The following is a 57,255-nucleotide window of genomic DNA, read 5'->3' on the forward strand; positions in this document are numbered from 1 at the left end:
ATGAAGCGCTTGCGCACCGGCCGGCTCTTGATGGTGATTTCTGGGAAGACTTTGACGATAAGTTTCATTGGTTTAACAGCGCGCCCAGGGCCTACCGAAAATGAGGGGCGCGAATTATAGCGGAAATTGCTCAGCTTTTGACCAACTTTTGTACAGAGGTTGGATTTATCGCGCACGCACCCGTGGGAGCGGCGGTGCGCCGATGCGACTTGCCCCGCGATGAAGCTTCGATTCAGTCGAGCACCATAATGGTGCAGCACTCCTGAAAAGCGCATCTTATGGGTGCACTCTTTATCAGCGCCACCTTGGCAAACGCCCGCCAACGCCCTCTTTTATCCCACCCTCGCCATTTTCGGGCACTGGCATGCAATTTGCTCCCTTGTGAGGCAGGTAAGCTTGGCCGACTATCCGCGCCCAGCGACACCCTTATTTCCAGGGCAGCGGCCAACTGCGCCCTAGACCATCCGGAGGACAACATGTCGAAGTCGGTTCAACTCATCAAAGATCATGACGTCAAGTGGATTGATCTGCGTTTCACGGACACCAAGGGCATTCAGCATCACGTGACCATGCCGGCGCGCGATGGCCTGGACGAAGACTTCTTCGAAGTCGGCAAGATGTTCGACGGCTCCTCCATCGCTGGCTGGAAAGGCATCGAAGCCTCCGACATGATCCTGATGCCGGTCGACGAAACCGCCGTGCTGGACCCGTTCACCGAAGAACCGACCCTGATCATCACCTGCGACATCGTCGACCCGTCGAGCATGCAGGGCTACGATCGTGACCCGCGCGGCATCGCCAAGCGCGCCGAAGAGTACCTGAAGAGCACCGGCATCGGTGACACCGTATTCGCCGGCCCCGAGCCTGAGTTCTTCATCTTCGACGAAGTGAAGTTCCACTCGGACATCTCCGGTTCGATGTTCAAGATCTTCTCCGAGCAAGGCTCGTGGATGACCGGCGCTGACGTGGAAGGCGGCAACAAAGGCCACCGTCCGGGCGTGAAAGGCGGCTACTTCCCGGTTCCGCCGTTCGACCACGACCACGAAATCCGCACCGCCATGTGCAACGCCCTGGAAGAAATGGGTCAGACCGTCGAAGTTCACCACCACGAAGTGGCGACTGCCGGCCAGAACGAAATCGGCGTCAAGTTCAACACCCTGGTGAAGAAAGCTGACGAAGTACAGGCCCTGAAATACGTCGTGCACAACGTTGCCGACGCCTACGGCCGTACCGCCACCTTCATGCCCAAGCCCCTGTATGGCGACAACGGTTCGGGCATGCACGTGCACATGTCGATCTGGAAAGACGGCAAGAACACCTTCTCCGGCGAAGGCTATGCCGGCCTGTCCGATACCGCCCTGTACTTCATCGGCGGCATCATCAAGCACGGCAAGGCCCTGAACGGCTTCACCAACCCGTCGACCAACTCCTACAAGCGTCTGGTCCCAGGTTTCGAAGCCCCGGTAATGCTCGCCTACTCGGCGCGCAACCGTTCCGCCTCGATCCGTATTCCTTACGTCGGCAGCCCGAAAGCCCGCCGTATCGAAGCACGCTTCCCGGACCCGTCGGCCAACCCGTACCTGGCCTTCGCCGCCCTGCTGATGGCAGGCCTGGACGGCATCCAGAACAAGATCCACCCAGGCGATGCCGCCGACAAGAACCTGTACGACCTGCCGCCTGAAGAGGCCAAGGAAATCCCGCAAGTCTGCGGCAGCCTGAAGGAAGCCCTGGAAGAGCTGGACAAGGGCCGTGCGTTCCTGACCAAGGGCGGCGTGTTCTCCGACGACTTCATCGATGCCTTCATCGAGCTGAAGAGCGAAGAAGAGATCAAGGTCCGCACCTTCGTGCACCCGCTGGAATACGAGCTGTACTACAGCTGCTGATATGATCGGCGCCCCGCGTCGATGACATCAGGACGGCCTCCCTCGGGAGGCCGTTTCTTTTTCATACCCGCATCATCGGACAACACCTATTAGCCGCCACAATGCCAAAGGCGACACTCGAGGCTGAATTCCCAAGGAGATCGCCATGCGTGCAACCACCCTCGCACTGACCTGCTGCTTCGCCCTATTCGGCTGTGCCACCTCACCGAGCGTCACGCCAACCCTGGATCAGTTGCTTGCCACCATCGACCGGCGCCTGGATCTGGCCGAAGCGGTCGCCCTGCACAAGTGGGATCACCAGCAACCCGTGCAGGCCAGCGCCCGCGAGCACCAGGTATTGCTAGGCGCACGCCAGGCCGCCGTCGCCCACCACCTGGATCCGGCACGCGTCGAGGCCTTCTTTGCCGACCAGATCGAAGCCAACAAGCTCCTGCAGTACCACCTGCTCGACACCTGGCATCGCGCCCGACAAGCGCCAGCCCTGCCACGCCGCGACCTGGCCAGCGACGTGCGTCCGGAACTGGACCTGCTGCAGGAACAGTTGCTGAGCGCCCTCGCCCGCTTTGACCAGACCCCGGCGGACAATTGCGCCAACCACTTGGCCGACGCCCTGCAGCAACGCGCCCAGGACACCACGCGCCACCTCGCCCTGGTTCGCGCCAGCGCCCAGCTGTGCAAAATGCGCTGACCACCCTATGCTCCATATTGGTGCATGACTGAGCGACACGCCCCATCATGCATCCCAATTTGGGTCACAAGAATCTATAAATCAAAGCTTTCTGGCTCGAATTCGCGCAATTCCAGGTCTTTGTCCGGAATTTCCGCTTCTTTTCGGAGCCTTGGTTTGGTTCTTGCATTTTCACTGCATCCAGCACTCTTCCGTGCGCGCCCCAGGCCAGAGCCCTTGGGCGCCACTGTGCCAAAAGAGGTCAACGACGCCTTATGACCATCAGCGATGCACAGCACCGTCTGCTCCTGGACAACCTGACCACAGCCACGCTGCTGCTCAATGCCGAACTGCGCCTGGAGTACATGAACCCGGCCGCGGAAATGCTGCTGGCCGTCAGCGGCCAGCGCAGCCACGGGCAGTTCATCAGCGAGCTGTTCACCGAATCGACCGAGGCGCTCAATTCGTTGCGCCAGGCGGTGGAGCAGGCGCACCCGTTCACCAAGCGTGAAGCGCAGCTGACCTCGCTGACCGGACAGACCATCACCGTCGACTATGCCGTCACCCCAATCCTACACCTGGGCCAGACCCTGCTGTTGCTGGAGGTGCACCCACGCGATCGCCTGTTGCGCATCACCAAGGAAGAGGCCCAGCTGAGCAAGCAGGAGACCACCAAGATGCTGGTGCGCGGCCTGGCCCACGAGATCAAGAACCCTCTGGGTGGCATCCGTGGCGCGGCCCAGTTGCTGGCCCGCGAACTGCCGGAAGAGAGCCTGCGCGACTACACCAACGTGATCATCGAAGAGGCCGACCGCCTGCGCAACCTGGTCGACCGCATGCTTGGCTCGAACAAGCTGCCGTCGTTGTCCATGACCAATATCCACGAAGTGCTCGAACGGGTATGCAGCCTGGTCGAGGCGGAAAGCCAAGGCGGCATCACCCTGGTGCGCGACTACGACCCAAGCCTGCCGGACGTGCTGATCGACCGCGAACAGATGATCCAGGCCGTACTCAACATCGTACGCAACGCCATGCAGGCCATCGGCGGGCAGAACGAACTGCGCCTTGGCCGCATCACCCTGCGCAGTCGCGCCGTGCGCCAGTTCACCATCGGCCATGTGCGCCACCGCCTGGTGGCGCGGATCGAGATCATAGACAACGGCCCCGGCATCCCCGCGGAACTGCAGGACACGCTCTTCTATCCCATGGTCAGCGGCCGCCCGGACGGCACCGGGCTGGGCCTGGCCATTACCCAGAACATCATCAGCCAGCACCAGGGCCTGATCGAATGTGAAAGCCACGCCGGCCATACCACCTTCTCGATCTACCTGCCCCTGGAACAAGGAGCCACTGCCCCATGAGCCGAAGTGAAACCGTCTGGATCGTCGATGATGATCGTTCCATCCGCTGGGTCCTGGAAAAGGCCCTGCAGCAGGAAGGCATGACCACCCAGAGCTTCGACAGCGCCGACGGCGTCATGGGCCGCCTGGCCCGCCAGCAACCGGACGTGATCATCTCGGATATCCGCATGCCCGGCGCCAGCGGCCTCGACCTGCTCGCCCAGATCCGCGACCAGCATCCTGGGCTGCCGGTGATCATCATGACTGCCCACTCCGACCTGGACAGCGCCGTGGCGTCGTACCAGGGCGGCGCCTTCGAATACCTGCCCAAGCCGTTCGATGTCGACGAAGCGGTGTCGCTGGTCAAGCGCGCCAACCAGCACGCCCAGGAGCAGCAGGCGCTGGAGGTGCCCCAGGCGCTGGCCCGCACCCCCGAGATCATCGGCGAGGCACCGGCGATGCAGGAGGTGTTCCGCGCCATCGGCCGCCTCAGCCACTCCAACATCACCGTGCTGATCAATGGTGAGTCAGGTACCGGCAAAGAGCTGGTGGCCCATGCCCTGCACCGCCACAGCCCGCGTGCGGCATCGCCGTTCATTGCCCTGAACATGGCGGCGATCCCCAAGGACCTGATGGAATCCGAACTGTTCGGCCATGAAAAGGGCGCCTTCACCGGCGCCGCCAACCTGCGTCGTGGGCGGTTCGAGCAGGCCGACGGCGGCACGCTGTTCCTAGACGAGATCGGCGACATGCCCGCCGACACCCAGACCCGTCTGCTGCGAGTGCTGGCCGACGGCGAGTTCTACCGGGTCGGCGGCCATGTGCCGGTGAAGGTGGACGTGCGCATCATCGCCGCCACCCACCAGAATCTCGAGTCCCTGGTGCAGGCCGGCAAGTTCCGTGAAGACCTGTTCCACCGCCTCAACGTGATCCGCATCCATATCCCGCGCCTGGCCGACCGGCGCGAGGACATCCCGGCCCTGGCCCGCCACTTCCTCGGCCGCGCCGCCCAGGAGCTGGCGGTGGAACCCAAGCTGCTCAAGCCGGAGACCGAGGAGTTCATCCGCAACCTCCCCTGGCCGGGCAACGTGCGCCAGCTGGAGAACACCTGCCGCTGGATCACCGTGATGGCCTCCAGCCGCGAAGTGCTGGTCGGCGACCTGCCGCCGGAGCTGCTCAACCTGCCCCAGGACGCAGCGCCGGTGACCAACTGGGAACAGGCGCTGCGCCAGTGGGCCGACCAGGCCCTGGCCCGCGGCCAGACCAACCTGTTGGACAGCGCCGTGCCCAGTTTCGAGCGGATCATGATCGAGACAGCGCTCAAGCACACCGCCGGGCGACGTCGCGATGCGGCGCTGTTGTTGGGCTGGGGGCGCAATACCCTGACGCGCAAGATCAAGGAGTTGGGGATGAAGGTGGATGGCTCCGATGAGGATGAGGGCGAAGACCACTGAGCATCGACCCGCTGCAAACCAGGGAGGGCCAATCATGGCCCTCTCGTAAGCAACACATGAACCCGACGGGTTGGCGGTTCAACTGCCAATAGAGCGCAACAGACATAAAGCGGCAATAGATCGGCTTAGTTCATGCGTCTTAGTTCACCAGCAATCTGAAGAATTTCATCGTGCGCCTGCTGTATCACTACATCAGACAGATCCGAGTCCTTGCTGGCGTTTATTGCCTCCCTCACTTGCCCGAACAGCGCAGGAATTTTCTGTTTTTGTTTCACACTACTCAGCGTCAGATAGTGCAAAGAATTTTGCGCCTGCCTTGCCTCACGATATTGCGCAACTTTCTTCGCTCCCCAGAGCCCGAAACCTACCCACGACGCAACACTACCCACCACAGGATTCACTGCCACTCCAGCCAGCTGAAGCACATTGGTGGCAAACGCAAGCCCTCCCAGGGCAACCTCACTACTATCGACGCTGAGCCTAGTCACCGTGGGGGCAACTTCATTCAAGACACGGTGATCAACTGAGTTAACCTTCTTCGCCTGCACTTCCCTCCTGTTCCCGAGGCTTTTGTGCAAATCCCTTGCCCCATCCTGGAAGACAAGGCCCGAAAGGATGGCATCCCTCACCAGCCCCCACCAGCCACCGCCTGGATCGCTCCGATTGACTGGATCACCACCACAATAGCCATATGCATTAAGCCCCCCTCTACCGAATGGGCTGAAGCGATCCGGGGACAGGAAGCGCAATGCGGTTGGAGAATAGCAACGGTAGCCGTTGCCTAGCTGATAGGTGCCCATCGGTCTTTCGCAGAGCTGCCCGCAGAAGCCGAGAGTCGGGCCTTCTGCAAATGCAGCGGCACCGTATGGCGTATACGCCCTGGAGTAGGAACTCCCACCGAAAGATGATCGCTGGTGATCGAGCATCGGCAAGTGGCTCATGAACAATCCCTCCCACAGGACCATGATTCATGAGCAGAACGTTAACCAAGGCTGGCAGTGGCCGAAACTGGCAAAACTATCAGGTCCGAGCTGCACCGTTGCTGTGCCGCATGCACCAGCACAAGGCAGACTAGCCTTCAAAACCCTCGAAAATTGCCGGAACACCGCATTCTAGGGCCTGCAAGACCTGGCACGCTCCCTGCTAAGTATCCAGTACCTCCAGTTTTGGGGACCTCGGTACAGGCAGGCCGGGATATCCCCTCTTTTATTCGTGCAGCCTAACCTGCACCCGCCACCGCCCCGCCTCCTGCGCGCCGGCCCATTCGCCGCGCAGGGGGCGCGCAGCGACCAGCGTCAACAGCAAGCCTTCCTCGCTCTTCTGCAAACGCCAGCCCACCGGCTTGCCCTGCAGCATCAACTGGCCACGCGCGGCCTTTCCCTCAGCCTGGAACACAACCGCCACGGTCCCCTCGACATTCTCGCCATGCAGTTGCGGCTCTTCGTTGAACCACAGGTCCAGCCCGCCCTGCACCACCTCGACCTGCTCCAGCACCCGCTCCTCGGGCGCCGTCAGCCGGCCGATCATCAGGCCCACGAGCATGCCGAAGATCGCCAGCGACAGCAGCACCCGCGGCCAGGCCTTCGAACGCGGGTCGGGTTCGGGGGTAGAATGCTCGTCATCTTCACGCTTGGAGCCGTGCATGTTTCACGTCATCCTTTTTCAACCAGAAATTCCGCCGAATACCGGCAACATCATCCGCCTGTGCGCCAACAGCGGCTGCGCCCTGCACCTGATCGAGCCCATCAGCTTCGAACTGGACGACAAGCGCCTGCGCCGCGCGGGGCTGGACTACCACGAGTATGCCACGCTACAGCGCCACCAAAGCCTGGCCGAATGCCTGGAAAGCCTGAATCAGCCTCGGCTGTTCGCGTTCACCACCAAAGGCTCGCACCCGTTCCATGAGGTCGAGTACCAGCCCGGCGACGCCTTCCTGTTCGGCCCCGAGAGTCGTGGCCTGCCGGCAGAGGTGCTGGACAGCCTGCCTGCCGAACAACGCCTGCGCCTGCCGATGCGGCCGGGGTGCCGGAGCTTGAACCTGTCGAACACCGTGGCGGTGACGGTGTACGAGGCATGGCGCCAGCAGGGGTTTGCCGGAAGCTGATGTGCTCGCCGCTCGAGCCCTGTCACCAGCAAGAGACATGAAAAAGGCGACCACGAAGGTCGCCTTTTTCTTTACCGGCAGAAATTACTGCACGGTCGGCACTTCACCGGCTTCCTGCATGCGCTGCATCTCTTGCGCGTACAGGGCGTCGAAGTTGACCGGCGACAGCATCAGCGCCGGGAACGAACCACGGGTCACCAGGCTGTCCAGAGTCTCGCGGGCGTACGGGAACAGGATGTTCGGGCAGAACGCGCCGAGGGTGTGGCTCATCGAAGCGGCATCGAGGTTGGCGATCAGGAAGATGCCGGCCTGTTGCACTTCGGCGATGAACGCGACTTCGTCACCGTTCTTGACGGTCACCGACAGGGTCAGCACCACTTCGTGGAAGTCGCCTTCCAGGGCTTTCTGGCGGGTGTTCAGGTCCAGCGATACGCTCGGCTCCCACTGCTGGCGGAAGATCTGCGGGCTTTTCGGAGCCTCGAACGACAGATCGCGCACGTAGATGCGCTGCAGGGAGAATTGTGGTGCGGTTTCTTCAGCACCAGCGCCGTTGTTCTGTTGGTCAGTCATGGCAGATCCTTTTCCTAATGTTCTTGAATGCAGTGCGAATCAGGCCGCCAGCAGCGCGTCGAGCTTGCCCGCGCGCTCCAGGGCATAGAGGTCATCGCATCCACCGACGTGCGTGCTGCCGATCCAGATCTGCGGCACCGAGGTACGGCCGGCCTTCTGGCTCATTTCGGCGCGAACCTGGGGTTTGCCGTCGACCTTGATCTCCTCGAACGCCACGCCCTTGCTCTCGAGCAGGTACTTGGCGCGCATGCAGTAGGGGCAGTAGTCGCTGGAATAGACGATGACGGGCTTCATATCACTTCACCAGGGGCAGGTTATCGGCTTTCCAGCTGGAAACGCCACCGCTGAGCTTGGCGGCGGTGTAACCAGCCTTGAGCAGTTCGCGGCACAGGGTGCCGGACTGCTGGCCCATCGCGTCGACGACGATCAGGGTCTTGTCTTTGTGTTTTTCCAGCTCGGTCATGCGGCCGGCCACTTTGTCCTGCGGCATGCTCAGCGCGCCGACGATATGCCCGGCCGAGTATTCCTTGGCGGTACGGATATCGATCACCAGGGCCTTGTCGGCGTTGACCAGGGCAGTCAGCTGGCCGTTGCTCAGGCTCTGGCCGCCACGGCGGACTTCATTGACCAGCAGCAGGACCAGCAGGACGACGAAAATGGCCACCAGGATAAAGTGATCTGTCGCGAATTGAATCAGGTGAGCAACCATCAGGGGTGTTCCAGGCGATTGAAAATGGCGGCCAGTATACACAGCCCCCCATGACCGCCAAAGCCCACTGGGCTTGCGGCAAACGCGCCTTCATGTTGCATGCCTGACCGCGCTGGTCGGGCAATGGGACGAATATTCGCCGTCGCTGGCGGATTTGCCCTAAAATGCGTGTCTTTATCATCTTTGAACAACCGTGAGTTTGATTGATGACGAGTACGCCTAAACCCCTGGTCCTGATCATCCTGGATGGCTTCGGTCACAGCGAAAGCCCCGAATACAACGCCATCTTCGCTGCCAACACGCCGGTCTACGACCGCCTGCGCGCCACCCAGCCGCACGGCCTGATCTCCGGCTCCGGCATGGACGTGGGGCTGCCCGACGGGCAGATGGGCAACTCGGAAGTCGGTCACATGAACCTCGGTGCCGGCCGCGTGGTGTACCAGGACTTCACCCGGGTGACCAAGGCCATCCGTGACGGCGAGTTCTTCGAAAACCCCGTGCTCGGCGGCGCGGTGGACAAGGCCGCCAGCGCCGGCAAGGCCGTGCATATCCTCGGCCTGCTCTCCGACGGCGGCGTGCACAGCCACCAGGACCACCTGATCGCCATGGCCGAGCTGGCCGCACAGCGTGGCGCCGAGAAGATCTACCTGCACGCCTTCCTTGACGGCCGCGACACGCCGCCACGCAGCGCGCAGTCGTCCATCGAACTGCTCGACGCCACCTTCGCCAAGCTCGGCAAGGGCCGTATCGCCAGCCTGATCGGCCGCTACTACGCGATGGACCGCGACAACCGCTGGGACCGCGTCAGCGCCGCCTACAACCTGATCGTCGACAGCGCCGCCGAATACACCGCAGCGACCGCCGTGGCCGGGCTTGAAGCGGCCTACGCCCGTGACGAGAGCGACGAGTTCGTCAAGGCAACCCGCATTGGCGAGGCGGTCAAGGTCGAAGACGGCGACGCCGTGATCTTCATGAACTTCCGTGCCGACCGCGCCCGCGAGCTGTCCCGCGTGTTCGTCGAACCCGATTTCAACGAATTCCCGCGCGCGCGCCTGCCCAAGCTGGCGGCGTACATCGGCCTGACCCAGTACTCGGCGAAAATCCCGGCCCCGGCGGCTTTCGCCCCGGCCAGCCTGAACAACGTGCTCGGCGAGTACCTGGCGAAGAACGGCAAGACCCAGCTGCGCATCGCCGAAACCGAGAAGTACGCCCACGTCACTTTCTTCTTCTCGGGCGGGCGCGAAGAGCCGTTCGAAGGCGAGGAACGCATCCTGATCCCGTCGCCGAAGGTTGCCACCTATGACCTGCAGCCGGAAATGAGCGCGCCGGAAGTCACCGACCGTATCGTCGAGGCCATCGAGCAGCAGCGATATGACGTGATCGTGGTCAACTACGCCAACGGCGACATGGTCGGCCACACCGGTGTGTTCGATGCCGCGGTCAAGGCCGTGGAGGCGCTGGATGGCTGTGTCGGCCGCATCGTCGAGGCGCTGGACAAGGTCGGCGGCGAAGCCCTGATCACCGCCGACCACGGCAACGTCGAGCAGATGGAAGACGAGTGCACAGGCCAGGCGCACACCGCCCATACCACCGAGCCGGTGCCGTTCATCTATGTCGGCAAGCGCCTCGTGAAAGTCCGTGACGGCGGTGTGCTGGCAGACGTGGCGCCGACCATGCTCGAGCTGCTGGGGCTGGAAAAACCGGCAGAGATGACCGGCACCTCGATCCTGATCAACGCCTGATCGATGCAGTGGGGCCGCCTTGCGGCCCCCAAAACAGTTGAATTCCAGACCAACGCCCCGCCGCACACGCCGCTGGGCGTTTTTTTTGCACGCCTGCGCGGGCATACTAGGCCAGTCTCCATCCCTGGTACGCCCAACCCCATGCTCCGCGCCCTGTTCCTACTCGCCCTGTCATGTCTGCTTGCCCCGGCCTTCGCTGCCGATGAGCGCGCACAGACCCAACAACAGCTGGACGCCACCCGCCAGGACATCGCCGAGCTGAAAAAGATGCTGGGCAAGCTCCAGGAGGAGAAGTCTGGCGTGCAGAAAGACCTCAAGGCCACCGAGACCGATATCGGCAAACTCGAAAAACAGGTGGAGGCACTGCAGCAAGAACTAAAAAAGACCGAGGGCGAGCTGGAGCGCCTTGACCACGAGAAAAAAAAACTCCAGAGCGCCCGCGTTGAACAGCAACGCCTGATTGCCATCCAGGCCCGTTCGGCCTACCAGAACAACGGTCGCGAGGAATACCTCAAGCTGCTGCTGAACCAGCAGAATCCCGAGAAGTTCGCCCGCACCCTCACCTATTACGACTATCTCAGCAAAGCGCGCATGGACCAGCTGCGCACCTTCAACGAGACCTTGCGCCAGTTGGCCAACGTCGAGCAGGACATCGCCGGCCACCAGCAACAGTTGCTGGCACAACGTGCCGAGCTCGACACGCAGCGCCAGGCCCTGGTCGCCGAACGCGACAAGCGCCAGCAGGTGCTGGCCAAGCTCAGCAGCGACATGAAGGCGCGCGACCAGAAGCTGCAGAGCCGCGAGCAGGACCAGGCCGACCTGAGCAAAGTGCTCAAGACCATCGAGGAAACCCTCGCCCGCCAGGCGCGCGAGGCCGAGGAGGCCCGCCAGCGGGCCCTGCTGGCCAAACAGGAAGAGGAGCAGCGCCGCAAGGCACAGGCCCTGGCCGCCGCGGCTCGCAGCCAGGAACCCGAGGAAGCCCCGAAGAAGGCCCGCACTACCCTCGGCCCGGTGGTGTCCAGCGACACGGCCAGCTATGGCGGCGCATTTTCTTCCGCCCGCGGAAAACTTCCATGGCCGGTCAACGGTCGATTACTGGCACGCTTCGGTGATACCCGCGGCGGTGACGCGCGGGCCAAGTGGGACGGGGTGATGATCAGTGCCAGTGCAGGCACCCAGGTGCGCGCCGTGCATGGCGGGCGGGTGGTGTTCGCCGACTGGTTGCGCGGCGCTGGACTTCTGGTCATTCTCGACCATGGCAATGGCTACCTGAGCCTGTACGGCCACAACCAGAGCCTGCTCAAGAGCGCCGGCGACATCGTCAAGGCCGGCGAAGCCATCTCCACGGTCGGCGACAGTGGCGGCCAGGACAGCGCCGGCCTGTACTTCGCGATTCGCCAGCAGGGCCAGCCCACCGACCCCGCGCAATGGTGTCGCGGTTAGTTAGTGCTACTTTTACGGCGCCGCCCACGAAACAGCGACGCCGATGCTCCCAGCGGGAGCACCAACAGGATCAGGAGTTCGTTCGACATGCTGCACTCGCCTCGCCTCACCCAGCTGGCCCTGACCATCGCCCTGGTCATCGGCGCGCCCCTGGCAATTGCCGCCGAACCGGCCAAGCCAGTGGCCAAGCAGGCCGCGGTGCCGGCCACCGAGGTGACCGCCAAGGCGCCCCTGCCGCTGGAAGAGCTGCGTACCTTCGCCGAGGTCATGGACCGCATCAAGGCGGCCTATGTGGAACCTGTCGACGACAAGACCCTGCTGGAAAACGCCATCAAGGGCATGCTCAGCAACCTCGACCCGCACTCGGCCTACCTCGGCCCCGAAGACTTCCAGGAGCTGCAGGAAAGCACCAGCGGCGAGTTCGGCGGCCTGGGCATCGAAGTGGGCATGGAAGACGGCTTCGTCAAGGTGGTCTCACCCATCGACGACACCCCTGCCTCCCGCGCCGGTATCGAGGCCGGTGACCTGATCGTCAAGATCAACGGCGCGCCGACCCGCGGCCAGACCATGACCGAGGCCGTGGACAAGATGCGCGGCAAGATCGGCGAGAAGATCACCCTGACGCTGGTGCGCGACGGCGGCACGCCGTTCGACGTGACGCTGGCCCGTGCGGTGATCCAGGTCAAGAGCGTCAAGAGCCAGCTGCTGGAGAACGACTACGGCTACATCCGCATCACCCAGTTCCAGGTCAAGACCGGCGACGAGGTGGGCAAGGCCCTGGCCAAGCTGCGCAAGGACAACAGCAAGAAACTGCGCGGCGTGGTCCTCGACCTGCGCAACAACCCCGGCGGCGTGCTGCAGTCGGCCGTGGAAGTGGCCGACCACTTCCTCACCAAGGGCCTGATTGTCTACACCAAGGGCCGCATCGCCAACTCCGAGCTGCGCTACTCCGCCGACCCGGCCGATGCCAGCGAAGGCGTGCCACTGGTGGTACTGATCAACGGCGGCAGCGCCTCGGCCTCGGAAATCGTCGCCGGCGCCCTGCAGGATCAGAAACGCGCCGTGCTGATGGGCACCGACAGCTTCGGCAAAGGCTCGGTGCAGACCGTGCTGCCATTGGCCAACGACCGTGCACTGAAGCTCACCACCGCGCTGTACTTCACCCCCAATGGTCGCTCGATCCAGGCCCAGGGCATTGTCCCGGACATCGAAGTACGGCCGGCCAAGCTCACCGCCGAAGCCGACACCGACAACTTCAAGGAAGCCGATCTGCAGGGCCACCTGGGCAACGGCAACGGCGGCGCTGATCGGCCGACCGGTAGCGCCAAGCGCAAGGATCGCCCGCAGGACAACGACTTCCAGCTCAGCCAGGCCCTCAGCCTGCTCAAGGGCCTGAACATCACCAAGGGTGACTGATACCCACCATGCGTTATCTGCTGTCCCTGCTGTTCTTCCTGCTGGCCGGCGTCGCGCAAGCGGCCCCGGCCAAGGCCTACATGAGCATCATCATCGACGACCTGGGCCAGAGCAGCGAACGCGACAGCCGCACCCTCGCCCTGCCCGGCCCGGTGACCATGGCGATCATGCCCGACACCCCGCACGCCACCGACTTCGCCCGCCAGGCCCACAAGGCCGGGCGCACGGTGATCCTGCACATGCCCATGGACCCGGCCACCGGGCCCTACGCCTGGCACCCCGGCATCGCCCTCGACGAGCTGGGCCGACGCCTGGACGCCGCCCTGGCCAAGGTGCCCTACGCCGCCGGTATCAACAACCACATGGGCAGCCGTATGACCGCCCAGCGCCAGCCCATGGCCTGGTTGATGGGTGAACTGCAGCGTCGCCACCTGTTCTTCGTCGACAGCCGCACCAGTGCCGCCACCGTGGCGGCCGCCGAGGCACAGGCGCAGGGGCTGGCGCATGTCTCCCGGGACGTGTTCCTCGATGACGTGCGCACACCCGAGGCCATTGCCGGGCAACTGCGCCTGGGTGTGGAGCTTGCCCGCAAGCAGGGTTCGGCGGTGCTGATCGGCCACCCTTATCCACAAACCCTGCAAGTGCTGGAGCGGGAGATCCCCCAGCTCAGGGCACAAGGCGTCGAACTGGTCAGCCTGCAGCAGATGATCGCGCAACGCGGCAACCAGGCCATGCCCGCCCACGGCAAGCATGGGCGTTACAGCAATGCCGCGCCGCCTGGAACCAACGCCCCACCGTGACTCGCGACCAGCCTGCAAGCACCACCAGCGGTTTTGCAACGGGCTCATACAGGAGTGATCCCTTGCGCCGGGTGCCTTGATGCACGCATTTCCCGGCACCACCTCCTGGGCAGCGCCCAAAGGTTGCGCAACAGTTGTTATCTATGAGCAGTGCCTCAGAGCACTATCTACCGCCTCGTCGTGCCTCCCGCGCTGGACAGTGCAGCCTCTTTCGCAAGAGGTTTGAACATGATCGCTCTACGTATAGCTTGCCTCGGGCTGGTGCTCTGCGCCCCGGCATTGGCCATGGACTTCGGGCAAGGCCTGGCACCGCCATCCGCCGCACGCCTGCTCGCCAACGGCAACGGCGAAAGCCGCCACTGGACGGGTATCGGCCGACTCAATGACTTGCCTGGCAACCGCCAATGCATGGGCACCCTGCTTGACACACGAGCGCCAGGCGGCGTAGCAAGGGGCCCCGCCTACGTGCTCACGGCCGGCCACTGCGTCAGCAAACGCAACGGGGTTATTGTCCAGGACCACCCCCTGCAAGCGACCATCACCTTCAACTATTTCGCCGATACGATCACCGAACGCCACCGCGTAGCCGTGCGGCGAGCCGTATGGAGCAGCATCCAGGGACGTGACCTCGCGCTGCTGGAGCTCGATGCGCCGCTGCAGCAACTGCTCGACCACGACATCGCACCCTTGATGATGGCCGCGCCTGCGCCAGCCGGCAGTGCCGTGCTGGTGGTCGGTGAAGCCAGCAGGCCCGACATCGGTCTTCGCCTGAGGGCCTGTACGGAACAGGACCTTCCCGTTCTGCTGCAACAGCCTTGGCTCTGGCGGCGACTCAAAAGCAATGACTGCCGCGGTGTTGGCGAAGGCGTATCCGGCAGCCCGGTTCTGGAAAGGGCCAGCAACCGGGTGATCGGCGTGATCAACAGCATCAGTGGCGAGCGTGTCACCTCTATCCCAGTCGGGGGCCTGCTCGACTGCTTCAGCGATGGGCGGCTCGACCTGGACATCGCGGTCTGCCCCCTGTCGCCAGGCTTCCAGCTTGTCCAGCAATCCAATGCCGCGTTCAAACGGTTGTACAAACTCGGCGACGACGACAACGGCAATCCACCGCCACCGAGCTGGAACTTCGCCTTTACCTTGGACACCCAGCGTTACCGCTACAAGGCCACGCGCGATGCCTTGGCCTGCGAGGATCCCGATGGCTATAGCGGCACCTTGCCAGCCATGGGCACCGTGCTCATCAATGACCCGATCGGACCGGAAACGGGCTGGCACTTTCTCTGCGTGGTGGGCGTCGACTCAGCCGAAGACCTGGCCTGGCGTGGCTTGCTGGCCAATGCACTGAGCATCGCAGTCGAGCTGTTGCCGGCAGCGGCCGTCCCGGCGCCCGACATGACCGTCGAACGGCTGGAGAATGGCGATTTACGGGTGAGCTGGAGAACCGAGCCGCCTGACCTGCAGCGCTATCGGGTAAAGAAGGGCAGCCCAGAGCAGACAGACTGCGCCGACTCGTCCGGCTACCGGATGCTGCGACACCAGCAGTACGTGTTCAAGCGCGCTGAACTGCCACTGAAGCTTTGCAGTCAGGCGGAGGATATCGTCAAGCAGCGCTCCGCACCCCGGGAGGATCTGCTGGAGGCTGGCGATCAGTGAAAGCGGAAACGAAAAAGGCCCGGTTCTTGCGAACCGGGCCCTTGCCTGACATCAGCCGATATCAGCTGTACACACGCCCCAGCAGCTGGCGGTGGCTTTCGAACTGATCAAGCACGTCACGCACGATCTGCTCGCGGGTAAAGCCCATCAGGTCGTACTCCTGGCTGCCGTCGTGCAGGTACACCTCGGCGCGGTAGAAGCGCTGCTGCACTTCCGGCTCGCCCTCGATCGGCGCCTCGCTCGGCGCGGCCAGGTAGCCATCCAGACTGGCTTCGTAGACGAAGGGGTTGCCCTCTTCCATCATCACCCGCAGGCCCATCATGTTGCGCGACTGGCCAACCCGGGTCTCGACCTCGAAGCCCAGGGTGCGCAGCTGCTCGGCGGCTTCTTTCAGTGCCGGGCTGACCTGTTTGTCCATGAAGCGCTGGACAACGGCCTGGGTCGGCTGCAGGTCCAGCTGGCTGAGACGCTCACTGAAACCGCGACGGCCACGGGCGGCCAGTTCGGCGCGCTCGCTCTCGACCGCGACGTCCTGCTTCATCGCCTTCATCAGGCCGAACATGAACAGCACCAGGACCACCGAGAACGGCAGGCCGGCCAGTACCACCATGGTCTGCATGGCTTCGAAGTTACCGGCGAACAGCAGGCCGATGGTGACCAGGGTGATGACCACCGACCAGAACACCACCATCCAGTGCGGGGCGTCCTCATCGACCTTGCCGCCTTTGCACGACAGGTTGGCCATCATCACCGCGCCGGAGTCGGCCGGGGTGAGGAACAGCACGAAGCCGACGAACACCGCCACACCGATGACGATCTTGGCGGCCGGGAAGAATTCCAGCAGCTGGTAGATCGACATCGACGGCTGTTCGAGCGCCGTCTTGCCCAGCTCCACCGCACCCTGGTTGATCACCAGGTCCAGCGCGGTGTTGCCGAAGATCGACAGCCAGGCCAGGGTGAAGCCCAACGGGATCAGCAGCACGCCGCTGACCAGCTGGCGCACGGTACGGCCCTTGGAGATACGGGCGATGAACATGCCGACGAACGGGCCCCAGGAGATCCACCAAGCCCAGTAGAACACGGTCCACAGGCCCAGCCAGCGCTCGGACTTGTCGCTGTCGCCTTCATAGACATAGAGATCGAAGGTCTTCAGCACGACACCGTTGAGGTAGTCACCGACGTTCTGCACGAAGCCGTTGAGCAGGTGCAGGGTGTTGCCGGCCAGCAGCACGAAGATCAACAGGCCGCTGAACAGCAGGATGTTCAGGTTGGACAGGCGGCGAATGCCGTTTTCCACGCCCGACACCGCGGCCACGGTGGCAACGCCCGCCATGACCAGGATCACCACCAACAGGTTGGTCTTGCTGTGGTCCATGCCGAACAGGTATTCCAGGCCCGAGGCCACCTGCATCGAGCCGATACCCAGGTTGGTCACCAGGCCCAGCAGGGTAACGAACATGCCGAAGATGTCCACGGCATGGCCGGCGCCGCCCTTGACCCAACGCTCGCCGACCAGCGGGTACAGTGCCGAGCGCAGTGCCAGCGGCTGGTTGTGGCGGTAGGCGAAGTAACCCACGGCAAGGCCCACCAGGGCGTAGATCGCCCAGCCGTGCAGGCCCCAGTGCAGGAAGGTCAGCTGCAGACCCTGGCGCGCGGCCTCGAGGCTGGCGGGCGTGCCTTCCGGCGGATTGAAGTAGTGGTCCAGCGGCTCGGAGGCACCGAAGTACAGCAGCGAGATACCGATACCCGAGGAGAACAGCATGCCGGCCCAGGCGCCGTAGCTGAAGTCCGGGGTGTCGTCCTTGCCGCCCAGCTTGAGCTTGCCGTAGTCGGAGAAGGCCAGGTAGACGACGAACAGCAGGTAACCACAGATGACCAGCATGTAGTACCAGCCAAAGGTGCGGGTCAGCCATTTCTGGGCGACGCCCAGCACCTGGCCGGCGGCTTCGGGTACAGCGATCAGCAGGGCAGTCAGAACGAGGATCATCAGCGCCGAGGTGTAGAACACCACGCGATTGACCCGTACCCGCTCGGCGGGGGGCTTTGTCAGGGAGGCAGAACTCATTGCACGAATGCTCCGGGCAGTGCGGCAGTGGAGGCTAAACAGTTATTTCCCACGCAATTGGTGCAATAGCCCTACTGCGACAGGTGTTATAAAAGCACCCTGGAAACCGTGATCCCGAATAGGAACGTTGCAAAAAATCAGACCGGTCGGCTGTGGAAAACCTTGCCCTCCATCAGGAGGTGCGCGCATTCGCCACAGACACCTGGCCCGCTCCAAGGGCCGGCCGCGCAGCCAGTGACTGCTCGGCAAAATCTGTCTTTCGCATCGCCCATGCCCGTCAACGCCTTGTATTCCGGGGGTTACGCGATTTCCTGGGGTGTCGATTCGTGCTTCTGTGACCGTCCGAAAACTGTCAATGGCACAAATTGTCGCAGAGCTTATTCTTTATTGATTGAACGTTCAATCAAAACAAAATAGACTGGCCTTCGCCGAGGCAGCCGCTTGTCGTCTGCCCGCAGGCCTGAGGAGATAGCAAGATGCCCAAGGTCGGTATGCAACCCATCCGCCGCCAGCAGTTGATCGAAGCCACCTTGCAGGCGGTCGATCAGGTCGGATTGGGAGATGCCAGCATTGCGCTGATTGCCCGTTTGGCCGGCGTGTCGAACGGCATCATCAGTCACTACTTTCAGGACAAGAACGGCCTGATCGCAGCGACGATGCGCTACATCATGAACATGCTCAACGAGGGTGTGATCGCGCGTCGTCAGGCCCTCACGGACGACAGCCCGCGTGCCCACCTGAAGGTGATCATCGAAGGCAACTTCGATGCGAGCCAGGTGAATGGCCCGGCAATGAAAACCTGGCTGGCCTTCTGGGCCTCCAGCATGCACCAGCCGTCTTTGCACAGGTTGCAGCGGATCAACGACCACCGCTTGTATTCCAACCTGTGCTGCCAGTTCCGCCGTGTCCTGCCGCTCTACCATGCGCGCAAGGCCGCCCGCGGTCTGGCAGCCCTGATCGACGGCCTGTGGTTGCGTGGTGCCTTGTCGGGTGACGCATTCGACACCGAGCAGGCAATACGCATCGCTTACGAATACATGGATCTACAACTGGCTAAACAGCAGACCCTGGGCACAACCGACCAGGCCGCTGAACAGCCGCGCGCAGCGACCAGCCAACCGGCGGGAGCGTGACGCGGCAGCCAACCACACACTGCACTTGCGAGGACACTATGGCCCGTTTCGGAACGCAAAAACTCTACATTGATGGCGCTTACGTCGACGCTGGCAGCGATGCCACCTTCGAAGCCATCAACCCAGCTACCGGCGAAGTCCTCGCCCACGTGCAGCGCGCAACTCAAGCTGACGTCGAGAAGGCCGTCGAAAGCGCCGAACGTGGCCAGAAAGTCTGGGCCGCCATGACCGCCATGCAGCGTTCGCGCATCCTGCGCCGCGCCGTCGACATCCTGCGCGAGCGCAACGACGAGCTGGCCATGCTGGAAACCCTGGACACCGGCAAGTCGTACTCCGAGACCCGCTACGTCGACATCGTCACCGGCGCCGACGTGCTGGAATACTACGCAGGCCTGGTGCCGGCCATCGAAGGCGAGCAGATCCCGCTGCGCGAATCGTCCTTCGTCTACACCCGCCGCGAGCCGCTGGGCGTGACCGCCGGTATCGGCGCCTGGAACTACCCGATCCAGATCGCCCTGTGGAAATCCGCCCCGGCCCTGGCCGCCGGCAACGCGATGATCTTCAAGCCATCGGAAGTCACCTCGCTGACCACCCTGAAACTGGCCGAGATCTTCACCGAAGCCGGCCTGCCGAACGGCGTGTTCAACGTCCTGACCGGCAGCGGTCGTGAAGTCGGCACCTGGCTGACCGAACACGCGCGCATCGAGAAGGTCTCCTTCACCGGCGGCACCACCACCGGCAAGAAGGTCATGGCCAGCGCCTCGAGCTCGTCGCTCAAGGAAGTCACCATGGAGCTGGGCGGCAAGTCGCCGCTGATCATCTGCGACGATGCCGACCTGGACAAGGCCGCCGACATCGCCATGATGGCCAACTTCTACAGCTCCGGTCAGGTCTGCACCAACGGCACCCGCGTATTCATCCCTGCCTCGATGAAGGCCGCCTTCGAAGCCAAGATCGCCGAGCGCGTCGCGCGCATCCGCGTTGGCAACCCGGAAGACGAGAACACCAACTTCGGCCCGCTGGTCAGCTTCCAGCACATGGAAAGCGTGCTGTCGTACATCGCCAAGGGTAAAGAAGAAGGCGCCCGCGTTCTCTGCGGCGGTGAGCGTCTGCTGGACGGCGACTTCGCCAAGGGCGCGTTCGTCGCCCCGACCGTGTTCACCGACTGCTCCGACGACATGACCATCGTCAAGGAAGAGATCTTCGGCCCGGTGATGAGCATCCTCAGCTACGAGACCGAGGAAGAAGTCATCCGTCGCGCCAACGACACCGAATACGGCCTGGCCGCCGGCGTCTGCACCAACGATATCAGCCGTGCCCACCGCATCATCCACAAGCTCGAAGCCGGTATCTGCTGGATCAACGCCTGGGGCGAGTCGCCGGCCGAAATGCCGGTTGGCGGCTACAAGCAGTCGGGCGTCGGCCGTGAGAACGGTGTCAGCTCGCTGGCTCAATACACTCGCATCAAGTCGGTTCAGGTCGAGCTGGGCGGCTACAACTCGGTTTTCTAAACCCGGTCCCGCCACGCCCGCGCCCTTGAGCGCGGGCGTTTCCGCTCCCTGACAACTAACGAGGGTACTTCAATGTCCCAAGAATTCGATTACATCATCGTCGGTGCAGGTTCGGCCGGTAACACCCTGGCCACCCGCCTGACCGAAGACGCCAGCGTCACCGTCCTGCTGCTCGAAGCCGGCGGCCCGGACTACCGCTTCGACTTCCGCACCCAGATGCCAGCCGCCCTGGCCTTCCCGCTGCAGGGCCGTCGCTACAACTGGGCCTACGAGACCGATCCGGAGCCACACATGGACGGCCGCCGCATGGAATGTGGCCGCGGCAAGGGCCTGGGTGGTTCCTCGCTGATCAACGGCATGTGCTACATCCGCGGCAACGCCATGGACTTCGACGGCTGGGCTGAACTGCCAGGCCTCGAGGACTGGACCTACCTGGACTGCCTGCCGTACTTCCGCAAGGCCGAAACCCGCGACATCGGTCCGAACGACTACCACGGCGGCGAAGGCCCGGTCAGCGTGGCCACGCCCAAGGCCGGCAACAACCCGCTGTTCCACGCCATGGTCGAAGCCGGTGTGCAGGCCGGTTACCCGCGCACCGAAGACCTCAACGGCTACCAGCAGGAAGGCTTCGGCCCGATGGACCGTTCGGTGACCAAGAACGGTCGTCGCTCGAGCACCGCCCGCGGCTACCTGGACCAGGCCAAGAAGCGCCCGAACCTGACCATCGTCACCCATGCCCTGAGCGACCGCGTGCTGTTCGACAACAAGCGCGCTGTTGGCGTGACCTACCTGGTCGGTGACAGCGAAGAGCGCGTCGAGGCCCGTGCGCGCAAGGAAGTCATCGTCAGTTCCGGCGCCATCGCTTCGCCGCAACTGCTGCAGCGCTCCGGTGTCGGCCCGCGCGCCCTGCTGGAAAGCCTCGACATTCCGGTGGTCCACGACCTGCCGGGCGTCGGCGAGAACCTGCAGGACCACCTCGAGCTGTACCTGCAGTACGCCTGCACCCAGCCGGTTTCTCTGTACCCATCGCTGCTGTGGTGGAACCAGCCGAAAATCGGTGCCGAGTGGCTGTTCAACGGCACCGGCATCGGCGCCAGCAACCAGTTCGAGGCCGGCGGTTTCATCCGTACCCGCCCTGAGTTCAAGTGGCCGAACATCCAGTACCACTTCCTGCCGGTAGCGATTAACTACAACGGCTCGAACGGTGTGAAAGAGCACGGTTTCCAGGCGCACATGGGCTCCATGCGCTCGCCGGCCCGTGGTCGCATCCAGGCCAAGTCGAAGAACCCGCGCCAGCACCCAAGCATCCTGTTCAACTACATGTCCACCGAGCAGGACTGGCAGGAATTCCGCGACGGCATCCGCCTGACCCGCGAAATCATGGCCCAGCCGGCGCTGGACCCGTACCGCGGTCGCGAGATCAGCCCGGGCGCGCACGTGCAGACCGATGAAGAGCTGGACAAATTCATCCGCGAGCACGCCGAAACCGCCTTCCACCCGTCCTGCTCGTGCAAGATGGGCACCGATGACATGGCAGTGGTCGATGCCGAAGGTCGCGTGCATGGCATGCAGGGCCTGCGCGTGGTCGACGCCTCGATCATGCCGCTGATCATCACCGGCAACCTCAACGCCACCACGATCATGATCGCCGAGAAGATCTCGGACAAGATCCGTGGCCGCAAGCCGCTGCCGCGCAGCACCGCCAAGTACTACGTGGCGGGCGATGCACCGGTGAAGGGCAAGCCGATGCGTGAAGTGAAGCAGGCGTAATCCTGCTCCAGCCTCTGGCGACACAAGAAAAGGCACCTTTCGAGGTGCCTTTTCTACATCTGCAGAAACGCTTTACAGCCTGCCAATTCATCAGGTTAGAATCGATTGGCACGCGACCTGCTAGTTCACGCTACAAGTCCCTTTTTCTGCGATGTCCCGGAGTACCGCCTTTGGATGCGAGCACCATCAACAGCCTGTTCCTGATCGGCGCCCTGCTGGTCGGGGCCAGTATCCTGGTCAGCTCGCTGTCGTCGCGCCTGGGCATCCCTATTCTGGTCATCATTCTCGCCGTCGGCATGGTCGCCGGTGTCGATGGTGGCGGCATCATCTTCAACAATTACCCGACCGCCTACCTGGTGGGCAACCTGGCACTTGCCGTGATTTTGCTCGACGGCGGCCTGCGTACTCGGGTGGCGAGTTTCCGCGTGGCGCTGTGGCCGGCCCTGTCGCTGGCCACGGTGGGCGTGCTGATCACCACCGGCCTGACCGGCATGGTCGCCGCCTGGCTGTTCGACCTGAGCCTGATCCAAGGCCTGCTGATCGGTGCCATCGTCGGCTCCACTGACGCCGCAGCGGTGTTCTCGCTGCTGGGCGGCAAAGGCCTCAACGAACGGGTCACCGCCACCCTGGAGATCGAATCGGGCAGCAACGACCCGATGGCGGTGTTCCTCACCGTGACCCTGATCGACATGATCGCCAGCGGCCAGACCGGCCTGCACTGGAGCCTGCTGACCCACCTGCTGCGCGAGTTCGGCATTGGCGGGCTGATGGGCCTTGGCGGCGGCTGGCTGATGCTGCAACTGGTCAACCGCATCAACCTGGCCGGCGGCCTGTACCCGATCCTGGTGGTGGCCGGCGGCCTGGTGGTGTTCTCCCTGACCAACGCCCTGCACGGCAGCGGCTTCCTCGCCGTGTACCTGTGCGGCCTGGTGCTGGGCAACCGGCCGATACGCAGCCGCCACGGCATCCTGCACATGCTCGACGGCATGGCGTGGCTGGCACAGATCGGCATGTTCCTGGTGCTGGGCCTGCTGGTCACGCCCCACGACCTGCTGCCCATCGCCCTGCCCGCCCTGGGCCTGGCACTGTGGATGATCCTGGTGGCCCGCCCGCTGTCGGTGGTGGCTGCCCTGCTGCCGTTCAAGGCCTTCCATGGCCGCGAGAAAGGCTTCATCAGCTGGGTCGGCCTGCGCGGCGCGGTGCCGATCATCCTGGCGGTGTTCCCGCTGATGGCCGGCCTGCCCCAGGCCCAGCTGTTCTTCAACCTGGCGTTCTTCATCGTGCTGGTGTCGCTGCTGGTGCAAGGCACCAGCCTGCCGTGGATGGCCAAGCTGCTGAAGGTCACGGTACCGCCGGACCCGGCGCCGATTTCCCGCTCCGCGCTCGAGGTGCACGTCACCAGCGAGTGGGAGCTGTTCGTGTACCGCCTGGGCGCCGAAAAGTGGTGCATCGGCGCCGCGCTGCGCGAGCTGAAGATGCCCGAGGGCACGCGGATCGCCGCCTTGTTCCGCGGCGAGCAACTGCTGCACCCGTCGGGCAGTACCGTGCTGGAAGTCGGTGACATGCTCTGCGTGATCGGCCACGAACATAACCTGCCGGCGCTGGGCAAGCTGTTCAGCCAGGCGCCGCAACGCGGCCTGGACCTGCGTTTCTTCGGCGACTTCGTCCTCGAAGGCGATGCCGAGCTGGGCGCGGTGGCCGCACTTTATGGCCTGAAACTCGATGGCCTGGACGCGAAAATGCCGCTGGCGCAGTTCATCCGACAGAAGGTCGGAGGCGCTCCAGTAGTAGGCGACCAGATCGAATGGCACGGCACGATCTGGACCGTCGCAGTCATGGACGGGAACAAGATCCAGAAAGTGGGCGTCAGATTCCCCGAAGGTACCCGCCCCGGCCCTGGGCTGTTCCTCTAAACTCCGATTTGCCGCGTAACACAAGAACTCTGCCTATGTCCCTGCGTGACCATTGCCGCGCAGCCCTGCTGGGGCTGTGCCTGACCCTCTCGTTCGCCGCCGGCGCGGTGGAAATCCCGACCACCCCGGGCATCCAGAGCAGCCTGAGCAAGATCGCCGAGCGCAAGCTGCCGGAAACCGAGCAGAAAGCCGTGCAACAGGTGCTGGAACAGACCCTGGCGCTGCTCAACGCCCGCGACGACAGCGAGAAGAAGCTCGAAGCCCTCAAGCAGCAGTTGGCCAACGCGCCCCAGGAGATCCGCGACAGCCAGCGCGAGCTGATCAAGCTCAAGGCCAGTGTCACCTTGCCGGTGGCGCAGCGCTTTGCCAGCCTGAGCGTGCCGCAGCTCGAGCAGATGCTCAGCGAACGCAGCACCCAGCAGGGCGACCTGCAGAAGGCGCTGTCCGAAGCCAACAGCCTGATCATCAATTCGCAGACCCGTCCTGAACGCGCCCAGGCCGAGATCAGCAGCAACCAGATGCGCGCCCAGCAGATCAACAACAGCCTCAAGAGCGGCAAGGACAACGGCAAGGCAATCAACGCCGACCAGCGCAACCAGCTCAATGCCGAGCTGGCCTCGCTCAACGCCCTGACCCTGCTGCGCCGCCAGGAGCTGGCGGGCAACAGCGTGCTGCAGGACCTGGGCAACGCCCGCCACGACCTGCTGATCGAACGCGCCACACGCCAGGAGCAGGAAATCCAGGACCTGCAGACGCTGATCAACGAAAAGCGCCTGGCGCAGTCGCAGCAGGCCGTCACCCGTCAGTCGATCGAGGCGCAGAAGGCCGGCGGCAGCAACCTGCTGGCCACCGAGAGCACCGCCAACCTGCAGTTGTCCGACTACCTGCTGCGCAGCACCGACCGCCTCAACGAGGTGACCCAGCAGAACCTGCGCACCAAGCAGCAGCTCGACAGCCTCACCCAGGCCGACCAGGCCCTCGACGAACAAATCAACGTGCTCAAGGGCAGCCTGCTGCTGTCGAAGATTCTCTACAAGCAGAAGCAGGCGCTGCCGCACCTGAAGCTCGATCGCAACCTGGCCGACCAGATCGCCGATATCCGCCTGTACCAGTTCGAAATCAACCAGGAGCGCGAACAGATGAGCAGCCCGTCCACCTACGTGGACAAGCTGCTGGCAAGCCAGCCCGAGGAAAATGTCACCCCGCAGCTGCGCAAGGCCCTGCTGGAAGTGGCGATCACCCGAGGCGACCTGCTTGAGCGGTTGAACCGTGAACTGTCGGCGCTGCTCAACGAATGCATCACGCTGCAGCTGAACCAGAAACAACTGCTGAGCACCGCCCAGAACCTGCGCACCACGCTGGAAGAGCAGATGTTCTGGATCCCCAGCAACAAGCCGCTGGACTGGCAGTGGCTGCGCGAAGTGCCCGAGGGCCTGGCCTACCAGGTGGCCAGCCTGCCCTGGGGCGCGGGTATCAAGGAGCTGGGCGACGGCCTGGTGCAACAGCCGCTGCTGTTCCTGCCGCTGATCCTGGTGATCGGCGCCCTGTTGTGGCGGCGCAAGGCGCTGTACCGACGCCTGGGCAAGGTCCACCAGGACATCGGTCACTTCAAGCGCGACAGCCAGTGGCACACGCCCCAGGCGATCCTGATCAACATCCTCCTGGCCCTGCCGGTGGCCCTGGCCCTGACCCTGGGCAGCTACGCCCTGCAGCTCGACGCCCGCGGGCAGAACGCCAACCTCGGCGCCGCCCTGTGGCAGCTTGCCCAGGCCTGGCTGGTGTTCTACACCGCCTACCGCATCCTCGCCCCGGGTGGCGTGGCCGAGATCCACTTCCGCTGGCACAAGCCGCAGGTCGAGTTCCTGCGCGGCTGGGTGCGCCGGCTCGGCACCGTGGTGCTGGCCCTGGTCGGTGTGGTGGCGGTGGCCGAGCACCAACCGTCGGCACTGGCCGATGACGTGCTGGGCATCGGCGTGGTGCTGACCTGCTATGCGCTGATGGCCTGGCTGCTCAGCCGCCTGCTGCTGAGCAGCCCGGCGCACCAGAATACCTCGCTGTTTCGCAAGGCGGTCGGGGTGGCCTTCACCGCCCTGCCCATCGCCCTGTTCGTGGCGGTGTGTTTCGGCTACTACTACACCGCTCTCAAGCTTACCGACCGGCTGATCTACACCCTTTACCTGCTGCTGTTCTGGCTGGTGATCGAGGCCGCGTTCGTGCGTGGCCTGTCGGTGGCCGCGCGGCGCCTGGCCTACCAGCGCGCCCTGAGCAAACGCCAGGCCGCCAAGGAAGGCCTGGATGGCGAGGTGGTGATCGAGGAGCCGACCCTGGACATCGAGCAGGTCAACCAGCAGTCGCTGCGCCTGATCCGCCTGGCCCTGCTCGGCGGTTTCATCGGTGGGCTGTATTGGGTATGGGCAGACCTCATCACCGTGTTCGCCTACCTCAACAACATCACTCTCTACGAGTACAGCAGCGGCACCGGCGCGGCTGCCAGCATGGTACCGATCAGCCTCGGCGACCTGCTTGGCGCCATGGTCATCGCCGGCATCGCCGTGGCCCTGGCCAGCAACCTGCCCGGCCTGCTCGAAGTGCTGGTGCTGTCGCGACTGAACCTGGCGCAGGGCAGCGCGTACGCCATTACCACACTGTTGTCCTATGTGATCGCCGGGGTCGGTATCGTCAGCACCCTGGCCACCCTCGGAGTCAGCTGGGACAAGCTGCAATGGCTGGTGGCGGCATTGTCCCTGGGCCTGGGCTTCGGCATGCAGGAGATCTTCGCCAACTTCATCTCCGGCATCATGATCCTGTTCGAGCGCCCGGTGCGTATCGGCGACACCATCACCATCGGCAACCTGTCCGGCACGGTGAGCAAGATCCGCATCCGCGCCACCACCATCACCGACTTCGACCGCAAGGACATCATCGTCCCCAACAAGACCTTCATCACCGGCCAGCTGATCAACTGGTCGCTGACCGACACGGTCACCCGGGTGACGCTGAAGCTGGGCATCGACTACGGCTCGGACCTGGACCTGGTGCGCGACCTGCTGCTCAAGGGCGCCCACGAGAACCCACGGGTGCTCAAGGACCCGGAGCCGCTGGTGTACTTCCTCAACTTCGGCGAAAGCTCGCTGGACCACGAGCTGCGCATGCACGTGCGCGACCTGGGCGACCGCAATCCGACCCTGGACGAGCTCAACCGCTATATCAACCGTGAGTTCAAGGCGCACAACATCAAGATCTCGGTGCGCCAGGTGGAGGTGTTCCTCATGGACGCGAAGAACGGCAAGCAGCAACTGATCCCGATGGACAGCAAACCGGACAGCACGCCGCCGAGCTGAGTGGACGCCAGGGGGCATGCACCCTGACAATGTCCTACCGCCTCGCGGGGCAAGCCGGCTCCCACACTGCTGCGTGGGAGCGGGCTTGCCCCGCGATCATTCCAATCGCGGAGCCGGCCTGTGAAAACCCTTGACCACCTGACCTTCGACAACCGCTTCGCCCAACTCGGCGATGCCTTCTCCACCCAGGTCCTGCCCGACCCGATCGCCGACCCGCGTCTTGTCGTTGCCAGCGATTCGGCAATGGCCCTGCTCGACCTCGATCCCGCCCAGGCCGAACTGCCGGTGTTCGCCGAGCTGTTCAGCGGCCACAAGCTCTGGGAGGAAGCCGACCCGCGGGCGATGGTCTACTCCGGCCACCAGTTCGGCTCCTACAACCCGCGCCTGGGCGATGGCCGCGGCCTGCTGTTGGGTGAGATCCTCAACGAGGCCGGCGAACACTGGGACCTGCACCTCAAGGGTGCCGGCCAGACGCCTTACTCACGCATGGGTGATGGCCGGGCCGTGCTGCGTTCGTCGATTCGCGAGTTCCTTGCCTCCGAGGCCCTGAGCGCGCTGGGCATCCCCAGCAGCCGGGCACTGTGCGTGATCGGCTCGAGCACCACGGTGTGGCGGGAAACCCGCGAAAGCGCCGCGATGCTGCTGCGCCTGGCCCAGAGCCATGTGCGCTTCGGCCATTTCGAGTACTTCTACTACACCAAGCAACCGGAACAACAGCGGGTACTGATCGACCATGTGCTGGAGCAGCACTACCCCGAGTGCCGCGACGCCGAGCTGCCCTACCTGGCCATGTTCCGCACCATCGTCGAGCGCAACGCCGAGCTGATCGCCCGCTGGCAGGCCTACGGCTTCTGTCACGGGGTGATGAATACCGACAACATGTCGATCCTCGGCATCACTTTCGACTTCGGCCCCTACGCCTTCCTCGACGACTTCGACGCCAACTTCATCTGCAACCACTCCGACGACCGCGGCCGCTACAGCTACGCCAACCAGGTGCCGATCGCCCACTGGAACCTCAGCGCCCTGGCCCAGGCCCTGACCACGGTGATCGAGGTCGAGCCGCTGAAGGAGACCCTGGCTCTGTTTCTGCCGCTGTACCAGGCCCACTACCTGGACCTGATGCGCCGCCGCCTGGGGCTGACCATCGCCGAAGACGACGACATGGCGCTGGTCGAGCGCCTGCTGCAACGCATGCAGAGCGGCGGCGTGGACTACACACTGTTCTTCCGCCGGCTGGGCGAGCAACCAGTGGCCGAGGCCCTGCAAGTGGTGCGCGAAGATTTCGTCGACCTGGCCGGTTTCGATGCCTGGGGTGCGGACTACCTGGCACGCTGCGAGCGTGAGCCGGGTAATGCCGAAGGTCGCCGTGAGCGGATGCATGCTGTCAATCCACTATACGTACTGCGCAATTACCTGGCGCAGAAGGCCATCGAAGCGGCAGAGGCCGGCGACTACAGTGAAGTGCGGCGGCTGCATCAGGTGCTGAGCAAACCTTTTGAAGAGCAGGATGGAATGCAGGCGTATGCCGAACGGCCGCCGGAGTGGGGCAAGCACCTGGAGATCAGCTGCTCGTCCTGAATGACGCCCTTTTATGAAGATGGCCCGCTCCCACAGTGCCCCCTCAAATGCCCATTGGAACTGAAAATGTCTGATCCACTGCTTATTCCCTGCCCCCACTGCAACGGCCTCAACCGCATCCCCGCCGAGCGCCTGGGCGACACCCCGAAATGCGGCCGCTGCAAACAGAACGTGCTGCTGAGCACCTCGTTCGAGCTGACCGAAGGCAACTATGCCGCCCAGATCAAAGGTGATCTGCCGCTGCTGCTGGATGTCTGGGCCGACTGGTGCGGCCCGTGCAAGAGCTTCGCCCCGGTGTTCGAGCAGGCCGCGCGCCAGCTGGCCGGGCGCTGCCGCCTGGCCAAGCTTGACAGCGAAGCCAATCGCAACCTGGCCGGCCAGTTGGGTATCCGCTCGATCCCCAGCCTGATCCTGTTCAGGAACGGCCGCGAAGTGACCCGCCAGGCCGGTGCGTTTCCACTCCAGTCGTTGCTGGAGTGGCTGCGCGGGCAAGGGGTCTAGTGTGGTGTTTCACAAATAACGACCATAACTCGCGGCGCTTTTTGCGCTCATGCGGCGTTGTCGCTCCTCGCCGTAGCTGGGCTACGACTCGTCGCGACGCCTTGCCTGAGCGCAAAAATCGCTCGCGATTTATTGGTCGTATTTGTCATCGAAAGACTCAAGCCACGCTTGCCATTCAACACTTCGGAAACGCGTCCACTCGGGCCGATGTATCGCTCAAGGTCACGTGCTGTAAGCCCCTGCTGATCCATGCAGAATTTGATGGCCTCAATAGGGTCTGCGGCTTGAATGGGATAGTGCTTGTTCTCATAGACCTCAATCAATGTAACAAGCACTTCCATTTCATCCGCCTCAGGCGTGCCGGGCTCGGCCTGGAAAATGACTTCTAACCGCTTGAATGCGGCCTGCAGGTCATCATCACTGCGGATAGGCTTAATATTCATTGATCGTCTCCACGTCGATCTCGTCATAACGCTTGTGCGTACCGACGAATTTGACCCAGGCAATGCCGGACCGGTACTGCATTTCCACTACGAGGCGGTCCTTGTTACCTCCGATGTTGAACACCACCCGATTGAGTACCGTCTAGGCGCTGCGCTCAAGCAGATCATGCAACTCGACGAACTGCTGGGTCAGCTTGTGCCGTGGCTCAAGGTGGATCAGCGGCAGGCTGGCATGGTGCGACTCACGCATCTTCACCGAACTGCCGAGGTAGACCGGCAGCACCGGCAGGCCCTCGGCCAGCAGCTCGTCAAGCATCTGCTGGGGCAGGCTGGCCCGTGACTGGAACTGGTTGACCACGATGCCCTCGACCATCAGCTCGTCGTTGTGGTCTTCCTTGAGCTCATCGATCTCGGCCAGCAGGCCATACAGGGCCTGTCGCGAGAAACTATCGCAATCGAAGGGGATCAGCACGCGATCGGCCGCGATCAATGCGGAAACCGCGTAAAAATTGAGTGCTGGAGGGGTATCGATATAGATCCGCTCGTAATCCTCGTCCAACTCATCGAGCAGTTTGCGCAGCTTGTTGATCTTGTGCTTGGCCTCGAGCTTGGGCTGCAGGTCGGCCAGCTCCGCAGTGGCAGTCACCACATGGAGGTTATCGAAGGGCGTTTCGTAGATATCGACCTTGTTCTTCTTGGCGAACGGCCCGCTGGACAGGGACTGCTTGAAGAACTCGGCGATGCCCATGGGGATGTCGTCGCCGGTCAGGCCGGTGAGGTACTGGGTCGAGTTGGCCTGGGCATCCAGGTCGATCAGCAAGGTCCGGTAGCCTTCATTGGCACTGACCGCCGCAAGATTGCAGGCAATGCTCGACTTGCCCACGCCACCTTTCTGATTGAACACCACGCGCCGCATGTCAGACCTCCGTGTATCAACGAATGCCCGAGTATGTGGCGACACCGCGCCATTGGCCAGCGTTGTTCGCTCAAGTTGACGGTAAGCCGCCCGACAACCTGCGAGTAACCGACTGTCGGAAACCGTGCAGGCATGGAAGCGGACACGACGCAGATGCGTGTGGATATTGTCCGATAGCCATCATGTGGATTGATACACGTCCCGTGCAACGGGATAATGCGCGCCACCTTCCCGTGCGCCTAGCCCGCACGGCGCGTGCTCCGAGTCATTCCCACGGACAGGAACTCCCTCAGGGCGGAACGTCACACTCATCATGATCACCTTCGACATCAGCCAATGGCGTGCCTGGGCCCCGGGCCTGACCGGCGCGGCCGACTGGCAGGCCTGGGCGGACGGCGCCGAACGCGCGCCCTGTGCCGAACAGGCGCCAGACGTGGCGTTTCTGCCGGCATTGCAGCGCCGCCGCCTGAGCCATATGGCGCGCATGGCCTTTGCCGTCGGCTGGCCCCTGGCCGACGGCCACGCCGACCTGCCGCTGGTGTTCGTTTCGCGGCACGGGGAAACCCCGCGCACCTTCTCGATCCTCAGTGAACTGGCCAGCCAGCAGCCCCTGTCGCCCACCCAGTTCAGCCTGTCGGTGCACAACGCGATGATCGGGCTGTGGTCGATCATGCGCGGGCAAACTTGCGAGATGACCGCGCTGGCTGCCTCCGGCGACGGCTTCGAGCAAGGCGCCGTGGAAGCTGCCGCGCTGCTGGCCGAAGGTGCGCCGGCGGTGCTGCTGATCATCACCGAAGAACAACCCCCGGCCGCTTACGCGCCCTGCATCAGCGACGTACCGTTTGCCTACGCCCTGGCCCTGCTGCTCACCCCCGGCCGGCAATGGCAGTTGTCCCTTGAGCCTGCACAAACGGCGCCAGCCCCCGAACTGCCCCATGCCCTGGCCTGGCTGCACGCCTCGCTCAACGGCCACAACACCTTTTCTCACACCTGGAGCCGTCGCACATGGAACTGGCGACGTCAGCCATGAACCGCCCCCGCGACGCCTACCTGTGGCGCCTGGCGGCCACCGCCCTGAGCTTCCTGCTGTTCGGCCTGGGCGGGCTGTGCCTGCGCCTGCTGGTATTTCCGCTGCTGGCCTGCCTGCCCGGCGCTGACGAGCAGCATCGCCAACGCGCCCGCCGCACCATTGGCTGGCTGTTCTGGCGGTTCATCCTGATCATGCGCAGCCTCGGTGTGCTCACCTTCGACATCAGCGGCGCCGAACGCCTGGGCGGGCGCGGGCAGATGATCATTGCCAACCACCCTTCATTGATCGACGTGGTGTTCCTGCTGGGGCTGGTGCGCGACGCCAACTGCGTGGTCAAGCACAGCCTGTTCGGCAACCCCTTCACCCGTGGGCCGGTGCGCGAGGCGCAGTACATCGGCAATGACGGCAGCCTGGACATGCTCGACAAGGCCGCTGCTTCGCTGCAACAGGGCCAGCCGCTGGTGATCTTCCCAGAAGGCACCCGCACCCCGCCCGGTCAGGCCCCGGCCTTCCATCGTGGCGCCGCCGCGATCGCCCTGCGCGGTGCGAAAATCATCACACCGGTGATCATCCAGGTCAGCCCCACCACCCTGACCAAGCACGAACCCTGGTACCGCATCCCCCGGCGACGCGTGCACTTCAGCCTGCGCGTTGGCGCCGATATCGACCCCCAGGCCTTCGCCAGCCTTGGCCCGGCGCCCCTGGCGTCGCGCAAACTCAATGATTACCTGCACCAGTACTACAACAAGGAGCTCGCCACCGATGAGCGATGCACAGCACGACCTGAACCGTGATATCAAGCAACTGATCATCGACGCCCTGGGCCTGGAAGACATCAGCGTGCAGGACATCGACGACGCGCAGACACTGTTCGGCGAAGGCCTGGGCCTGGACTCGGTGGACGCCCTCGAGCTGGGCCTGGCAATCCAGAAGCGCTACGGCATCAAGATCGACGCCGATGCCAAGGACACCCGCAGCCATTTCACCAACGTCGCCACCCTCGCGGCGTTCATCACCGCTCGCCAGGCCGCCTGAGACCGCACCATGCAAAACCGCGAAGACATCTTCAACACCCTCCGTGACGCCCTGGTCGAGCTGTTCGAGCTCGAGCCCGAGCGCATCAGCCTGGAATCACACCTGTACCAGGACCTGGAAATCGACAGCATCGATGCCATCGACCTGCTCGACCACATCAAGCGCAAGACCGGGAAGAAGATCAGCGCCGAGGACTTCAAGTCGGTACGCACCGTCAACGATGTGGTCGAAGCGGTTCATCGCCTGGTAAACAGCGCGGCATGAAACGCCTGGTCGGCCTCGGCCTGCTGCTGGCCGGCGTGCTGTATCCGTTTGCCGTGCACTACGGCCTGGGCCACTTCGCCCCGTGGCAGTTCGCCCTGCTGCTCGGCGGCCTGTGGCTGGCCCGCGCACTGAGCGCACCACAACGCCCCGGTGGCCTGTGGATGGCACTGGCGGCGCTGGGTTTCTGCGCGCTGCTGGTGCTGTCCGACAGCGCGCAACTGCTGCGCTGGTACCCGGTGCTGATCAGCAGCTTCATGCTCGGCCTGTTCGGCACCAGCCTGGTGCAGGGCGTGCCAGTGGCCGAACGCCTGGCGCGCCTGCGCGAACCCGACCTGCCAGCTGCGGCGGTGCGCTACACGCGCCGGGTGACCCAGGCCTGGTGCCTGTTCTTCCTGGTCAACGGCCTGATCGCCGCCGGCCTGACCCTGTGGGCGCCACTGGCCTGGTGGACCCTTTACAACGGCCTGATCGCCTATGCCGCGATGGGCCTGCTGTTCGCCGTTGAATGGCTGATACGTCAACGTGTGCGAGGACACTCATGAACTGGATCAACCTCGAACACCTGTTGCGCCCGCTGGCCACGCCACGCCCGGTGACCGAGGCGCCGGCCCTGGACCACGCCGCGCTGTGCCAGCAAGCCCTGCGCCTGGCCGGCGGCCTGCAAGCCCGGGGCGTGCGACGCCTGGCGGTGCATGTGGACGACGCCGCGACGCTGGCCATCGCCCTGCTCGGCGCCTGGCGCGCCGGGGCCGAGGTACTGCTGAGCGCCGACCTGCAACCGCAGACCCGCACCCGCTGGCAGGCCCAGGTCGACCTGTGGCTCAGCGACCAGCCTGGCGACCCACAGCTCGACGATCTGCTGGACGAGCCACTGGCCAGTGCCGACCTCGACCCGGACCAGTGCCGCATCAGCCTGTGCACCTCAGGCTCCAGCGGCGAGCCCAAACGCATCGACAAATGCCTGCGCCAGCTGAGCAACGAAGTCATCGCCCTGGAGCAGCTGTGGGGTGCTTCGCTAGGTGATGCGCACATCCTCGGCAGCGTCGCCACCCAGCACATCTACGGCCTGCTGTTCCGCGTGCTGTGGCCGCTGTGCGCCGGGCGCGGCTTCGCACGCAAGGCCCAACCGTTCCCGGAAGACCTGCAACGCGCCAGCCGCGAACACCTGTCGTTCGCCTGGGTGGCCAGCCCGGCGCTGCTCAAGCGCATGGGCGACAACCTCGACTGGCCCGGGTTGAGCGCGGTGCGCCGGGTATTCTCCTCTGGCGGCGAACTGCCCGCCGCAGCCGCCGAACGCCTGCAACAGCGCCTCGGCCAGTGGCCAACGGAAATCCTCGGCAGCTCCGAGACCGGCGGCATCGCCTGGCGCCAGGGCGAAGCCCTGTGGCAGCCGTTCGCCGATGTAGTGCTCAGCCAGGACACCGACGGCGCCCTGCGCATCGCCTCGCCCTACCTGCCTGCCGGCCACGTCGAGCACAGCGCCGATGCCGCCGAGTTCGCCAGCGACGGGCGCTTCCGCCTGCTCGGCCGCCTCGACCGCACCGTCAAGCTGGAAGAAAAACGCATTTCCCTGCCCATGCTCGAACAGGCCCTGTGCACCCACGCCTGGGTCGCCGAGGCGCGCCTGGGGGTGATCGAAGAAGGCCGCGCCTTCCTCGGTGCCCTGTTGGTGCCAAGCGCCGAAGGCCTGCATGTGCTGCGTAACCAGGGCCGCCGCGCACTGGTGGAGGGCCTGCGTGCGCACCTGGCCGGACACTGCGAGACCATCGCCCTGCCCCGGCGCTGGCGCCTGGTGCGCCAGCTGCCGTGCAACGCCCAGGGCAAGCTGCCCCAGGCCGAGGTCACGGCCCTGCTGCTGGCAGCCCGCAGCCAGGCGCCCGAGGTCGTGGAACAGGCCCGCGAAGACCACCAGCTGCAACTGCGCCTGGCCGTGCCGCTGGACCTGCCCTGCTTCACCGGCCATTTCCCGCAGACCCCGGTACTGCCCGGCGTGGTCCAGGTCGACTGGGCCATCGCCCTCGCTGCGCCGCTGCTGGCCGCCAACCTGCGCTTCGCCGGTATGGAAGTGCTCAAGTTCCAGCAACTGGTACGCCCCGGCGACATGCTGCAGTTGGACCTGCGCTTCGAGGCGGCACGCGGCAAGCTGTACTTCAGCTACACCCGCGCCGGCCAACCCTGCGCCAGCGGCCGCATCCTGCTGGAGGCCGCCTGTGCATAAACCCTGCGCGGTGATCCCGGTGTACAACCACGAACAGGCCGTGCCCAAGGTGGTCGACGACCTGCTGCGCGCCGGCCTGCCTTGCGTGCTGGTGGATGACGCCAGCCATGCGCCGTGCGCCGAGGTGCTGCGCCAGCTGGCCGAGCGCGCGGATGTGCACCTGGTGCACCTGGCGGTCAACCAGGGCAAGGGGGGCGCGGTGATGGCCGGCCTGCGCGAGGCCGCGCGGCTGGGCTTCAGCCACGCCCTGCAGGTGGACGCCGACGGCCAGCACGACCTGGCTGATGTCGGCCACTTCCTGGCCCAGTCGCAGGTTTATCCACAGGCGCTGGTGTGCGGTTATCCACAGTACGATACCAGTGTGCCCAAAGGTCGCCTGTACGCCCGCTACCTCACTCATGTGTGGGTGTGGATCAACAGCCTGTCGCTGGCCATTCCCGACTCGATGTGCGGCTTTCGTGTCTACCCGCTGCCGCCGACCCTGGCGCTGATCGACAGCGTCAAGCTGGGCAAGCGCATGGATTTCGACCCCGAGATCCTGGTGCGCCTGGCCTGGCGCAACCAGCCGATGCGCTGGCTGCCGACCCGGGTGCACTACCCACAGGACGGCCTGTCGCACTTTCGCCTGGTGCATGACAACGCGCTGATCTCGAAGATGCACGCCAAGCTGTTCTTCGGCATGCTCCTGCGCAGCCCGCTGATCCTCTGGCGCCGGTGGCGCCGATGAGCGAGCAGCACTGGGCCGCGCAACGCGAGCGCGGCAGCTTCCGGTTGATGCAGTTGACCGCGCTGCTGGCGCGCCTGCTCGGGCGCCGCCTGCTCAGCCCGCTGATCCATGTGATCGTCGCCTACTTCTTCCTGTTCGGCCGCCGCGCCCGGCGCAGCGCCTGGCAGTACCAACAGCGTCTGCACCAGTGGAGCGCCGGGCAGACGCCAGCGCCCAGTCAGTGGCAGGTGTTCCGCCAGTTCATGGCCTTCGCCGACGCCCTGCTGGACAAACTCGACGTGTGGAACGGCCGCCTGCGCCTTGAAGACATCGATATCGTCGACCCGGCCGGACTGCGCGGGCAGCTGCGCGGCGAGCGCGGGCAATTGCTGGTGGGCGCCCACCTGGGCAACCTGGAAGTGTGCCGGGCGCTGGCCGAGCTGGGCGAGCAGGTGACCATGAACGTGCTGGTACACACCCGCCATGCCGAACAGTTCAACCGCCTGCTGGGCGAGGCCGGCGCTACCCACCTGCGACTGATCCAGGTCAGCGAGCTGGACCCGGCGATCATGCTGCAGCTCTCCCAGCGCCTGGAGCGCGGCGAGTGGCTGGCGATCGCCGGCGACCGCGTGCCGCTGCATGGCGCGCGCACCGCCACCGTGGACTTTCTCGGCCAGCCGGCCGCCTTCCCGCAAGGCCCGTGGCTGCTGGCCGGCCTGCTCGGCTGCCCGGTCAACCTGCTGTTCTGCCTCAAGCTCAACGGCCGCTACCGGATCACCCTGGAGCCCTTCGCCGAACAGCTGCAATGGCGGCGCGCCGAGCGTGACCAGGTGATCCAGCAATGGACAGCACGCTACGCCGAGCGCCTGGCCCATTACTGCCGCCAGGCACCGCTGCAGTGGTTCAATTTCTACCCCTTCTGGAAGAGCGATGACGATGCAACCCCATGAGCCTGTCACCTTCGGCGAAGCGCCGCTGGCCATCGAGGACGTGCTGGCAGTGGCCGAGCGCCGTGCCGCTACCCGCCTGCAGGATGACGCCGAGTACCGCGAGCGCATCACTCGAGGCGCGCGTTTTCTCGACACCCTGCTCGACCAGGAAGGGGTGATCTACGGGGTCACCACCGGTTACGGCGACTCCTGCGTGGTGGCCGTGCCGCTGGAGCATGTCGAAAGCCTGCCGCGCCACCTGTACACCTTCCATGGCTGCGGCCTGGGCCGCCTGCTCGATGCCCCGGCCACCCGCGCAGTGCTGGCTGCGCGCCTGCGCTCGCTGAGCCACGGCGTGTCCGGGGTGCGCATGGAGTTGCTGGAACGCCTGCAACTGTTCCTCGAACACGACATCCTGCCGCTGATCCCCGAAGAGGGCTCGGTGGGCGCCAGCGGTGACCTGACCCCACTGTCCTACGTGGCCGCCACCCTGTCCGGCGAGCGCGAGGTGCTGTACCGAGGCGAGCGCCGCAGCAGTGCCGAGGTACACCAAGAACTGGGCTGGCAACCCCTGGTGCTGCGTCCCAAGGAAGCCCTGGCGCTGATGAACGGCACCGCGGTGATGACCGGCCTGGCCTGCCTGGCCTTCGCCCGCGCCGACTACCTGCTGCAACTGGCCACGCGCATCACCGCGCTCAACGTGATCGCCCTACAGGGCAACCCCGAGCACTTCGACGAGCGCCTGTTCGCCACCAAGCCGCACCCGGGCCAGACCCAGGTGGCCGCCTGGCTGCGCCAGGACCTGGCCATCGACGCGCCGCTGCCGTCGCTGCACCGCCTGCAGGACCGCTACTCGCTGCGCTGCGCGCCCCATGTGCTCGGCGTGCTGGCCGACAGCCTGGGCTGGCTGCGCGGTTTTATCGAAACCGAACTGAACAGCGCCAACGACAACCCGATCATCGACGGCGACGCCGAGCGCGTGCTGCACGGCGGGCACTTTTACGGCGGGCATATCGCCTTCGCCATGGACAGCCTGAAAACCCTGGTGGCCAACGTCGCCGACCTGCTCGACCGGCAACTCGCGCTGCTGGTGGACGTACGCTACAACCACGGCCTGCCGAGCAACCTGTCCGGCGCCGAGGCCGAACGGGCCATGCTCAACCACGGCTTCAAGGCCGTGCAGATCGGCGCCAGCGCCTGGACCGCCGAAGCGCTCAAGCAGACCATGCCGGCCAGCGTGTTCTCGCGCTCCACCGAATGCCACAACCAGGACAAGGTAAGCATGGGCACCATTGCCGCGCGCGATGCCCTGCGGGTGCTGGAACTGACCGAACAGGTCGCCGCCGCCACCTTGCTGGCGGCCAACCAGGGCGTCTGGCTACGCGCCCGCCAGGCCGACGCCCGGCCATTGCCGCCCGCGCTCGAACAGATGCACCAGGCGCTGCTGGCCGACTTCGCCCCGGTCATTGAGGACCGCGCCCTGGAACACGACCTGAGCCTGTGCCTGACCCGTATCGGCCAGCGCCACTGGAGGCTGCATGCGTAACCCCGGGGTGTTTCACGTCGACAGCGAAATCGTCGTGCCGTTCTTCGACGTGGACAGCATGTACATCGTCTGGCACGGGCATTACGTCAAGTACCTGGAAATCGCCCGCTGCGCCCTGCTCGAACGCCTGCAGCACGACTACCGGGACATGCAAGCCTCCGGCTACCACTGGCCGGTGATCGATCTGCAACTGCGCTACATCCGCGGTGCCACCTTCGGCCAGCGGCTGACCGTGCGCGCCAGCCTGGTGGAGTGGGAGAACCGTTTGAAGATCCATTACCTGATCAGCGATGCCGAAACCGGCGAGCGTATGACCCGCGCCAGCACCGTGCAGGTGGCGGTGCATATCGACAGCGGCGAGATGCAACTGGCCTCGCCGCAGGTGATGCTCGATGCGGTCGCGAAGGTGCTAGCATGAGTCGCTTCCTCGTCGCGCTCGGCCTGCTACTCGTCTGTCCTCTTACCCTGGCCTTCACCCTCGACGACCTGCAAAAGCAGCTCAGCCAGCCCGCCGTGGTCAAGGGCCCGTTCATCCAGGAAAAACACCTGCGCGCCCTGCCCCAGCCGCTGCTGAGCAAGGGCCGCTTCGTCCTCGCCCGTGACCACGGCCTGCTGTGGCTGCTGGACACCCCGCTGCGCCAGGACTACCGCATCGACGCCCAAGGCATCGCCCGGCGCGCCCCCAACGGCTGGCAAACCCTGCCCAGTCGCAGCGCCGGCGCCGAGCAGAACCGCCTGTTCTTCGCCGTGCTGCAGGGCGACAGCAGCGGTCTGCAACGCGACTTCGAACTGGCCCTGTCCGGTGATGCCGGGCATTGGCAGCTGCGTCTGACGCCACGCTCGCTGCTGCTCAAGCAGGTGTTCACGCGCATCGACATCGCAGGCAGCCAGTACGTGGAGCGCATCGAACTGAGCGAGACCCAGGGTGACAGCACCGTGCTGCGCATGCCCGCCAGCACCGCGGCAGCGGCCCTGAGCGACACGGAGCGCAGCGATTTTGCCAACTGAACGCCTGCTGCCGCGCCTGTTCCTCGGGCTGCTGCTGGTGATGCTGGCCATCGCCGGCTGGCAGTGGCACCGCGGTGCACCGCTGTCGGCCGACCTGATGACCCTGGTGCCCGGCGCCACCCAGGACCCGCAGGTCTTGCGGGCCGAACAGCGCATGCAAGAGCCGCTCAACCGCGAAATGCTGGTGCTGGTCGGCCACCCCGAGCGTGAACAGGCCCTGGCCCTGGCCGAGGGCCTGGCCACGCAGTGGCAAGGCAGCGGCCTGTTTGAAAAGGTGCAATGGAGCCTGCAGACCGATCTGTCGACGTTGCGCGCGCAACTGCTGCAAGGCCGCCTGGCCCTGCTCGCGGCGAACGATCGCGAGCAGTTGAGCACGCAGCCCCAAGCCTTCATCGAGCAGCGCGTACAAAACCTGTTCGACCCCTTCGCCGGCTTCAGCCTGGTGCCCAGCCAGGACGACTGGCTGGGCCTGACCGGGCGCATTCAGAACAGCCAGCCGATGCCGGTCAATGTGCAGCTCGACACCGCCAGCGGCGCACTGGTCGCCGAGGCTGACGGCCAGCAGTGGGTGCTGCTGCGGGCACGCACCCAGGGCAACGCCTTCGACATGCACCTGCCGTTGCAGGTGGCCGAACTGCTCGCCGCCAGCCGCCTCGACGCCGAGCAGCACGGCGCCCGGCTACTGGCGGCCAGCGGCCTGCTGTATGCCGCCGCCGGCCAGCAGCAGGCCAGCCGCGAGATCACCTGGGTTGGCGGGGGCGCCACACTGGGCATCCTGCTTTTGTTGCTGCTGACCTTCCGCCGCTGGCGTGTGCTGCTGGCTTTCGTGCCGGTGCTGGTGGGCATGCTGTTCGGCGCGGTGGTGTGCGTGGCGCTGTTCGGGCAGATGCACGTGATGACCCTGGTGCTGGGTTCGAGCCTGATCGGCGTGGCGGTGGACTACCCGCTGCACTACCTGTCCAAGAGCTGGAGCCTCAAGCCCTGGCACAGCTGGCCGGCCTTGCGCCTGACCCTGCCGGGGCTGAGCCTGAGCCTGGCGACCAGCGCCATCGGCTACCTGGCCCTGGCCTTCACGCCGTTCCCGGCGCTGACCCAGATCGCCGCGTTTTCCGCCGCCGGGCTGCTTGGGGCTTACCTGAGCGCGGTATGCCTGCTGCCGGCGCTGCTCGCGGGCGTCGAGCTGCGCCCGGCGCAGTGGCCGCTGCGCATCGCACAAACCCTGACCACGCTGCGTGAACGCCTGCTGGCCAGGGTCCCCAGCGCGGTGCTGCTGATCCTGGTGCTGCTCTTCTGCGCCGCCGGTCTGTGGCGCCTGGAGACTCGCAACGATATTCGCCAGTGGATCGGCAGCCCGCCGCAGTTGATGCAAGAGGCCCAGGCGGTGGCGCGGATCACCGGTTACCAACCCACCAGCCAGTTCTACCTGGTGCGCGGCAACGACCGGCAGCAACTGCTCGAGCGCCTGCAGGCGCTGTCCGGCAAGCTGGGCGAACTGGTCGAGCTGGGCAAGCTCAAGGGCTACATGAGCCTCAGCCAGCTGGTCGCCAGCCCTGCTGAACAGGTACATCTGCAACAAACCCTCGCCCGGTTGCCGGCGCACTGGCAGCCCTTGGTCGCCCTTGGCGTACCCGTAACTGCCCTGGATAACGAACTCAAGCACCTGCAACAGCTGCCGCCGCAAAGCATCGACGAAGTGCTGGCCGGCCCGCTGGGCGAAGCGTGGCGGCCGTTGTGGCTGGGCCAGGACGGCGACAGCGTGGCCGCCATCGTCAGCCTGCAAGGCCTGGGCGACACCGCTTTGCTGCGCCTGCAGACGGATGACCTGCCCGGCGTGCAACTGGTCGACCGCCTCGGCGAGCTGAACCAGCTGTTCGCCGCCACCCAGCTCAGCGCCGCCGAACTCAAGCTCTTGTCGTGCCTGCTGATCGTGGTGCTGCTGGTGCTGCCGTTCGGCCTGCGCGGCGCCCTGCGCATCGTCGCCCTGCCGCTGCTGGCGGCACTGTGCAGCCTGGCCAGCCTCGGCTGGCTGGGCCAGCCGCTGACCTTGTTCAGCCTGTTCGGTCTGCTGCTGGTGACCGCCATCAGCGTCGACTACGCGATCCTCATGCACGAGCGCATCGGCGGCGCCGCCGTGAGCCTGCTGGGCACCCTGCTGGCGGCGGTGACCACCTGGCTGTCATTCGGCCTGCTGGCGTTGTCGAGCACCCCGGCGGTCAGCAACTTCGGCCTGGCGGTGAGCCTGGGCCTGGCTTTCAGTTTCCTGCTGGCCCCTTGGGCCGCCACCCGCGAAGGAGCGCATCCACCGCCATGAACAGCAGCACGCCCAAGGCTTTTTTCAGCGACACCTATGTCGAGGAAACCCGTTTCGGTTTCTGGTTCCTGCGCAGCCACACCTGGCAGCACCATGTGCTGCGGGTGGCGATCAACGACCTGCGTCGGCTGTTCGACGGCGACCCGCCCGAAGCCCCGGTACTGCTGGATGTCGGCTGTGGCCAGGGCAAGTCGTTCCGCCACCTGCACCAGGTGTTCGCCCCTTCGCGCCTGCTGGGCACCGACGCCGACCCACACAGCCTGGCGCTCAGCGCCGCCGAGGCCGAGCGCCTTGGCATCAGCGTGGAACTGCACGGCAGCGACTGCGCCGCGCTGCCTTACGCCGACGCCAGCGTCGATATCCTGTTCTGCCACCAGACCTTCCACCACCTGGTGGAGCAGCAAAAAGCCCTGGCCGAATTCCACCGGGTGCTCAAGCCGGGCGGCTACCTGCTGTTTGCCGAGTCCACCGAGGCGTATATCGATACCTGGGTGATCCGCTGGCTGTTCCGCCACCCGATGCACGTGCAGAAGAGCGCCGAGGGCTACCTGCAGATGCTCGGCGCCCAAGGCTTCGCGTTCAGCGCGCAGAATGTCTCGTACCCGTACCTGTGGTGGAGCCGCGCCAAGGACTTCGGCCTGCTCGAACGCTTCGGGTTGCGCAAACCACCACCCATCGGCCAACGCGAAGAGACCTTGCTCAACGTGGTGGCGCGCAAACCGCTGGAGACGCCATGAAAGCCCTGCTGGCCATGCTCTGCTGCCTGCTGCTCGGCGCCTGCGCCGCAAGGCCGCCCCTGCCTGAGCAAACGCCCGCGCTGGAGCTGCCACGCCAGCTGCACGTCGAACGGGAACAGGCCGGGCAACGGCAGGACTGGCTGCTGGTGATCCAGCGCGAAGACACCCGCCTGCGCTGGTCGCTGCTCGATCTGCTGGGCATCCCCCAGGCCCGCCAGCTACTCGACGGCCAGCAATGGCAGGCCGACGGGCTGCTGCCGCCGAACCCGGCGGCGCGCGAACTGTTCGCCGCCGTGTTGTTCGCCCTGACCCCGGCGCAGCAACTGCCACAGGCCTACCCGCAAGCCCGTCAGCAAAATGACCGGCGCTGGCTCGGCGAGCGCTGGCAGGTGCGCTACCAGGGCGCCGATACCTTCACCTTGAACCTGGGCCAAGGGCTGCGTTATCACGTAAGCCCCTTGCCCGACGAGAACACCCCATGAGCGCCTACCTCAATGCCCTGGGCCTGGTCTGTGCCCTCGGCCACGGCCAGGCCGACGTCGCCCGCCGGCTGTTTGCCGGCGACTGTTCGGGCATGCTGCCGCAGGCGGGCTGGGTGCACGAGCGCAGCCTGCCGGTGGGCGCCGTGACCATCCCGCTGCCCGAGCTGCCACTGCCGGAGCACCACAGCCGCAACAACCAGCTGCTGTACAGCGCCGCGCTGCAGATCGAGCCGGCGATCCGCGAGGCGATCGCACGCCACGGCGCCCATCGGGTCGGTGTGGTGCTGGGCACCAGCACCTCGGGAATCGCCGAGGCCAGCGACGGCATCGCCCACTACCTGCGCGAGCAGCGCTTCCCCAAGAGCTACCAGTACGCCCAGCAAGAGCTCAGTGCCCCAGTCAACTTCCTCGCCGACTGGCTGCAACTGAGCGGCCCGGCCTATGTGATATCCACCGCCTGCACCTCCAGCGCCCGGGCGCTGATGAGCGCTCGCCGCCTGCTCGACCTGGGGCTGTGCGACGCCGTGCTGTGCGGCGGCGTGGACAGCCTGTGCGGCCTGACCCTCAATGGCTTCAGCGCTCTGGAGGCCGTCAGCGACGCGCGCTGCAACCCGTTTTCGCGCAACCGCGCCGGCATCAATATCGGTGAAGGCGCGGCCGTGTTACTGATGACCCGCGAGGCCAACCCACAAGGCCCGCGCATCGCTCTCCTGGGCGCTGGCGCCAGCTCCGACGCCCACCATATCTCGGCACCGGAGCCCACCGGCAAAGGCGCCTTGCAGGCCATGGGCAAAGCCTTGGACAATGCCAGCCTTGCGCCCGCGCAGATCAGCTACCTGAACCTGCACGGCACCGCCACCGTGCACAACGACGCCATGGAAGCCCTGGCCGTGCACAGCCTGTTCGGTGCCGGCCTGCCCTGCTCGTCGAGCAAGCCGCTGACCGGCCACACCCTGGGTGCCGCCGGCGCGCTGGAAGCGGCGTTCTGCTGGCTGGCCCTGAGCGGGCACAACCCGCAGGGCCTGCTGCCGCCACATGCCTGGGACGGCCAGCAGGACCCGGCATTGCCGGCCCTGGCGTTGGTCGATGGCAGCCAGCGACTTGCGCTGGAGCGCCCGCGTTACCTGATGAGCAACTCGTTCGCCTTTGGCGGCAACAATGTCAGCCTGATTCTCGGAGACACCCCATGATCCCCTGGCCCTTGGCCGAGCTGCTGCCCCATGCCGGTGACATGATCCTCATCGAGCAGATCGACAGTTGCGACGACGAGCAGATCCACACCCGCACCACGGTGCGCCCAGGCGGCCTGTTCAACCGCACCGACGGCAGCCTGCCGGCCTGGCTGGGCCTGGAGCTTATGGCCCAGAGCGTGGCCGCCTTCGCCGGCTGTCGTGCCCGCCGCCAGGGCCTGCCGGTTGAGCTGGGCTTTCTGCTGGGCACGCGCAAGTTCGAATGCGCTGTCGAGCACTTTCCCGCCGGCGCCGAACTGCTGATCCACGCGCAACGCTCGCTGGAAGACGACAACGGCATGGGCGTATTCGAATGCCACCTGCGCGGCCCCGGCATCCATGCCACGGCCCGCCTGAATGTGTACCGCCCGCCACAGCCCGACCGCTACCTGGCCGAAGCCGGCCCCGAGGAACCACAGCATGACTGACAGCATTCTCGTTACCGGCTCCAGCCGTGGCATCGGCCGCGCCGTTGCCCTGCGCCTGGCGCGGGCCGGCTTCGACCTGGTGCTGCACTGCCGCAGTGGCCGGGCCGAAGCCGATGCCGTGGCGGATGAAGTACGCGCGCTTGGCCAACAGGCCCGGGTGCTGCAGTTCGACGTGGCCGACCGCACTCGCTGCAAGGCGGTGCTGGAAGCCGATGTCGAAGCCCACGGCGCTTATTACGGCGTGGTGTGCAATGCCGGGCTGACCCGCGACGGCGCCTTCCCGGCACTGACCGACGATGACTGGGACCAGGTGATGCGCACCAACCTCGACGGTTTCTACAACGTCCTGCACCCGCTGACGATGCCGATGATCCGTCGCCGCGCGCCGGGGCGTATCGTCTGCATTACCTCGGTGTCGGGGCTGATCGGCAACCGCGGCCAGGTCAACTACAGCGCTTCCAAGGCCGGCCTGATCGGTGCCGCCAAGGCCCTGGCGATCGAGCTGGGCAAGCGCCGCATCACGGTCAACTGCGTGGCCCCCGGGCTGATCGACACGGCCATGCTCGACGACAACGTGCCGGTCGATGAACTGCTCAAGATGATCCCGGCCGGGCGCATGGGTACCCCGGAAGAAGTAGCCGGCGCGGTGAATTTCCTGATGTCGCCCGAGGCGGCCTATATCACTCGCCAGGTGTTGGCGGTCAACGGAGGGCTGTGCTGATGCGCCGCGTCGTGGTCACCGGCATGGCCGGCATTACCGCCCTGGGCAACGACTGGGCGAGCATCGCCGCACAGTTCGCCGCCGGGCGCAGCGGCATCCGGCGCATGGACGAATGGGACCGCTACAGCGAACTCAACACCCGCCTGGCCGGCCCCATCGATGATTTCCAGGTGCCCGCGCACTGGACCCGCAAGCAACTGCGCAGCATGGGCCGGGTATCGCGCCTGGCGGTGGCCGCCGCCGAGCGGGCGCTGGCCGATGCCGGTCTGCTCGACGACCCGAGCATCCGCGACGGGCGCATGGGCGTGGCCTGCGGTTCGTCCACCGGTAGTACCGACGAGATCAAGACCTTCGGCAACATGCTGCTCAACTCCACCTCGGACGGCCTCAACGCCAACTCCTACGTGCGCATGATGCCGCACACCACGGCGGCCAATATCAGCATCTACTTCGGCCTGACCGGGCGCCTGATCCCCACCTCCAGCGCCTGCACCAGCGGCAGCCAGGGCGTCGGCTATGCCTATGAAGCGATCAAGTTCGGGCGCCTGCCGCTGATGCTTGCCGGCGGCGCCGAAGAGCTGTGCCCCACCGAGGCCATGGTGTTCGACGCGCTTTATGCCACCAGCCTGAAGAACGACACCCCGCACCTGAGCCCACGCCCCTACGACCTCGGCCGCGATGGCCTGGTGATTGGCGAGGGCGGCGGCATGCTGGTGCTCGAAGAGCTGGAGCACGCCCTGGCCCGTGGCGCACGGATCTACGCCGAGGTGGTGGGCTTTGGCAGCAATGCCGACGGCCAGCACATTACCCGGCCCGAGCAGGCGACCATGCGCCGGGCCATGGAACTGGCGCTGGAAGACGCGGGCCTGGCGCCCGAGGCCATCGGTTATGTGAATGGCCATGGCACCGCCACCGAGCAGGGCGATATCGCCGAGACCCGGGCCACCAGCAGCCTGTTCGGGCCGCGCATGCCGATCAGCTCGCAGAAGAGCTACCTGGGCCATACCCTGGGTGCCTGCGGCGCCCTGGAATCCTGGTTCAGCATCGAGATGATGAACCGCGAGCAGTACGCGCCCACGCTCAACCTCGACAACATCGACCCGCAATGCGGCGAGCTCGATTACCTGCAAGGCGCCTTCCGCGCCATGAGTCACGAATACGTGATGAACAACAACTTCGCCTTCGGCGGCGTCAACACCTCGTTGATCTTCCGCCGCTGGCCTTGATACCCCAAATGTACGGAGTGAAAGGAATGACTCGGATCCACCGCACCCTCGCCTTGCTGGCCATGGCCCTGGTCTTCACCGGGTGCACCAGCAAGCCGGTGTACAACGCCAAGGAAGACTTCGCCAGCAGCCTCAATTTCAGCGACGACCAGATGAAACGGGCGATCGTCACCGCCCTCAACGACCGCCAGTGGAACGTCCAGTCGGTACGCCCGGGCATGGTCAAGGCGGCCATCACCGTGCGCGGCCGCCACCATGCCGAGGTCGACATCCCCTACAGCCCCACCGAGTTCCAGATCGTCTACCGCAGCAGCTGGGGCCTGGACTACAAAGACGGCAAGATCCACGGCAACTACAACCGCTGGGTCAACCGTCTGCGCGACAACGTACTCAAGGAGCTTTCGTTCAACCCGGACATCGAGGCGGTCAACGCGCTGGGCATCGTCAACCAGGGCGTCAACGGGCCGACCTACCTGAGCTTCCGCGAAGGCGTGAGACGCGCCACCGAAGCCGGCCTGCTCGACGGCAGCGTGAAGTTCTACCTGGCCGGCGAAGCTCTGCCGACCTCGGTGCGCACCCTGCGCACGGTGAGCAGCAGCCGCAAGACCAACGGCAGCAACAAGAGCGACAGCGAGGCCTGCTTCTGGGCCCTGCAATCGGCGCTGGCAACCCTGCAGCGTGCCGCCCAGGAAGCGGATGCCAACGCCGTGGTGAACATCGCCAGTGTCGACCAGCGCGACCTGTACAAGGACCCGGAGAAGTTCCAGTGCCGCGCCGGCATGCTGGTCAGCTCGGTGGCCCTGCGCGGCGAGCTGGCCCACGTCGACTGACCGGCTCAGGCGGGCGGCGTGATCCGCTGCCCGCCCAGCAGTTCGGCGAAGGCACCCGCCATCGCCGAGCACTCGCCGGCACGCCGCACCAGCCACACGGCGGTATCGGCGCCCTCATCCAGCAGGGTCCTGTAGACCACCCCATCGATGCGCATGCGCTGGAACGACGCCGGCAGCACCGACACCCCCAACCCCGCCGACACCAGGCCGATGATGGTCATCGCCTCGCCCGCTTCCTGGGCGAAGTGCGGGCTGAAGCCGGCCTGACGCGCCAGGCTCAGCAGTTGCGCGTGCAGGCCGCTGCCGTAGCTGCGCGGGAAGAACACGAACGGCTCATCGGCCAGGGCCTGCATGTACAGGCCCTGCTCGCTGCCTGCGGCCAACGGGTGCGAGGCGTTGATCACTGCTACCAGCGGTTCGCGCAGTAACTCGTTCACCACCAGCCCTTGCGGCAAGGGCATTGGCCGCATCAGACCGACTTCGATGGACTCGTCGAGCACCGCTTCGGCAACATCGCGGCTGCTCATCTCCCTGAGGTTCAGGTGCACTGCCGGGAACTGCTGGCGGAACGCGTGCAGTGCCTTGGGCAGCTTCGACGTAAAGGGTGCCGAGGAGGTGAAGCCGATCTTCAACTCCCCCAGTTCCCCCAATTGCGCACGCCGGGCCACGTCGGCGGCCTTTTCCACCTGGGCCAGGACTTGCCGGGCCTCGTCGAGGAACAACCGCCCCGCCTCGCTGAGCTCGACCCGACGGTTGGTGCGCTCGAACAGCCGTGCGCCCAGCTCCCGCTCCAGGGCCTGGATCTGCTGGCTCAGCGGCGGTTGCGAGATGCCCAGTTGCTGCGCGGCGCGGCCGAAGTGCAGCTCTTCGGCCACAGCGATGAAATAACGCAAGTGACGCAGCTCCATGGTCGGCTCCGAACAGGTCGTTAAACGTCTTAAACAGGTCGAACAATATATTGGATCTAATCATTAGCCAGCTATATGATTTTTCCATCGCAACGCCCCGAGGTACCGCTCCCGTGAGATCCGCCGTCGCCCCCCTGCCCGTCGAACCCGAACCTGCCGTCAACGACATCTGGATCGAGAAAGGCACGCCCGCCTTCATGAAGACCGTGCTGGCACTGTTCAGCGGCGGCTTCGCCACCTTCGCCCTGCTGTACTGCGTGCAGCCCATGATGCCGCTGCTGTCCCAGGAGTTCGCCATCAATGCCGCGCAGAGCAGCCTGGTGCTGTCGGTGTCCACGGCCATGCTGGCCATCGGGCTGCTGATCACCGGGCCGATTTCCGACCGCATCGGGCGCAAGCCAGTGATGGTATGCGCCCTGCTCTGCGCGGCCCTGGCTACCCTGGCCAGCGCGGTGATGCCAAGCTGGGAGCTGGTGCTGGCCAGCCGCGCGCTGGTCGGCCTGGCCCTGAGCGGCCTGGCGGCGGTGGCGATGACCTACCTGAGCGAAGAGATCCACCCGCAGCACATCGGCCTGGCCATGGGGCTGTATATCGGCGGCAATGCCATCGGCGGCATGAGCGGGCGCCTGATCACTGGCGTATTGATCGACTTCGTCAGCTGGCACACGGCGATGCTGGTGATTGGCGGCCTGGCCCTTGTAGCGGCCGTGGTGTTCTGGAAGGTGCTGCCCGAATCGCGCAACTTCCGGGCTCAGTCATTGAAACCCCGCAACCTGCTGGACGGTTTCGTCATGCACTTCAAGGACGCGGGGCTGCCCTGGCTGTTCCTCGAGGCATTCCTGCTGATGGGCGCCTTCGTCACCCTGTTCAACTACATTGGCTACCGCTTGCTGGCCGGGCCGTACCACATGAACCAGGCGCTGGTCGGCCTGCTGTCGGTGGTGTACCTGTCAGGGATCTACAGCTCGGCACAGGTCGGCGCGCTGGCCGACAAGCTCGGGCGGCGCAAGGTGTTCTGGGCCAGTATCGTAGTGATGGCCGGCGGTTTGCTGATGACCCTGGCCAACCCGCTGGCGATGATCATCGTCGGCATGCTGGTGTTCACCTTTGGCTTCTTTGGCGCGCACTCGGTGGCCAGCAGCTGGATCGGCCGTCGGGCGCTGAAGGCCAAGGGGCAGGCTTCTTCGCTGTATCTGTTCAGTTATTACGCAGGGTCGAGTGTCGCCGGGACGGCGGGCGGGGTGTTCTGGCACCAGTGGGGCTGGAACGGTATCGGGCTGTTCATCGGCAGCCTGTTGGCGGTGGCGTTGCTGGTGGCGGTGCGTTTGAGCAGGTTGGCGCCGAAGACCGCCTGAAACAAGGGGGGCGTGGGAGCGGGCTTGCCCGCTCCCACGCAGACTGAGATTCGGGATCAGTTGATGATCTCGACGATATCCACATCCACCTCACGGCTCATCAGGTGCTTTTCCACCTCGCCGGTCAGCTTGACCTTGGTCTTGTCGTTGAACGGCGTCGGCGGCAGGTCTTCGTCGTCGATCTCGACGGTGATGGTGCCGGTATTGTCCTTGAACTCGTACTTGTCGTCGTTGTTGATCTTCTTGGTCACGTAGCCTTGCAGCACCACCGGGGTGTCGTCGGCGGCATCGTTGGCGGCAGCCACCGTGGTCACGGACTGCGCGCCGGGGCCGGTGTAGCCGGCGGCCAGGGCGGCGGTGCTGAACAGTGGGGCGAGGATCAGGGGCAGGTAACGGGCTTTCATGGTGATAGGGTCCTGTTTGCGTTTTGATGGCACCAGATTACCGACGATCGCTGAATTGAAACTTAATACAACAAAAAGCCCGGCACTTGGCCGGGCTTCTTGCGTTGCACACCGATTACTGGTGGTACTGCGCCGAAAGCTCGTGCACGGCGTTGATGAATACGCCGGCGTGCTCCGGGTCGACTTCCGGGGTGATGCCATGGCCCAGGTTGAACACATGACCGCTGCCCTTGCCGTAGCTGGCGAGAATGCGTGCCACTTCCTTGCGAATCGCCTCGGGGTTGGCGTACAGCACGGTCGGGTCCATGTTGCCCTGCAACGCGACCTTGTCACCGACGCGGCGGCGGGCGTCGCCGATCTCGCAGGTCCAGTCCAGGCCCAGCGCATCGGCGCCGGCTTCGGCGATGCTTTCCAGCCACAGGCCGCCGTTCTTGGTGAACAGGATCACCGGCACCTTGCGCCCTTCGTGCTCGCGGATCAGGCCGCTGACGATCTTGCGCATGTAGGCCAGGGAGAACTCCTGGTAGGCCGCCGCCGACAGGTTGCCGCCCCAGGTATCGAAGATCTGCACCGCCTGGGCGCCCGCCTGGATCTGCCCGTTGAGGTAGCTGGTGACCGACTGCGCCAGCTTGTCCAGCAGCAGGTGCAGGGCCTGCGGGTTGTCATAGGCCATGGCCTTGATCTTGCGGAAGTCCTTGGACGAACCACCTTCCACCATGTAGGTGGCGAGGGTCCAGGGGCTGCCGGAGAAGCCGATCAGCGGCACGCGGCCGTTGAGCTCGCGGCGGATGGTGCTGACCGCGTCCATCACGTAGCCCAGGTCCTTCTGCGGGTCGGGGATCGGCAACGCTTCGATGTCGGCCAGGGTGCTGACGACTTTCTTGAAGCGCGGGCCTTCGCCCGTCTCGAAGTACAGGCCCTGGCCCATGGCGTCGGGGATGGTGAGGATGTCCGAGAACAGGATTGCCGCGTCCAGCGGGTAGCGGTCCAACGGTTGCAGCGTGACCTCGCAGGCGAACTGCGGGTTCATGCACAGGCTCATGAAGTCGCCGGCCTTGGCGCGGCTGGCGCGATACTCCGGGAGGTAGCGGCCGGCCTGGCGCATCATCCACACCGGGGTGACGTCTACGGGTTGCTTGAGCAGTGCACGCAGGAAACGATCGTTCTTCAGGGCAGTCATGTCGGCATCCGGAAAAAAAGTGCGGGCATTTTCTCAGACGCACAGAGAAAAGGCACGGTTGTTTGTCTGTCCGTCTGCCTTGGATCAATTTTTTTGTATACAAAAAACATCGCGGGGCAAGCCCGCTCCCACGCAGATGTGTGTGCTGCGTGGGAGCGGGCTTGCCCCGCGATAGCAATGAATCAGACTTCGAGGTAGTCCAGGATCCCTTCCGCAGCCGTGCGGCCTTCGAAGATCGCCGTCACCACCAGGTCCGAACCCCGCACCATGTCGCCACCGGCAAACACTTTCGGGTTGCTGGTCTGGTGCTTGAACTTGCCCTTCTCCGGGGCGACCACACGGCCCTGGCTGTCCATCTGGATGCCATGCTGCTCGAACCACGGCGCCGGGCTCGGGCGGAAGCCAAAGGCGATCACCACGGCGTCGGCCGGCAGGATCTCCTCGGAGCCCGGGATCGGCTCGGGGCTGCGGCGGCCACGGGCGTCCGGCTCGCCGAGACGGGTCTCGACCACCTTCACGCCCTCGACCTTGTCCTCGCCGACGATGGCGATGGGCTGGCGGTTGTAGAGGAACTTCACGCCCTCTTCCTTGGCGTTCTTCACCTCTTTGCGCGAACCCGGCATGTTGGCCTCGTCACGGCGATAGGCACAGGTCACCGACTTGGCGCCCTGGCGGATCGAGGTACGGTTGCAGTCCATCGCGGTGTCGCCACCGCCAAGCACCACGACCTTCTTGCCCTGCATGTCGACGAAGTCTTGGGGTGACTTCTCGAAACCGAGGTTGCGATTGACGTTGGCGATCAGGAAGTCCAGCGCGTCATGCACGCCCGGCAGGTCCTCGCCGGGGAAACCGCCCTTCATGTAGGTGTAGGTGCCCATGCCCATGAACACCGCGTCGTACTCGGCGAGCAGTTGCTCCATGGTGATGTCGCGGCCCACCTCGGTGTTCAGGCGGAACTCGATGCCCATGCCGGTGAAGACCTCGCGGCGATTGCTCAGCACGGTCTTTTCCAGCTTGAACTCGGGGATGCCGAAGGTCAGCAGGCCACCGATCTCGGGGTTACGGTCGAACACCACCGGGGTCACGCCGGCACGTACCAGCACGTCGGCACAGCCCAGGCCGGCCGGGCCGGCGCCGATGATGGCGACACGCTTGCCGGTCGGCTTGACCTTGGACATGTCCGGGCGCCAGCCCATGGCGAAGGCGGTGTCGGTGATGTACTTCTCCACCGAACCGATGGTTACCGCGCCGAAGCCGTCGTTCAGGGTGCAGGCACCCTCGCAAAGGCGGTCCTGCGGGCACACGCGACCGCAGACTTCGGGCAGGGTGTTGGTCTGGTGCGACAGTTCGGCTGCCGCCAGGATGTTGCCCTCGGAAACCAGCTTCAACCAGTTGGGGATGAAGTTGTGCACCGGGCACTTCCACTCGCAATACGGGTTGCCGCAGCCCAGGCAGCGGTGCGCCTGCTCCACGGACTGCTGCGGCTTGAAGGGTTCGTAGATCTCGACGAACTCCTTCTTGCGCTGGCGCAGCAGCTTTTTCTTGGGGTCTTTGCGCCCCACTTCGATGAACTGGAAGTCGTTGCTCAGACGTTCAGCCATTTTTCAAAACCTCTTTACCGCAGTTGCCAGCTACACGCTGCAAGCTGCAAGACGATCACGTAAGCCCGACGAACCCCGCACACGGGGCCCGTCACTTGCAGCTGTTCTTACTGCGGGTTGGCACGGGTGCTGGACAACAGGTGCTTGAGGTTGGCCGCCTTCGGCTTGACCAGCCAGAAGCGCCGCACGTAGTCGTCCAGGTTCTCCGAGAGCTCACGCCCCCACTCGCTGCCGGTCTCTTCCACGTACTCGCCCAGGACCCGCGCCAAGTGGCTGCGGTAGGCTTCCATCGCCTCACCACTGATGCGCTGGATTTCCACCAGCTCGTGGTTGAGTTTGTCGAAGAAGCTGTTGTCCATGTCGAGCACGTAGGCGAAGCCGCCAGTCATGCCAGAACCGAAGTTGTAACCGGTCTTGCCCAGGACGCAGACAAAGCCGCCGGTCATGTATTCACAGCAGTGATCGCCGGTGCCCTCGACCACAGCGTGGGCGCCGGAGTTACGTACAGCGAAGCGCTCGCCCGCGGTGCCGGCGGCGAACAGCTTGCCGCCGGTGGCGCCATACAGGCAGGTGTTGCCGACGATGGCGCTGTGCTGGGTTTCGAACGGGCTGCCGGCCGGTGGCACGATGGTCACCTTGCCCCCGGTCATGCCCTTGCCGACGTAGTCGTTGGCGTCGCCTTCCAGGTGCAGGTTCAGGCCGCCGGCGTTCCACACACCGAAGCTCTGGCCCGCAGTACCCTTGAAGCGGAAGGTAATCGGCGCCGCGGCCATGCCCTGGTTGCCGTGCAACCTGGCGATTTCGCCAGAGATGCGCGCACCGATGGAACGGTCGCAGTTGCAGATGTCCATGGCGAATTCGCCACCGGCCATGTCGCGGATCGCCGGCAAGGCCATGGCGACCATCTTCTCGGCCAGTTCGCCCTTGTCAAACGGCGGGTTCTTGTCGACTTCGCAGAACTGCGGCTTGTCGGCCGGAATATGCGAGCTGCCCAACAGCGGCGACAGGTCGAGGTGGCCCTGGCGCTCGGTGTCGCCCGGCAGCACGTCGAGCAGGTCGGTACGGCCGATCAGCTCGCCCAGGCTGCGCACGCCCAGCTTGGCCAGCCACTCACGGGTCTCTTCAGCGACGAAGGTGAAGAAGTTGATCACCATGTCGACGGTGCCGATGTAGTGGTCCTTGCGCAGCTTGTCGTTCTGGGTGGCCACGCCGGTGGCGCAGTTGTTCAGGTGGCAGATGCGCAGGTACTTGCAGCCCAGGGCGATCATCGGCGCGGTGCCGAAGCCGAAGCTCTCGGCGCCGAGGATGGCGGCCTTGATCACGTCCAGGCCGGTTTTAAGGCCACCGTCGGTCTGCACCCGCACCTTGCCGCGCAGGTCGTTGCCGCGCAGGGTCTGGTGGGTTTCGGCCAGGCCCAGTTCCCACGGGGCGCCGGCGTACTTGATCGAGGTCAGCGGCGAAGCGCCGGTGCCACCGTCGTAGCCGGAAATGGTGATCAGGTCGGCATAGGCCTTGGCCACGCCGGCGGCGATGGTGCCCACGCCGGCTTCGGCGACCAGCTTGACCGAGACCAGGGCCTGCGGGTTGACCTGCTTGAGGTCATAGATCAGCTGGGCCAGGTCTTCGATCGAGTAGATGTCGTGGTGCGGCGGCGGCGAAATCAGGGTCACGCCCGGCACCGCGTAGCGCAGCTTGGCGATCAGGCCGTTGACCTTGCCACCTGGCAGCTGGCCGCCCTCGCCGGGTTTGGCGCCCTGGGCGACCTTGATCTGCAGCACTTCGGCATTGACCAGGTATTCCGGGGTCACGCCAAAGCGGCCGGTGGCCACCTGCTTGATCTTCGAGCTCTTGAGGGTGCCGTAGCGGGCCGGGTCTTCGCCGCCCTCGCCGGAGTTGGAGCGAGCACCCAGGCGGTTCATCGCCTCGGCCAGGGCCTCATGCGCCTCTGGCGACAGTGCACCCAGCGAGATGCCGGCGGAGTCGAAGCGCTTGAGGATCGCGTCCAGTGGCTCGATTTCATCCAACGGCAGGGCCTGATCGGCCACCTTCACTTTCAGCAGGTCGCGGATCATCGACACCGGGCGCTGGTCGACCAGCGTGGTGTACTCCTTGAACTTGGCATAGTCGCCCTGTTGCACGGCGGCCTGCAGGGTGTTGACCACGTCCGGGTTGTAAGCGTGGTACTCGCCACCATGGACGAACTTGAGCAAGCCACCTTGCTGGATCGGCTTGCGCGCACTCCAGGCTTCGGCGGCGAGCAGCTTCTGGTCGCTCTCCAGGTCTTCGAAACGCGCACCCTTGATGCGGCTCGACACACCCTTGAAGCTCAGGCCCACCACCTCCTCGGACAGACCGATGGCTTCGAACAGCTGGGCGCCACGGTACGAGGTGATGGTAGAGATGCCCATCTTCGACAGGATCTTCAGCAGGCCCTTGGAGATGCCTTTGCGGTAGTACTTGAACACTTCGTCCAGATCACCCAGCACTTCGCCGGTGCGGATCAGGTCGGCCAGCACTTCGTAGGCCAGGTACGGGTAGACAGCCGAGGCACCGAAGCCCAGCAGCACGGCGAAGTGGTGCGGGTCACGGGCTGTGGCGGTCTCGACCAGGATGTTGCTGTCGCAGCGCAGACCCTGTTCGGTCAGGCGGTGGTGCACCGCGCCAACGGCCAGCGAGGCGTGTACCGGCAGTTTGCCCGGGGCGATGTAGCGGTCGCTGAGCACCAGCTGGGTCTTGCCGCCGCGCACGGCCTCCTCGGCCTGGTCGGCGATATTGCGGATGGCCGCTTCCAGGCCGACGCCCTGCTCATAGTTGAGGTCGATCAGTTGACGGTCGAAGCCTTCGCGCTCCAGGTTCATCAGCGAACGCCACTTGGCGGGCGAAATGACCGGCGAGCTGAGGATCACCCGCGAGGCGTGCTCGGGGGACTCCTGGAAGATGTTGCGCTCGGCGCCGAGGCAGATTTCCAGGGACATGACAATTGCTTCGCGCAGCGGGTCGATCGGCGGGTTGGTCACCTGGGCGAACTGCTGGCGGAAGAAGTCGTACGGCGAGCGCACGCGCTGCGACAGCACGGCCATCGGCGTGTCGTCGCCCATCGAGCCGACCGCTTCCTGGCCCTGCTCGCCGAGCGGGCGCAGCACCTGGTCACGCTCCTCGAAGGTGACCTGGAACATCTTCATGTACTGCTTGAGCTGGTCAGCGTCGTAGCTGGCCACGCCCTGGTCGTCGCTCAGGGTCGCCTGGATACGCGTGGCGTGCTGGCGCAACCAGCGCTTGTACGGGTGGCGCGACTTCAGGCGATTGTCGATGGCGTCGGTGTCGAGGATCTGGCCGGTCTCGGTATCGACAGCCAGGATCTGGCCCGGGCCGACACGGCCCTTGGCCAGGACTTCCTCGGGCTGGTAGCCCCACACGCCGATTTCCGAGGCGATGGTGATGTAGCCGTTGGTGGTGGTCACCCAGCGCGCCGGGCGCAGGCCGTTGCGGTCGAGCAGGCACACCGCGTGGCGGCCTTCGGTCATGACGATACCGGCCGGGCCATCCCACGGCTCCATGTGCATGGAGTTGTATTCGTAGAAGGCGCGCAGGTCGGCATCCATGGTCTCGACGTTCTGCCAGGCTGGCGGTACCAGCATGCGCACGCCGCGGAACAGGTCGATGCCACCGGTGACCATCAGCTCGAGCATGTTGTCCATGCTGGATGAGTCGGAACCGACGCGGTTGACCAGCGGGCCGAGCTCTTCGAGATCGGGAATCAGGTCGTTGGCGAACTTGGTGCGACGGGCCATGGCCCAGTTGCGGTTGCCGGTGATGGTGTTGATCTCGCCGTTGTGGGCGAGGAAGCGGAAAGGCTGCGCCAGCGGCCACTTCGGCAGGGTGTTGGTGGAGAAGCGCTGGTGGAACACGCAGATTGCGGTCTGCAGGCGCTCGTCACCGAGGTCCGGATAGAACGCCGCGAGATCGCGCGGCATCATCAGGCCTTTGTAGATGATGGTCTTGTGCGAGAAGCTGCAGATGTAGTGGTCGGCGTCGTGGGCGTTGGCCACGGACGAACGGCGACGGGCACTGAACAGCTTGATGGCGAATTCCTGATCGCTCAGGCCCTCACCGCCGATGAACACCTGTTCGATCTGCGGCAGGCGCTCCAGG

General features: G+C 65.0%; 51 protein-coding genes and 1 pseudogene (2 of these 52 running past the window's edge). 37 read left to right on the forward strand and 15 right to left on the reverse strand.

The annotated features are described in order from the left end of the window. Positions 1-68: the 5' portion of a tRNA uracil 4-sulfurtransferase ThiI gene (gene thiI / locus ABZO33_RS00750; protein WP_414534467.1), read on the reverse strand. Its footprint begins 1,387 nt before the window's first position; 68 of the gene's 1,455 nt are visible here — the first part of the coding sequence; it begins with the start codon at positions 66-68; its stop codon lies beyond the left edge, outside the window. Positions 69-476: 408 nt separating this feature from the next. On the opposite strand from thiI, the gene glnA reads away from it, so the two are divergent. From glnA to ntrC, 4 genes are all read left to right on the forward strand, one after another. After that, the gene (gene glnA, locus ABZO33_RS00755) at positions 477-1,883 is read left to right on the forward strand and encodes a type I glutamate--ammonia ligase (protein ID WP_023628815.1); all 1,407 of its coding nucleotides are present in this window, start codon (positions 477-479) and stop codon (positions 1,881-1,883) included. Between the two features lie 145 nt (positions 1,884-2,028). Continuing rightward, complete coding sequence (locus ABZO33_RS00760; RefSeq protein ID WP_414534468.1) at positions 2,029-2,571, forward strand: chorismate mutase; 543 nt, start codon at positions 2,029-2,031, stop codon at positions 2,569-2,571. 254 nt (positions 2,572-2,825) lie between these two features. Beyond that, positions 2,826-3,911: a nitrogen regulation protein NR(II) gene (gene glnL / locus ABZO33_RS00765; protein WP_414534469.1), complete on the forward strand. Its 1,086-nt coding sequence runs from the start codon at positions 2,826-2,828 to the stop codon at positions 3,909-3,911. Next, positions 3,908-5,344, forward strand: coding sequence for a nitrogen regulation protein NR(I) (ntrC, locus tag ABZO33_RS00770; RefSeq protein WP_414534470.1), 1,437 nt, complete (start codon positions 3,908-3,910; stop codon positions 5,342-5,344). Before glnL ends, ntrC begins: the two co-directional genes overlap by 4 nt. A 125-nt stretch (positions 5,345-5,469) precedes the next feature. Here the strand turns inward: ntrC and ABZO33_RS00775 are convergent, their stop codons facing one another. Both ABZO33_RS00775 and ABZO33_RS00780 read right to left on the reverse strand, forming a co-directional pair. Then, complete coding sequence (locus tag ABZO33_RS00775; protein WP_414534471.1) at positions 5,470-6,285, reverse strand: RHS repeat-associated core domain-containing protein; 816 nt, start codon at positions 6,283-6,285, stop codon at positions 5,470-5,472. Between the two features lie 265 nt (positions 6,286-6,550). Next, on the reverse strand, positions 6,551-6,988 hold the full coding sequence (locus tag ABZO33_RS00780) for a hypothetical protein (protein ID WP_046853884.1): 438 nt from the start codon (positions 6,986-6,988) through the stop codon (positions 6,551-6,553). On the opposite strand from ABZO33_RS00780, the gene trmL reads away from it, so the two are divergent. Next, positions 6,987-7,448 (forward strand): tRNA (uridine(34)/cytosine(34)/5-carboxymethylaminomethyluridine(34)-2'-O)-methyltransferase TrmL, encoded by a 462-nt coding sequence (gene trmL, locus ABZO33_RS00785; RefSeq protein WP_031314454.1) that lies wholly within the window; start codon positions 6,987-6,989, stop codon positions 7,446-7,448. The genes ABZO33_RS00780 and trmL overlap by 2 nt on opposite strands. Positions 7,449-7,532: 84 nt before the next feature. On the opposite strand, the gene secB is transcribed toward trmL, so the two are convergent. From secB to ABZO33_RS00800, 3 genes are read right to left on the reverse strand one after another with little or no spacing between them, the layout of a single operon-like run. Next, the gene (secB, locus tag ABZO33_RS00790) at positions 7,533-8,018 is read right to left on the reverse strand and encodes a protein-export chaperone SecB (protein ID WP_023628821.1); all 486 of its coding nucleotides are present in this window, start codon (positions 8,016-8,018) and stop codon (positions 7,533-7,535) included. 39 nt (positions 8,019-8,057) lie between these two features. Beyond that, positions 8,058-8,312, reverse strand: coding sequence for a glutaredoxin 3 (gene grxC / locus ABZO33_RS00795; protein WP_003249204.1), 255 nt, complete (start codon positions 8,310-8,312; stop codon positions 8,058-8,060). A gap of 1 nt (position 8,313) precedes the next feature. Continuing rightward, positions 8,314-8,727 (reverse strand): rhodanese-like domain-containing protein, encoded by a 414-nt coding sequence (locus ABZO33_RS00800; RefSeq protein ID WP_414534472.1) that lies wholly within the window; start codon positions 8,725-8,727, stop codon positions 8,314-8,316. A 206-nt stretch (positions 8,728-8,933) separates the two neighbouring features. Here ABZO33_RS00800 and gpmI point away from each other — a divergent pair, with 206 nt between their 5' ends. The 5 genes from gpmI to ABZO33_RS00825 all read left to right on the forward strand — a co-directional run bounded on the left by gpmI (position 8,934) and on the right by ABZO33_RS00825 (position 15,781). Then, positions 8,934-10,469, forward strand: a complete 1,536-nt coding sequence (gene gpmI / locus ABZO33_RS00805) for a 2,3-bisphosphoglycerate-independent phosphoglycerate mutase (RefSeq protein ID WP_414534473.1) — start codon at positions 8,934-8,936, stop codon at positions 10,467-10,469. Between the two features lie 141 nt (positions 10,470-10,610). Then, entirely contained in the window at positions 10,611-11,912 is a 1,302-nt protein-coding gene (locus tag ABZO33_RS00810) for a murein hydrolase activator EnvC family protein (RefSeq protein ID WP_414534474.1), read from the forward strand. Between the two features lie 87 nt (positions 11,913-11,999). Beyond that, entirely contained in the window at positions 12,000-13,328 is a 1,329-nt protein-coding gene (locus tag ABZO33_RS00815) for a S41 family peptidase (RefSeq protein WP_414534475.1), read from the forward strand. Between the two features lie 8 nt (positions 13,329-13,336). Then, positions 13,337-14,128 (forward strand): divergent polysaccharide deacetylase family protein, encoded by a 792-nt coding sequence (locus ABZO33_RS00820; RefSeq protein ID WP_414534476.1) that lies wholly within the window; start codon positions 13,337-13,339, stop codon positions 14,126-14,128. A 285-nt stretch (positions 14,129-14,413) separates the two neighbouring features. Then, complete coding sequence (locus ABZO33_RS00825) at positions 14,414-15,781, forward strand: trypsin-like serine peptidase (RefSeq protein WP_414534477.1); 1,368 nt, start codon at positions 14,414-14,416, stop codon at positions 15,779-15,781. 61 nt (positions 15,782-15,842) lie between these two features. On the opposite strand, the gene ABZO33_RS00830 is transcribed toward ABZO33_RS00825, so the two are convergent. Then, a complete protein-coding gene (locus ABZO33_RS00830) occupies positions 15,843-17,846 on the reverse strand; it encodes a BCCT family transporter (protein WP_414534478.1) in 2,004 nt (667 codons plus the stop codon). Between the two features lie 476 nt (positions 17,847-18,322). Here ABZO33_RS00830 and betI point away from each other — a divergent pair, with 476 nt between their 5' ends. The 7 genes from betI (at position 18,323) to trxC (ending at position 29,596) form a co-directional block, all read left to right on the forward strand. Beyond that, positions 18,323-18,979, forward strand: a complete 657-nt coding sequence (gene betI / locus ABZO33_RS00835) for a transcriptional regulator BetI (RefSeq protein WP_046853878.1) — start codon at positions 18,323-18,325, stop codon at positions 18,977-18,979. Between the two features lie 38 nt (positions 18,980-19,017). Beyond that, positions 19,018-20,490: a betaine-aldehyde dehydrogenase gene (betB, locus tag ABZO33_RS00840; protein WP_414534480.1), complete on the forward strand. Its 1,473-nt coding sequence runs from the start codon at positions 19,018-19,020 to the stop codon at positions 20,488-20,490. A 72-nt stretch (positions 20,491-20,562) separates the two neighbouring features. Then, positions 20,563-22,260: a choline dehydrogenase gene (gene betA, locus ABZO33_RS00845; RefSeq protein WP_414534481.1), complete on the forward strand. Its 1,698-nt coding sequence runs from the start codon at positions 20,563-20,565 to the stop codon at positions 22,258-22,260. Between the two features lie 170 nt (positions 22,261-22,430). Beyond that, the gene (locus ABZO33_RS00850; RefSeq protein ID WP_038706947.1) at positions 22,431-24,173 is read left to right on the forward strand and encodes a potassium/proton antiporter; all 1,743 of its coding nucleotides are present in this window, start codon (positions 22,431-22,433) and stop codon (positions 24,171-24,173) included. Positions 24,174-24,208: 35 nt separating this feature from the next. Beyond that, entirely contained in the window at positions 24,209-27,514 is a 3,306-nt protein-coding gene (mscK, locus tag ABZO33_RS00855; protein ID WP_414534482.1) for a mechanosensitive channel MscK, read from the forward strand. 120 nt (positions 27,515-27,634) lie between these two features. Beyond that, positions 27,635-29,095, forward strand: a complete 1,461-nt coding sequence (gene selO, locus ABZO33_RS00860; protein ID WP_414534483.1) for a protein adenylyltransferase SelO — start codon at positions 27,635-27,637, stop codon at positions 29,093-29,095. A 66-nt stretch (positions 29,096-29,161) separates the two neighbouring features. Continuing rightward, positions 29,162-29,596, forward strand: a complete 435-nt coding sequence (gene trxC, locus ABZO33_RS00865) for a thioredoxin TrxC (RefSeq protein WP_414534484.1) — start codon at positions 29,162-29,164, stop codon at positions 29,594-29,596. Positions 29,597-29,643: 47 nt separating this feature from the next. Here trxC and ABZO33_RS00870 read toward each other — a convergent pair whose 3' ends face one another. From ABZO33_RS00870 to ABZO33_RS00880, 3 genes and pseudogenes are all read right to left on the reverse strand, one after another. Next, positions 29,644-30,039 carry a helix-turn-helix domain-containing protein gene (locus ABZO33_RS00870; protein ID WP_414534485.1) on the reverse strand — a complete coding sequence of 132 codons (396 nt, stop codon included), beginning with the start codon at positions 30,037-30,039 and terminating at the stop codon, positions 29,644-29,646. Then, positions 30,029-30,172: pseudogene (locus tag ABZO33_RS00875) on the reverse strand (type II toxin-antitoxin system HigB family toxin); the annotation flags it as partial. The pseudogene ABZO33_RS00875 and the gene ABZO33_RS00870, both read right to left, overlap by 11 nt. 9 nt (positions 30,173-30,181) lie before the next feature. After that, positions 30,182-30,955 carry a ParA family protein gene (locus ABZO33_RS00880; RefSeq protein WP_414534486.1) on the reverse strand — a complete coding sequence of 258 codons (774 nt, stop codon included), beginning with the start codon at positions 30,953-30,955 and terminating at the stop codon, positions 30,182-30,184. 313 nt (positions 30,956-31,268) lie between these two features. Between ABZO33_RS00880 and ABZO33_RS00885 the strand changes: the two genes are divergently transcribed. The 19 genes from ABZO33_RS00885 to ABZO33_RS00975 are packed head-to-tail and all read left to right on the forward strand — an operon-like array spanning position 31,269 to position 47,655. Further along, a complete protein-coding gene (locus tag ABZO33_RS00885) occupies positions 31,269-31,985 on the forward strand; it encodes a beta-ketoacyl synthase chain length factor (RefSeq protein WP_414534487.1) in 717 nt (238 codons plus the stop codon). Continuing rightward, complete coding sequence (locus ABZO33_RS00890; protein WP_414534488.1) at positions 31,961-32,779, forward strand: lysophospholipid acyltransferase family protein; 819 nt, start codon at positions 31,961-31,963, stop codon at positions 32,777-32,779. Before ABZO33_RS00885 ends, ABZO33_RS00890 begins: the two co-directional genes overlap by 25 nt. Continuing rightward, on the forward strand, positions 32,748-33,020 hold the full coding sequence (locus ABZO33_RS00895; RefSeq protein WP_023632703.1) for a phosphopantetheine-binding protein: 273 nt from the start codon (positions 32,748-32,750) through the stop codon (positions 33,018-33,020). The genes ABZO33_RS00890 and ABZO33_RS00895 overlap by 32 nt, the downstream gene beginning before the upstream one ends. A 9-nt stretch (positions 33,021-33,029) precedes the next feature. Continuing rightward, the gene (locus ABZO33_RS00900; RefSeq protein ID WP_023632702.1) at positions 33,030-33,284 is read left to right on the forward strand and encodes an acyl carrier protein; all 255 of its coding nucleotides are present in this window, start codon (positions 33,030-33,032) and stop codon (positions 33,282-33,284) included. Next, entirely contained in the window at positions 33,281-33,826 is a 546-nt protein-coding gene (locus ABZO33_RS00905; protein WP_414534489.1) for a hypothetical protein, read from the forward strand. Before ABZO33_RS00900 ends, ABZO33_RS00905 begins: the two co-directional genes overlap by 4 nt. Then, positions 33,823-35,502, forward strand: coding sequence for an AMP-binding protein (locus ABZO33_RS00910; protein ID WP_414534490.1), 1,680 nt, complete (start codon positions 33,823-33,825; stop codon positions 35,500-35,502). The genes ABZO33_RS00905 and ABZO33_RS00910 overlap by 4 nt, the downstream gene beginning before the upstream one ends. Further along, positions 35,495-36,229, forward strand: a complete 735-nt coding sequence (locus tag ABZO33_RS00915) for a glycosyltransferase family 2 protein (RefSeq protein ID WP_414534491.1) — start codon at positions 35,495-35,497, stop codon at positions 36,227-36,229. Before ABZO33_RS00910 ends, ABZO33_RS00915 begins: the two co-directional genes overlap by 8 nt. Next, positions 36,226-37,158 carry a glycosyl transferase gene (locus ABZO33_RS00920; RefSeq protein WP_414534492.1) on the forward strand — a complete coding sequence of 311 codons (933 nt, stop codon included), beginning with the start codon at positions 36,226-36,228 and terminating at the stop codon, positions 37,156-37,158. The genes ABZO33_RS00915 and ABZO33_RS00920 overlap by 4 nt, the downstream gene beginning before the upstream one ends. Next, positions 37,139-38,683: an HAL/PAL/TAL family ammonia-lyase gene (locus ABZO33_RS00925; RefSeq protein WP_414534493.1), complete on the forward strand. Its 1,545-nt coding sequence runs from the start codon at positions 37,139-37,141 to the stop codon at positions 38,681-38,683. The genes ABZO33_RS00920 and ABZO33_RS00925 overlap by 20 nt, the downstream gene beginning before the upstream one ends. Next, on the forward strand, positions 38,676-39,101 hold the full coding sequence (locus ABZO33_RS00930) for an acyl-CoA thioesterase (RefSeq protein ID WP_414534494.1): 426 nt from the start codon (positions 38,676-38,678) through the stop codon (positions 39,099-39,101). The genes ABZO33_RS00925 and ABZO33_RS00930 overlap by 8 nt, the downstream gene beginning before the upstream one ends. Further along, on the forward strand, positions 39,098-39,691 hold the full coding sequence (locus ABZO33_RS00935) for an outer membrane lipoprotein carrier protein LolA (RefSeq protein ID WP_414534495.1): 594 nt from the start codon (positions 39,098-39,100) through the stop codon (positions 39,689-39,691). The genes ABZO33_RS00930 and ABZO33_RS00935 overlap by 4 nt, the downstream gene beginning before the upstream one ends. Beyond that, positions 39,681-42,002 (forward strand): MMPL family transporter, encoded by a 2,322-nt coding sequence (locus ABZO33_RS00940; protein WP_414534496.1) that lies wholly within the window; start codon positions 39,681-39,683, stop codon positions 42,000-42,002. Before ABZO33_RS00935 ends, ABZO33_RS00940 begins: the two co-directional genes overlap by 11 nt. Then, positions 41,999-42,739, forward strand: a complete 741-nt coding sequence (locus ABZO33_RS00945; RefSeq protein ID WP_414534497.1) for a class I SAM-dependent methyltransferase — start codon at positions 41,999-42,001, stop codon at positions 42,737-42,739. Before ABZO33_RS00940 ends, ABZO33_RS00945 begins: the two co-directional genes overlap by 4 nt. After that, positions 42,736-43,221: a hypothetical protein gene (locus ABZO33_RS00950; protein ID WP_414534498.1), complete on the forward strand. Its 486-nt coding sequence runs from the start codon at positions 42,736-42,738 to the stop codon at positions 43,219-43,221. The genes ABZO33_RS00945 and ABZO33_RS00950 overlap by 4 nt, the downstream gene beginning before the upstream one ends. Next, on the forward strand, positions 43,218-44,411 hold the full coding sequence (locus ABZO33_RS00955) for a beta-ketoacyl-[acyl-carrier-protein] synthase family protein (protein WP_414534499.1): 1,194 nt from the start codon (positions 43,218-43,220) through the stop codon (positions 44,409-44,411). The genes ABZO33_RS00950 and ABZO33_RS00955 overlap by 4 nt, the downstream gene beginning before the upstream one ends. Next, the gene (locus ABZO33_RS00960) at positions 44,408-44,878 is read left to right on the forward strand and encodes a hotdog family protein (RefSeq protein ID WP_414534500.1); all 471 of its coding nucleotides are present in this window, start codon (positions 44,408-44,410) and stop codon (positions 44,876-44,878) included. Before ABZO33_RS00955 ends, ABZO33_RS00960 begins: the two co-directional genes overlap by 4 nt. Continuing rightward, on the forward strand, positions 44,871-45,599 hold the full coding sequence (fabG, locus tag ABZO33_RS00965; protein ID WP_414534501.1) for a 3-oxoacyl-ACP reductase FabG: 729 nt from the start codon (positions 44,871-44,873) through the stop codon (positions 45,597-45,599). Before ABZO33_RS00960 ends, fabG begins: the two co-directional genes overlap by 8 nt. Next, positions 45,599-46,825, forward strand: a complete 1,227-nt coding sequence (locus ABZO33_RS00970) for a beta-ketoacyl-ACP synthase (RefSeq protein WP_414534502.1) — start codon at positions 45,599-45,601, stop codon at positions 46,823-46,825. The genes fabG and ABZO33_RS00970 overlap by 1 nt, the downstream gene beginning before the upstream one ends. 26 nt (positions 46,826-46,851) lie before the next feature. Then, complete coding sequence (locus ABZO33_RS00975) at positions 46,852-47,655, forward strand: hypothetical protein (protein ID WP_414534503.1); 804 nt, start codon at positions 46,852-46,854, stop codon at positions 47,653-47,655. A 5-nt stretch (positions 47,656-47,660) separates the two neighbouring features. On the opposite strand, the gene ABZO33_RS00980 is transcribed toward ABZO33_RS00975, so the two are convergent. Then, positions 47,661-48,563: a LysR substrate-binding domain-containing protein gene (locus ABZO33_RS00980; protein ID WP_414534504.1), complete on the reverse strand. Its 903-nt coding sequence runs from the start codon at positions 48,561-48,563 to the stop codon at positions 47,661-47,663. A 113-nt stretch (positions 48,564-48,676) separates the two neighbouring features. On the opposite strand from ABZO33_RS00980, the gene ABZO33_RS00985 reads away from it, so the two are divergent. Next, the gene (locus ABZO33_RS00985) at positions 48,677-49,918 is read left to right on the forward strand and encodes an MFS transporter (RefSeq protein ID WP_414534505.1); all 1,242 of its coding nucleotides are present in this window, start codon (positions 48,677-48,679) and stop codon (positions 49,916-49,918) included. A 56-nt stretch (positions 49,919-49,974) separates the two neighbouring features. Here the strand turns inward: ABZO33_RS00985 and ABZO33_RS00990 are convergent, their stop codons facing one another. The 4 genes from ABZO33_RS00990 to gltB form a co-directional block, all read right to left on the reverse strand. Further along, positions 49,975-50,322, reverse strand: a complete 348-nt coding sequence (locus tag ABZO33_RS00990; protein ID WP_369988505.1) for a YgiW/YdeI family stress tolerance OB fold protein — start codon at positions 50,320-50,322, stop codon at positions 49,975-49,977. Between the two features lie 115 nt (positions 50,323-50,437). Further along, entirely contained in the window at positions 50,438-51,502 is a 1,065-nt protein-coding gene (gene hemE / locus ABZO33_RS00995) for a uroporphyrinogen decarboxylase (RefSeq protein WP_414534506.1), read from the reverse strand. 182 nt (positions 51,503-51,684) lie between these two features. Next, positions 51,685-53,103, reverse strand: a complete 1,419-nt coding sequence (locus tag ABZO33_RS01000) for an FAD-dependent oxidoreductase (protein WP_414534507.1) — start codon at positions 53,101-53,103, stop codon at positions 51,685-51,687. Positions 53,104-53,210: 107 nt separating this feature from the next. Further along, on the reverse strand, positions 53,211-57,255 hold the 3' portion of the coding sequence (gltB, locus tag ABZO33_RS01005) for a glutamate synthase large subunit (protein WP_414534508.1). 401 nt of this gene lie beyond the right edge of the window; 4,045 of the gene's 4,446 nt are visible here — the last part of the coding sequence; the start codon falls outside the window, past its right edge — the gene reads right to left on this strand; the stop codon is at positions 53,211-53,213.

It is taken from the genome of Pseudomonas sp. CAM1A (assembly GCF_047501685.1).
In the GTDB taxonomy this organism is placed as follows: Bacteria; Pseudomonadota; Gammaproteobacteria; order Pseudomonadales; family Pseudomonadaceae; genus Aquipseudomonas.

Coding starts and splice junctions, on each gene's coding strand:
- glnA (WP_023628815.1), top strand. CDS start 477: ATGTCGAAGTCGGTTCAACTCATCAAAGATCATGACGTCAAGTGGATT.
- ABZO33_RS00760 (WP_414534468.1), top strand. CDS start 2,029: ATGCGTGCAACCACCCTCGCACTGACCTGCTGCTTCGCCCTATTCGGC.
- glnL (WP_414534469.1), top strand. CDS start 2,826: ATGACCATCAGCGATGCACAGCACCGTCTGCTCCTGGACAACCTGACC.
- ntrC (WP_414534470.1), top strand. CDS start 3,908: ATGAGCCGAAGTGAAACCGTCTGGATCGTCGATGATGATCGTTCCATC.
- ABZO33_RS00775 (WP_414534471.1), bottom strand. CDS start 6,285: ATGAGCCACTTGCCGATGCTCGATCACCAGCGATCATCTTTCGGTGGG.
- trmL (WP_031314454.1), top strand. CDS start 6,987: ATGTTTCACGTCATCCTTTTTCAACCAGAAATTCCGCCGAATACCGGC.
- ABZO33_RS00780 (WP_046853884.1), bottom strand. CDS start 6,988: ATGCACGGCTCCAAGCGTGAAGATGACGAGCATTCTACCCCCGAACCC.
- secB (WP_023628821.1), bottom strand. CDS start 8,018: ATGACTGACCAACAGAACAACGGCGCTGGTGCTGAAGAAACCGCACCA.
- grxC (WP_003249204.1), bottom strand. CDS start 8,312: ATGAAGCCCGTCATCGTCTATTCCAGCGACTACTGCCCCTACTGCATG.
- ABZO33_RS00800 (WP_414534472.1), bottom strand. CDS start 8,727: ATGGTTGCTCACCTGATTCAATTCGCGACAGATCACTTTATCCTGGTG.
- gpmI (WP_414534473.1), top strand. CDS start 8,934: ATGACGAGTACGCCTAAACCCCTGGTCCTGATCATCCTGGATGGCTTC.
- ABZO33_RS00810 (WP_414534474.1), top strand. CDS start 10,611: ATGCTCCGCGCCCTGTTCCTACTCGCCCTGTCATGTCTGCTTGCCCCG.
- ABZO33_RS00815 (WP_414534475.1), top strand. CDS start 12,000: ATGCTGCACTCGCCTCGCCTCACCCAGCTGGCCCTGACCATCGCCCTG.
- ABZO33_RS00820 (WP_414534476.1), top strand. CDS start 13,337: ATGCGTTATCTGCTGTCCCTGCTGTTCTTCCTGCTGGCCGGCGTCGCG.
- ABZO33_RS00825 (WP_414534477.1), top strand. CDS start 14,414: ATGGACTTCGGGCAAGGCCTGGCACCGCCATCCGCCGCACGCCTGCTC.
- ABZO33_RS00830 (WP_414534478.1), bottom strand. CDS start 17,846: ATGAGTTCTGCCTCCCTGACAAAGCCCCCCGCCGAGCGGGTACGGGTC.
- betI (WP_046853878.1), top strand. CDS start 18,323: ATGCCCAAGGTCGGTATGCAACCCATCCGCCGCCAGCAGTTGATCGAA.
- betB (WP_414534480.1), top strand. CDS start 19,018: ATGGCCCGTTTCGGAACGCAAAAACTCTACATTGATGGCGCTTACGTC.
- betA (WP_414534481.1), top strand. CDS start 20,563: ATGTCCCAAGAATTCGATTACATCATCGTCGGTGCAGGTTCGGCCGGT.
- mscK (WP_414534482.1), top strand. CDS start 24,209: ATGTCCCTGCGTGACCATTGCCGCGCAGCCCTGCTGGGGCTGTGCCTG.
- trxC (WP_414534484.1), top strand. CDS start 29,162: ATGTCTGATCCACTGCTTATTCCCTGCCCCCACTGCAACGGCCTCAAC.
- ABZO33_RS00870 (WP_414534485.1), bottom strand. CDS start 30,039: ATGAATATTAAGCCTATCCGCAGTGATGATGACCTGCAGGCCGCATTC.
- ABZO33_RS00880 (WP_414534486.1), bottom strand. CDS start 30,955: ATGCGGCGCGTGGTGTTCAATCAGAAAGGTGGCGTGGGCAAGTCGAGC.
- ABZO33_RS00885 (WP_414534487.1), top strand. CDS start 31,269: ATGATCACCTTCGACATCAGCCAATGGCGTGCCTGGGCCCCGGGCCTG.
- ABZO33_RS00890 (WP_414534488.1), top strand. CDS start 31,961: ATGGAACTGGCGACGTCAGCCATGAACCGCCCCCGCGACGCCTACCTG.
- ABZO33_RS00895 (WP_023632703.1), top strand. CDS start 32,748: ATGAGCGATGCACAGCACGACCTGAACCGTGATATCAAGCAACTGATC.
- ABZO33_RS00900 (WP_023632702.1), top strand. CDS start 33,030: ATGCAAAACCGCGAAGACATCTTCAACACCCTCCGTGACGCCCTGGTC.
- ABZO33_RS00905 (WP_414534489.1), top strand. CDS start 33,281: ATGAAACGCCTGGTCGGCCTCGGCCTGCTGCTGGCCGGCGTGCTGTAT.
- ABZO33_RS00910 (WP_414534490.1), top strand. CDS start 33,823: ATGAACTGGATCAACCTCGAACACCTGTTGCGCCCGCTGGCCACGCCA.
- ABZO33_RS00920 (WP_414534492.1), top strand. CDS start 36,226: ATGAGCGAGCAGCACTGGGCCGCGCAACGCGAGCGCGGCAGCTTCCGG.
- ABZO33_RS00925 (WP_414534493.1), top strand. CDS start 37,139: ATGACGATGCAACCCCATGAGCCTGTCACCTTCGGCGAAGCGCCGCTG.
- ABZO33_RS00930 (WP_414534494.1), top strand. CDS start 38,676: ATGCGTAACCCCGGGGTGTTTCACGTCGACAGCGAAATCGTCGTGCCG.
- ABZO33_RS00935 (WP_414534495.1), top strand. CDS start 39,098: ATGAGTCGCTTCCTCGTCGCGCTCGGCCTGCTACTCGTCTGTCCTCTT.
- ABZO33_RS00945 (WP_414534497.1), top strand. CDS start 41,999: ATGAACAGCAGCACGCCCAAGGCTTTTTTCAGCGACACCTATGTCGAG.
- ABZO33_RS00950 (WP_414534498.1), top strand. CDS start 42,736: ATGAAAGCCCTGCTGGCCATGCTCTGCTGCCTGCTGCTCGGCGCCTGC.
- ABZO33_RS00955 (WP_414534499.1), top strand. CDS start 43,218: ATGAGCGCCTACCTCAATGCCCTGGGCCTGGTCTGTGCCCTCGGCCAC.
- ABZO33_RS00960 (WP_414534500.1), top strand. CDS start 44,408: ATGATCCCCTGGCCCTTGGCCGAGCTGCTGCCCCATGCCGGTGACATG.
- fabG (WP_414534501.1), top strand. CDS start 44,871: ATGACTGACAGCATTCTCGTTACCGGCTCCAGCCGTGGCATCGGCCGC.
- ABZO33_RS00970 (WP_414534502.1), top strand. CDS start 45,599: ATGCGCCGCGTCGTGGTCACCGGCATGGCCGGCATTACCGCCCTGGGC.
- ABZO33_RS00975 (WP_414534503.1), top strand. CDS start 46,852: ATGACTCGGATCCACCGCACCCTCGCCTTGCTGGCCATGGCCCTGGTC.
- ABZO33_RS00980 (WP_414534504.1), bottom strand. CDS start 48,563: ATGGAGCTGCGTCACTTGCGTTATTTCATCGCTGTGGCCGAAGAGCTG.
- ABZO33_RS00990 (WP_369988505.1), bottom strand. CDS start 50,322: ATGAAAGCCCGTTACCTGCCCCTGATCCTCGCCCCACTGTTCAGCACC.
- hemE (WP_414534506.1), bottom strand. CDS start 51,502: ATGACTGCCCTGAAGAACGATCGTTTCCTGCGTGCACTGCTCAAGCAA.
- ABZO33_RS01000 (WP_414534507.1), bottom strand. CDS start 53,103: ATGGCTGAACGTCTGAGCAACGACTTCCAGTTCATCGAAGTGGGGCGC.